Source organism: Glycomyces harbinensis (assembly GCF_900101745.1).
Lineage (GTDB): Bacteria > Actinomycetota > Actinomycetes > Mycobacteriales > Micromonosporaceae > Glycomyces > Glycomyces harbinensis.
Genome location: NZ_FNAD01000013.1, coordinates 1 through 56235 on the forward strand (window position 1 = coordinate 1; position 56235 = coordinate 56235).

The window sequence follows — 56235 nt, forward strand, 5'->3', positions numbered from 1 at the left end:
TGCTCAAGGTCAACGGCCGACGCATTCTCTTTCGCGGGGTCAACCGTCACGAGTGGGACCCTGACACCGGCCGCACCCTGTCGGTCGAGACGATGCGCCGCGACCTCGAACTCATGAAGCGGCACAACGTCAATGCCGTGCGTACCAGCCACTATCCGCCGGATCGGCGCTTCCTGGACCTGTGCGACGAGCTCGGCGTCTGGGTCATCGACGAATGCGACCTCGAAACACACGGCTTCGATTTCCTCAGTCTCCGGGAGAATCCGGCGAAGGACCCCGCCTGGCGTGAGGCGTGCCTCGACCGCATGGCGCGCATGGTCGAACGCGACAAGAACCATCCGAGCGTCATCATGTGGTCCCTCGGCAACGAATGCCGCGAAGGCGAGAACCTCGAAGCGATGGCCGCCTGGGCCAAGGAACGCGATGCGGGGCGCCCGATCCACTACGAATGCGACCTCGACGCGAAATACGTGGACGTCGTCAGCCGGATGTACGTCGAACCGGCCGAACTCGAACGCATCGGCCGCCGCGAGGAGGACCCGTGCGAGGACCCGGCGCTCGACGAGCACCGCCGCAGCCTCCCGTTCATCCTCTGCGAATACGCCCACGCCATGGGCAACGGCCCCGGCGGCCTGAGCGAGTACCAGCGACTGTTCGAGCAGTATCCGCGCCTCCAAGGCGGATTCGTATGGGAGTGGATCGACCACGGCGTGCGCCGCCGCGCCGAGGATGGGCGCGAGTGGTTCGCCTACGGCGGCGACTTCGGCGAGCCGATCCACGACGGCAACTTCGTCGCCGACGGCCTGGTCTTCCCCGACCGCACCCCTTCTCCGGGTCTGATCGAGTACAAGAAGGTCGTCGAACCGGTCCAAATTCGCATCGACCCGCAGGCCGCGACCGTCACGGTCGCGAACGGGTACGACTTCGCCGACACCGCGCACCTGCGATTCACCTGGCGCATCGAGGACGACGGCGAGCCGGTCGCAAACGGCGCGCTCGACATGCCGACCACCGCGGCCGGAGCCTCGGCGTCCGTGCCCTGGCCCGACGAACTGCGCAAGGCGGCCGTGTCGGACGCCGAGGGCGAGCGATGGCTGACCGTGAGCGCTCATCTCGCCGCCGACACCGACTGGGCCGCAGCCGGACTCGAGATCTCTTGGGGCCAGGCCCCGATCTCGGTGCCGGTGGCGCCGCTCCCGACCGGACCGGGCGCCGCTCCCGAGACCACTGCCGACGGCCGCGCCCTCGGTCCGGCCGTGTTCGACGCCTTCGGGCGCCTGACCGCCTTGGGCGGCATCGAACTGGCGGGCCCCCGCCTGGACCTGTGGCGGGCACCGGCCGACAACGACCGGGTCGCCTGGGGCCACACCGACCTGGCCACCAAGTGGCGCGGCCGCGGCCTGGCGCTGGACCGGCTGGAGCACAAGACCCTCGCCGTCGAAGCGGCCTCGGGCGAGCTCGTGGTCGCCACCCGGGTCGGCGCCGCCGGCGCCGACAAGTCGATCGACGCCGTCTACCGCTGGTGCACCGACGCGACGGCACCCGGGCGCCTCTGGCTCACCGTCGAGGTGACACCGCACGGCGAGTGGGACGTGCCGATCCCGCGGCTCGGCCTGCGCCTGGCGGTGCCCACCCTCCTCGACCAGGTCGAATGGTTCGGCGGCGGCCCCGGCGAGGCCTACGCGGACTCCCGTGCCGCCGCGCGCATCGGCCGGTTCCGGTCCACCGTCGCCGGCCTCCAAACGCCCTACGTGTTCCCGCAGGAGAACGGCTCCCGCATCGACGTTCGCCGGGCGACCCTCTCCGGCGGAGGCCGCTCGCTCGGCTTCCTCGGCGCTCCGAGCTTCGCGCTCACGGTGCGGCCGTGGACGAGTGAGGACCTCGACGCGGCGAAGCACCCGACCGACCTCGTCGAACGCGACCGGCTCTACGTCAATCTCGACGCCGCCCTGCACGGGCTGGGCTCGGCCTCCTGCGGCCCGGGCGTCCTCCCGCAATACCGGCTGGAGGCGCAGCCGACCGCGTTCACGATCGGGTTCGAAGCGATCCATCCAGAGTGGAGCGGACAGTGACATCGACAGCCCGACCCGACGAGGACCCGGCGTTCGAGTGGACCCGCCCCGGTCTCCACCTGAGATTCGACCACGGCCACGACCGCCCCGTGCGGCTCGTGCGCCTGGCCACCGGGCCCGACGCGACCTCAGTAGCCGCGCCCTGGGCGATCGTCGACGTGTACACCCCCGGCGAGCACCGCGCCCGCAACAACCAGAGCCTCCTGCATTCGGGTGCCGGACAACGGCTCCGCTACACCGGGCACGAATCGCTCGGCGACGAGCTGCGCGTGCGCCAACACGATCCGCAGACCGGACTCGAGGTGACGAGCGCGTTCCGGGCCGCGGGGCCGGGTCTCCAGATCAGGCACACCGTGCGCAACACGTCCGAGCGCGAGGTCGTGCTGCTCTCGGTGAGCTCGGCGCTCGTGGCCGTCCCCGACGACGGCGGGCACGAGCTGCTCTGGGGCGAAAGCGAATGGCTGGCCGAGGGGCGCTGGCATCAGCGTCCGCTGGCCGAGCTGCTGCCCGACATCCACCCGGAGCTGCACGGGGGCCAGTACTCGCGCGGTCTGTTCTCGTTGACCAGCCACGGGAGCTGGTCGAGCGGTTCGTTCCTGCCGACCGGCGTCCTCGCGAGCGCCGACGGCCCCTCACTGGCCTGGCAGGTCGAGACCAGCGCCGGCTGGCACTGGGAGGCGGCGCTGACCGGCGGGACGGTCACCGTCGGCGTGCACGGCGCGACCGACATGCACCACCAGTTCGCCGCGCGCCTGGCCCCGGGCGAGGAGTTCACGAGCGTGCCGGCCGGGCTGTGCGTGGCCGACGGGGGCCGGGACGCGGCGTTCGCGGCCCTCACCGGCTACCGGCGCGCGATCCGCGGCCTGCGGGCGGTCGACGCGCGGCTTCCGGTGGTCTACAACGACTTCATGAACACCCTCATGGGGTGGCCGACGACGGAGCGGCTGCTGCCGCTCATCGAATCGGCGGCCGAGGCGGGCGCGGAGTACTTCTGCATCGACGCCGGTTGGTTCGCCGCCTTGAAAGGCAGCTGGTGGACGAACGCGGGCGACTGGTTCGAGGCGCCCGAGCGGTTCACCGGCGGTCTGGTCTCGGTCATCGACGCCATCCGCGCCAACGGGATGCGCCCGGGCCTGTGGCTGGAACCCGAGGCCGTGGGGGTCGAGTCGCCCGCGGCGCGGCGGCTTCCCGACGAGGCGTTCTTCCAGCGCTTCGGCGAGCGCGTCAGCGAGGCCGGGCACTTCCAGCTCGACCTGCGGCACCCGGCGGCGCGGGCGCACCTGGACGAGACCGTCGACCGGCTCGTGAACGAGTTCGGCATCGGGTTCTTCAAGCTCGACTACAACACGAACACGGGTCTGGGGACCGATGTGGACGCCGCCGGGCCGGGGGCCGGACTCCTGGGGCACACCCGGGCCCTGCGCGACTGGCTGCGCGACGCGCAGGCGCGGCACCCGGAGCTGCTGTTCGAGAACTGCGGCTCCGGCGGCATGCGCATGGACTACAACATCCTGTCCGTGGCGCACCTGCAGTCGACCTCAGACCAGCAGGACTTCCGGGCGTACGCGCCGATCGCCGCCGCCGCGCCCGCGAGCGTCCTCCCGGAGCAGGCCGGCAACTGGGCCTACCCGGCCGCCTCGATGAGCTTGGAGGAGACGGCGTTCGCGATGACGGCGGGCGTCATGGGGCGGATCTACCTCTCCGGGTTCCTCGGCGAGCTCGGCGCCGAGCAGTCCGCGCTGGTGCGCGAGGCCGTCGCGCTCCACAAGGACCGGCGCCATCGCATCGCCGAATCGCACCCGGCCTGGCCTCTCGGCCTCCCCGGCTGGGACGACGACGTGATCGCGCTGCAACTGGACGCCGGGTCCGAGTCGCTGCTGGCGTTGTGGTCGCGCGGCGGGGCCGCGGCGATCGCGCTGCCGGGCCTGCGCGGGCGGACGCTGGAACAGGTCTACCCGGCCGCTCTGCCGCCGTGGGCGATCCGCACCGACGGCGACGCGCCGGTCGTCGAGGTGCCGGCCGGCCCCGCCGCCCGGATCTTCGCCGTGCTGTAGCCGAGCCCGGGCCGCGGCATCGGAGCCGCGGCCCGGGCGCGGGTCACCAGGTCAATTCGGGACAGTCCCCGCCTCTGGAGCCGTTGCCCGCGCTGATCCAGTCGCTGCCCATGCTCTGGTGGATGATCTCGTCCTGCTCGGTCGCGGTGGCGACGTAGCAGATGAGCGTGCTGTCGGACAGGGTCAGGTCCCTGTCCAGTCGGGAACCCGCGCTGCCGTTGTTCTCGGCGCGGAACCAGCCCTGGCCGAAGGTGCAGAACCCCGTCGCGGCCATCCCGTCGGCGGCGGTGTCGTAGACGTACAGGTGATCGCCGTTCGGGTCGAAGCAGACCTTCGCTCCGGACGTCTGGACGCAGTTGCCGATCGCGGCCTGCGCCGGCGCGGCGAACGCGCCCGAGAGTCCCGCCATGGCGACGAGCGCCGTCAGGACGGCCAGGAGCCGTCTCCGGTTGCCGCGCAGTTCGAGTGATCGCATGGAACCTCCTCATTGATGATGTCCGACGAGGATGGGGCACCGCGGCACGATTCCTGCACGGAAACCGCACGAGCGGCTCGTCCGGCGTCTAGGCGTTCGGAAGGCCGTCGATCATCTTCCGGATGTTGGCCGCCCCGAACGGTTCGCTCGCCTCCAGGATCTCGCTCGCCCACACCCAGGAGGCCCGTGCCTCCGCGGTCCGCCCGAGGTCGGCGTACACCCGTCCCAGGCTCACGAAGACCTCGGCCTCGTTCGTGACGGCGTTCAGGGAGCGCGCGATCGCGATGGCGCGTTCGAAGACCGCGAACGCCTCGGCGGTGCGCCCGGACCGGTGGTGGATGTACGCGATGCTGTCCCAGACCTGGATCTGGGCCTCCTGGTTGCCCAGCCCTTCGAGCAGCGCGATCGCCTCCTCGCAGCTGGCGAGGGCTTCGTCGAGCCGTTCGGGCAGGTCGAGGTGGGCCAGGAGCCGACCGATCCCGTTGCGCGCGTCGGCCTGCCCGAGTTCACTGCCCGCCGCCTTGAACGCCTCGAGCGCGACGCGTTCGTGTTCCAGGGCCTTCGCGTAGTCCGCCTTGACGTTGAGGACGAACAGTGCGAAGTGGTGGTTCACGTTCCCCCGGTCGAGGTCGTCGGCCGCTTCGCAGAGCGCCAGGGCCCGCCCCAGGTGCTCCTCGGACGCGTCGGTGTCCCCGGTGTAGATCGACTGGTTCGCGATCATCCGGTGCGAGTACAGCTGCTTCGAGACGTCGCGCAGCCGTTCGGCGGCCGAGAGCGCTCGTCGCTGGGTGCGAATGATCTCCAGGCGCCGGGCCCGATTGTTGAGGTACGTGACGGTCGTCCACGCCAGGTTCCAGGCGGCGTCGTCGGCGCTCTGCTCGATGAGGTTGAGCACGACCGGGTACTCGGCGGCGAGCCATGCGAGCGCCGCGGGGCGATCGGGGAACGGGACGACGAGGACGCCGGGCGGGACGCGGCCGAGGTCGGGCACGCGGCCCCGCGGTGTGACCAGTTCCGCTGCGACGCAGCCTGAGCGGAGGTAGTGGTCGAGCATCCGCCCGGTCGCCTCCGCCGCCTCCTCGGGGTTTTCGGCGGCGAGCTCTCCGGCGTAGACGCGCAGGAGGTCGTGCACGGTGTAGCGGTCGGGAAGCGGCTCGCCGATCAGGCTCGCCGCGAGGAGTCGGGAGAGCAGCGGTCGCACCGCGGCGATCGGCCGTCCCGCCAGGCTGGCCGCCGCCGCGAGCGTGCAGTGCGGGCCGGGGTGCAGTCCGAGGAGCCGGAACAGTCTCGCGGCCTCGTCGCCGAGCGAGGCGATCGACCAGGAGAAGACCGCTCTGACGTCGGTGAGCGGGTCGTCCTCCGCGAACGCTCCGAGGCCGTCCTCGACGCCGTCGAGTTGGTCGGCGAAGTGCCCGAGCGGGAACCGCGGCTGCGTCGCCGCGCGCGTGGCGAGGATCGCCAGCGCCAGAGGGAGCCCGCCGCACACCGCGATGATCCGTTGCACCGCATCGGGTTCGGCGGCGACCCGCGCGGCGCCGACGCGCTGTTCCAGCATCAGTGTCGCCTGTTCCCGGTCGAGCACGTCGAGTTTGACGAGATCGGCGCCCTCGGTGACGGCCAGGCCCGTCAAGAGGTTGCGACTGGTCGCGAGCGTGAAGTTCCCCGGGCCGCCGGGCAGGAGCGGACGGACCTGCGCGGCGTCTTCGGCGTTGTCGAGGACGACCAGCACGCGCCGGTCCGCGAGCATGTTCCGGTAGAGGTCGAGTTGGGCCGCAACGGAGTCGGGGAGGCGCTCGGCGGGGATGCCGAACGCCTCGAGGAAGCGGCGGACCACGCTTTCGGGTCGGACGGCGGCGCCGTGCGGGTCGAAGCCCTGAAGGTCGGCGTACAGCTGCCCGTCGGGGAACCGGTCGGCGGCCTTGCGGGCCCAGTGGACCGCCAGGGTGGTCTTGCCGATGCCCCCGGTCCCCGCGACGACCACCAGGTTCGCGTCGCCCTCGGCGAGCGCACGGAGGCGGTCGAGTTCCACTTCGCGGCCGGTGAAGCCCGGGAGGGCGGCGGGCAGGAGCGCCGGGGAGATTCGCGAATCGCTCTGCGTCGCAGGAGGAACGGGGGCCGAGTGGAGGTCGAGGCCCGGGTCTTCGCGGAGGATCGCGGTGTGCGTCTCGCGCAGGGTGCGGTCGGGGTCGATGCCGAGTTCGTCCGCGAGCCGGGCGCGCAGGTCCTCATAGGCCCGCAGCGCCGTCGCCGCGTCGCCGCAGCGGTAGAGCGCGAGCATGAGCCGGCCGGTGAACTGCTGGCGGTGCGGGTGCGCGGCCGCGGCGGCGCGGAGTTCGTCGACGGTCTCGCGGTGGCGCCCGAGCGCCAGCAGCGCGTCGAAGCGGGCTTCGGCGGCGTCGAGCCGCGACTCCTCCAGGCCGACGCCGATGGAGGCGATCAGGTCGCCGCCGTGTCCTGCGAGGACCGGCCCGCGCCAGCGCTCCAGGGCCGTGGTCAGGAGCTGCGCGGCGGACTCGGCATCCGAGGCGCTTTTAGCCTGGGCCACTTCGGCTTTGAACAGGGACAGGTCGGACCGGGCGTGCAGCAGCCGGTAGCCGTCGCCGGCTTGTTCGATCGGGTCCGCCGCCGCCAGGGCCCTGCGCAGTGCGGCGACGGTGTTCTGGACCTGGCGGCGGGCGGTCGCCGGCGGCTCGCCGTCCCACATGGCCGCGATGAACCGATGCATCGGCACGGTCAGGCCGGCGTCGAGGATCAGGACCGCCAACGCCCGCCGCTGCAACGGGCCCCGCAGGGGCACCTCGACGCCGTCGTGCAGCACCTCGAGGGGGCCGAGGACGCGGAATTCCACGGATACTCCTCCAGAAGCTCTGTCGCTCAACGGAATGTCGACTCTCAGGCTATCGGGATCCGCGCTCGTGCACAGGTCGTGTCGGCCTCATGCGGCGCCGTCTCGGCTCCCAGAGCGCTGGGACGCCGGGACCCGCGACACCGCTTCCGACGATCCCGTACAGTGCCAAGTCGTTCATGGATTCGGAGGCTGACGTGCGCGCAGTGCTGCTGGGTGGGACCGGCGCCATCGGCGGGGCGACGGCGATGCTGTTGTCCGAAGCCGGATGGCGGGTGGAGGTGACCGGCCGCGACCGGTCCCGAATGCCGAAGGCGATGTCCGAGGCGGGTGTGCGTTTCCACCGGCTCGAGCGAAGCGACGCCCGGGGTGTGGAACGCCTCGTCGGCGACGGCGCCGACCTGCTGGTCGATCTCGTGGCCTACACCGCCGAGGACGTGCGGGCCCTGCTGCCGGCCATGTCCTCCGTGCAGTGCCCGGTCCTGATATCGGGCCGGGCCGTCTACGTCGACGACGCCGGGCGCCACCTCAACGGCGACGAGCCGCCGCAGTTCGATCGGCCCGTCGGTGAAGCGGCGCCGACGCTGGCGCCCGCACCGGACGGCACGGACCCGTTCACCCGCGAAGGCTACGGTCCCTGCAAGGCCGCCGCCGAGCTGACCGCCCTGGAATCAGGACTCCCGGTCACCGTCGTCAGGCCCTCGAAGGTGCACGGGCGATGGGCCCGCAACGCCCGGACCAGGACGATCATCGACCGGATGCGCAGCGGCGAACGGAGCATCGCGCTCGCACAGGCGGACACGATCGATCACCTCACTGCGGCGCGGAATGCCGCGGCCCTGATCAACACGGTCGCGGACCGTCCCGGTAGCCGGATTCTGAACGCCGCGGACCCCGACACCCCGACCGCCGAGGAGATCGTGCGCGCCATCGCCGCCGAACTCTCCTGGGACGGGCGGATCGAACGCGTCCCAGACGGTTCCGAGCAGGGCCGCCACCCGTGGCAGACCCCGATGGTCCTGGATACGACCGCCGCGCTCGAACTCGGCTACGAGCCGGTCGGCAAGGGCGTCGAACTCCTCGCCGAGGAGATCCGATGGCTGGTGGGCGACTCCGACCGGTAGGAATTCCGGACAGTGCGGCAGATTCGCCTGAGGCTCCGTGAGCGCGGTGCCGCCGGTCCCCGCCGGCGGCCGCGGCGGGGACCTCTCGCCTCTCAGAGCTTGTAGCCTCCGGAGACCTCGATGCTCTGGGCGGTGATCCACCGGGACTCGTCCGAGCACAGCGCCGCGATCGCGGCGCCGACGTCGTCCGGTTCGCCGATGCGCCCGAGCGCGGTGTCGTCCGCGAGCGGCGCGGCGAGTTCGGGGAACCGCTCGAACGCGTTGTCGCCCAACCTCGTCCGCGTCGGACCGGGCGCGATCGCGTTCACCCGGATGCCGCGGTCGCTGAACTCCTTGGCCATGAAGCGGGTCAGGACGATCAGGCCGCCCTTGAGCGAGGCGTACACCGAGTACCCGGGCGCCGCTTCGGAACTCGTCGCGCTGCTGCTCGTGGTGTTGACGATCGCGCCGCCGTCCTCGATGAGCGGCAGGAACGCCTGCGTGAGGAAGTACGGGCCTTTGAGCAGGACCCGCGTCAAGTCGTCGAACAGCTCCTCGGTGGTGTCCGCGAACGGCGCCATGCGCGCCCGGCCGCCGTTGTTCACCAGCGCGGCGACGCCCGTGGCGCCCCACGTGTCCGCGAGCGCGGCGACCACCTGCCGCTTGAACTCCGGGAACTCCTCGGTGCGGCCGAGATCGAGCGGCAGTGCGACCGCCTGCGTGCCCGCCTTCTCGACCGCGGCAACGGTTTCGAGGCCGCGTTCGCGGCTGCCGGTGTAGGTGACGATGACGCCCCAGCCGCGTTCGGCGAGCTGGACGGCGGCGCTGCGCCCGATGCCGGAGCTGCCGCCGGTGACGATGGCGATGGGCATGATGTTCCTCCGATATGGATCGATCACTGTGCTGCCGCCAGGGGATCTGTCGGCAATCCGTGCAGATCAAGCAAAGCGCCGCGGGCGCCGATCCCGTAGGCCGATCGTGTCGAGGTCTTGCACGATCCTGCTTCGATCGGCAGGATCGATCGGCGGCTCCCGCAGCTGGTGCTTGAATCGACCCATGTCCCTGGAAGAGCTGCGCGGCCTCATCATCCGCCACGCGCGCGACGACGACACCACCTTGATCGACGGCGTGCTCCTGTCCGTGGCGCCCGTCGCGGCCCCGCCGAGCGCCCATCCCTCCGGCACCTGCCTGGCGCTCATCGCGCAGGGCGCGAAGCGCATCGTGCTGGGCGACCGCGCCTTCGACTACCGCGAGGGCCAGTACCTGGTGGCGTCGGTCGACCTGCCGGTCACGGGCCAGTTCGTCGAGGCGAGCCGCGACCGGCCCGCCGTCGGGTTCGGGCTGACGCTGCGACCCGCCGTCATCGCCGAACTGCTCCTGGACCACGCCGACGCGCTCGCGCCCCGGGACGACCGCGGCGCTCCGCTCGGTTTGACCGTCAGCGACGCCTCGGACGAACTCATCGACGCCGCGATCCGCATGGTGCGGCTGCTGGAGCGCCCGCGCGACCGCCCGGTCCTGGCGCCGATGATCGAACGCGAGATCCTCTGGCTGCTGATCAACAGCGACCAGGGCGCCGCCGTCCGGCAGCTCGGCCTCGCCGACAGCAGCCTCTCCCACGTCAGCCGGGTCGCCCGGTGGATTCGCGACCACTACGCCGAACGGCTCCGGGTCGAGGATCTCGCCCGCATGTCGCGGCTCAGCACCTCGGCGTTCCACCGCAGCTTCCGGGCGGTCACCACGATGACCCCGATCCAGTTCCAGAAGCAGATCCGCCTGCACCAGGCCCGCCTGCTGCTGGCGACGCGCAGCGACGACGTCACCCGCATCGGCCTCGCCGTGGGCTACGACAGCGTCTCGCAGTTCAGCCGCGAGTACCGGCGCCTCTTCGGCGTCCCTCCCAGCGAGGACGCCGCCCGGATGCGCGGCGCGGAGTAACGGGCATGGAAATCCAGCGACAGAACTCGGTTCAGTGCGCCATGCTATGTGTAGTGTAAAGTGACACTATCTATTTCTCACCCTTCAAGGAGGCTCCGTGAGCCCTCGCTCAATCGAACTCGCCACTCGCATCGCCCTGGTCGCCATGGGCCTGTTCACCGCCGTGCCGGTGCTGTCCCTGATCCAACCCGGGCAGCTCGAATCCGGTTACGGCATCGTCGACCCCGACCCGATGCTCCTGACACTGCTCCAGCACCGCGGCGTGTTCCAGGCGCTCGCCGGGGCCGCCCTCGTCTGGGCCGCGGCGCGCCCCGACGTCCGCATCCCCGTCGCCGCCGGCGTGATCGTCGCGAAGACCACCGCCCTGGTGCTCACCGTGTCCCGCCCGCAGGCCCAAGCTCAGGCCGACCCCTTCATCCAAGGCTTCGACGTCTTCTGCGTCCTCGCACTGGCCCTGATCATCGCGGGCACGGCGCGGGGCACGTGGGCCCTCGGCCTGAGGCGGCACCGCGGCGGCGGGCGCGCGGTGGAGCGGCGCCGCCGCTTCGTATAGTCGGGACTCGCCGATCCGGGCGGGAGAAAGGAACCTGCGCATGCGAATGACGGAGCTCAGCGAGCGCTCCGGGGTGCCCATCCCCACCATCCGCTACTACATCCGCGAGGGCATCCTCCCGGCCGGCCGCCTCACCAGCCCGAATCAGGCGACGTACGACGAAACGCACGTCCACCGCCTCACGCTCATCCGCGCCATGGTCGAGGTCGGGGAGATGCCGATCGCGGCCGTCGCCAAGCTCTTCGACCACCTCCAGAGCAAGAGCGCCGACGAGTACGTGACGCTCGGCCTCGTGCAGTACGCGCTGGCGGACACGTCCGCCGCGGAGGCTGCCGCTCCCGATGACGAAGCGCTTGTCGAGGTCGGCGACCTGCTGGACCGGCTCGATTGGCAGGTCCGCGAGCAGCACCCGTCCCGCGCGGCCCTCGCCGCCGCCGTGCGCAGCCTCCGGCGGCTCGGCCACGGCGACGTCGTCGACCTGCTGGAGCGCTATGCGGCCGCCGCACACGAACTCGCCGAAGCGGAAGTCGGCCTCGTGATGCGGCGAGACGACCTCGACGGCCGCGCCGAAGCCGTCGTCACGATCGGCGTGCTCGGCGACGCCATGCTCGCCGCGGTCCGGAGACTGGCCCAAGAGGACGTCGCCACCCGAATCCTCAAGGAACCCAAGGAATTAAGGCCGTCGACCCCGGTGAAGCCTGGTCTGAGGGGAGCGCGTCGGTGATCGCCGCTTCGAGCCGGCGTGCGACCCGGTCGAGGGGCGTGATGCTGCGTTTGGCGCGGCACATGGCAACGGCGCCTTCGACGGCGGCCACGATGAGGGCCGCGAGCTCCACCGCCTCGTCGGGTTCGGCCCCGTGCCCGCGAAGGGACTCGGCGAGCAGCCGCTCCCAGTCCTCGAAGACCGTCGCGGCCGCGAGGAGTTCGGGCGGGGCCGCTTCGTCGGCGGGCTCCTCGACCGCGACCGCGAGCACGGGGCACCCGGCCCGGTAGCCGGTCTTGACGACGACGCCGCGCCACAGGCCCAGGAAGGCCCGGAGCCCGGCGACCGGACCGGCCGCGAGTTCTCGTTGCAGGAGTCGGGCCACGGCCTCGCCGGCGTACTGGACGGCCTCGGTGGCGACCTGCCGCTTCCCTTGGGGGAAATAGTGATAGGTCGAGCCCAGGGGCGCGTCCGCGTGCTTGGCGAGTTCGCGGATGCTCGCGGCGTTCAAGCCGCGCCTGCTGATCAGGTCGGCCGCACCGGCCACGATCCGCTCGCGCGAGGGCGCCTTCGACGCTGCCACATCGATCCCCTTCCATGGTTATGACACTCGTGATAGCCTACCGCCACCACGTTCTATTACAGTCGTTATAACCCATGGAAGGGGCCATCAATGCCGATGATCCGACTCACCGCCCCGGCGGGATCGCTCAGCGACGGCGGCCGCGCCACGGTCCAGAAGGACCTGGCCGCCGCACTGCTGCGATGGGAGCGGGCGCCCGAGAACGCGTTCTTCCGCTCCCAGGCCTGGAGCTACCTCATCGAACTGCCCGGAGGTGCGCAGACCACCGCCGAGGACGACGCCCCGCGCTACCTGGTGGAGGTCACGGTTCCCCAAGGGTCCCTGTCCGAACGGCGCAAGGCCGGTCTGGTCGAGGAGACCACCCGGATCGTCCTCGAAGCCGCCGGACTCGACGCCGCCGACGCGATGCGCGTCTGGGTCCAGATCCGCGAGCAGCCCGACGGCACCTGGGGCGTGGGCGGCGACATCTACCGATTCGCCGACATCGTGGCCCTGGCGAAGGAGCAGGCCGGCGGCTGAATCCATCGGTCGCGGCACACCAGAAAGATAGGACCAATGTCTAGGCAGGTGCGACAACTGGGAGGAAAAATAGGAATAAGTACGGATGTGGCAACAGAACGTAGGCGGTTCTGATGTAAAGATCTGATCTTTTCTCGCTCTGAGCATTGACTGCGCTGGATCCTGGATTTACCGTGAACATTCACGAAGTTGGATCGCGAAGGAGCGAGCGTGAATGTCTTGAACGGGGAGTGCCGCCTTCTGGCACACAAGACGACGGGACCGGAACGGTGACCGCGGCGGTGGAATCACGGGCCGCGACCACCGTCCGCGAACGCAGGAGAAGGACGCGCCGACGGAACCTCCGCCGGCACTGGCAGCTCTACGTGCTGCTCATCCTCCCCGTCGCCTACTTCGTCGTCTTCCAGTACATCCCGATGGCGAACAACGTGATCGCGTTCAAGGACTACAACGTGGTCGCCGGGATCTGGGGCAGCCCCTGGGCCGGGTTCGATCACTTCGAGCGGTTCTTCGCCAACCCCGTCGCCTGGGACCTCATCCGCAACACCCTGATGCTGAGCCTCTACGGCTTCCTGGCCGGGTTCCCCATCCCGATCATCCTCGCCCTGGCCCTCAACGAGGTCCGCGCGCGCTTCTTCAAGCGCACCGTCCAGATGGTCACGTACGCGCCGTACTTCCTCTCCACGGTCATCGTCGTCTCGATGCTCATCCTGATCTTCTCGCCCCGGATCGGCTTCATGTCCGACGCACTCGGCTTCTTCGGGATGAACTCGAACCTCCTCGCCGACCCCGACGCCTTCAGGAGCGTCTACGTCTGGAGCGACGTCTGGCAGACCGCCGGGTACTCGGCGATCATCTACATGGCCGCGCTCGCCGGCGTCGACCCGAGCCTGTACGAGGCCGCCCGGCTCGACGGGGCCAGCCGCCTCCAGAAGATCTGGCACGTCGACCTGCCCGGCATCGCCCCCACGGTCGTGGTGGTGATGGTCCTCAGCGTCGGCAGCGTCATGGCGATCGGCTTCGAGAAGGCGTTCCTGCTCCAGAACCCCCTCAACCTCTCCACCTCGGAGATCATCGCGACCTACACGTACAAGATCGGTCTGCTCAGCGCCGACTTCAGCCTCGCGACCGCGGTCGGGCTGTTCAACTCCGTCATCAATCTCATCCTGCTCCTGGCCGTCAACACCGTCTCCAAGCGCGTGACCGGCAACGGACTGTGGTGAAGGGAGCGCATGCAATGACACTCACGACCGCGACCCCCTCGGCGACCGAGCCGAAGGCCAAGCGCCGCAAGCCGAAGCGCCGCCGCGCCGCCCATGTGCAGGACACCCGCGTGGACCGGATCTTCATGATCGGCGTCTACGCCCTCCTGACAACGTTCCTGCTCATCATCCTCATCCCGCTGGCCAACATCGTGGCCAGCTCGTTCTCCAGCCCCGCGGCCGTGTCGGGCGGGCGGGTGTTCCTGTGGCCGGTGGACTTCACGCTCATCGGGTACGAAGCGGTGCTCGCCAATGAGGCCGTCCTCACGGGATTCGCCAACTCGGTGTTCTACGCCGTCGTCGGCACGCTCGTCAGCGTCACCCTCACGGTGATGATCGCCTACCCGCTCTCGCGCACCGAACTCGTGGGCCGCCGCGTGCTCATCGGCGGCGTCCTGTTCACGATGCTGTTCTCGGGCGGCCTGATCCCGACCTACATGGTCGTGCGGGCGCTCGGCCTCCTCGACACCCGCTGGGCGATCATCCTCCCCGCCGCGATCGCCGCCTGGCAGGTGCTCATCGCCATGACCTTCTTCCGCTCCTCCATCCCGGGGGAGCTGTACGAGGCGGCCCAGCTCGACGGCGCCTCCGACCTCCGCTTCCTGTGGTCGATCGTGCTGCCGCTGTCGAAGCCGCTCCTGGCGGTCATCGCGCTCATGTACGGCATCGGGCAGTGGAACTCGTACTTCAGCGCCCTGATCTACCTGCGCAGCGAGGATCTCTATCCCCTGCAACTGGTGCTGCGCGACATCCTGATCGTCAACAACAGCGGGGGGACGAACATCGCCGACCAGCTGGCGGCCCAGCAGATGGCAGACCTCATGAAGTTCTCGCTCATCGTGGTCTCCACCGTGCCGGTCCTGCTCGTCTACCCGTTCGTGGCCCGGCACTTCACCAAGGGCGTGATGCTCGGCTCCGTGAAGGGCTAGCGGCATGCGCGCTTCGATCTCATCCCTCGACACCCGTCAACTCCTCATCGAAAGGCAGTCAACGATGACCAGCAGATTCACCCGAGCGGCAGCGGCCGGAGCGGCACTCGCCGTGTCCGCCGGCGCGTTCGCCGCGTGCTCTTCGGAACCGGAGACCACTCCGGACGACGTGATCACCATCTTCGCCCCCCAGGACACCGGACAGGGACAGGACCTGGAGGACAACGCCTTCACGAAGGTGATCGAAGAGAAGTTCGACGTCGACCTCCAGTTCGAGACGACCACCTGGGACGGGACCGCGGCCGCGGAGAAGCGGCAGATCTCCCTCGCCAGCGGCGACTACCCGGACGCGTACATGCTCATCCCGTGGGTCGACCAGTTCAGCGGCGACGAGCTGGTGAAGCTCGGCGGCCAGGGCGTGATCCTGCCGCTCGACGACCTCATCGGCGAGGACACCCCGAACCTCACCGCCGCCTTCGAGAAGGAGCCCGGCTTCAAGGAGCTGGCGACCTCCGCTGACGGGAAGATCTGGGGGATTCCCGCCTGGAACGACTGCTACCACTGCTCGTACCCTTCGAAACTGTGGATGAACTCCGCCTGGCTGGACACGCTGGGCCTGGAGCAGCCCACCACGCCCGAAGAGCTGCGGACGGTGCTGGAGGCGTTCAAGACCCAGGACCCCAACGGGAACGGCGAAGCCGACGAGATCCCCCTGTCCGGGGCGGGCGGCGTCTCGCTCCTGACGTACCTGCTGAACCCGTTCGTCTACACCGCGGAGATGTACTCGAACGCGGAGGGCGTGACCCCGGCCTCGCTCGGTGCCGTGGACGGGAAGGTGACCCTCCAGCCGACCCGCGACGAATGGCGCGACGGGATCGCCTACGCAACCTCCCTGTACGAGGACGGGCTGATCGACGAGGGCACCTTCACGCAGAACGGTGAGGCGCTCATCGCCAAGGGCGGCAGCGCGGAGGGCGTGATCCTCGGAGCGGTCGGCATCATGCACCCGTGGTTCGTCCCCCTCGCCCAGGAGGATCGCTACACGCAGTATGAGGCGGTCCCGCCGCTGACCGGGCCGGCCGGCAGCAACGCGTTCTGGAGCGGCGGCGGCGCGGGCGCCGCACCCGGCGCGACCTTCGTCATCACGAACCGCTCCAGTGAGGCCAAGCAGCAGAAGCTCATGCAGATCCTGGACTTCATGGTCTCCTACGAGGGCCACCTCCAAGGCGAGTTCGGCGTCGAGGGCGTCAACTGGGTCAGGCCCGAAGAGGGCGACGTGGCCCTCGACGAGACCCTTGAGCCGAACTTCGAGGTCGTCAGGGTTCCCACCGAGGAGACCTTGACGAACTCCTGGGGTCCGATCGCGCAGTTCTTCAGCGACGCGGAGTTCCGCAACAGCCAGGTCACCGCGACCGACGTCGACACGCCCGAAGGCTACGAGCGCCGCTTCTTCGAAGCCACCGAGCTCTACGAGGGCCACGAGTCCGACGAGCTGTTCCCGTACTGGGAGGTCGACGTCACCGGCGAGACCGCGACGGAGCTCGCCACGATCCAGACCAACGTGGAGAACTTCGTCGTCCAGGCGAGCGCGGAGTTCGTCACCGGTGTCCGCGACATCGAGAGCGACGAGGACTGGGCCGAGTTCCAGCAGAACCTCACCGAACTCGGCGCCGACCGCTACGTCGAGATCTACCAAGAGGCCTGGGACGCCTCGAAGTAGTCCCCTTCACGAACGGGCGGGCCGCCTCCGGGTCAGGACGAGGAGGCGGCCCGCCACCACCACGCCAATCGAGGAGATCCGTGTCCGAACCCGAGTACGCCGGCTACCTCTACGCGCATTTCAAGCGCGAAGGGTTCGACGGCGAGCAGATCCACTTCGCCCTCAGCGACGGCGACGACCCCCTGCGCTTCCACGACCTCAACGGCGGCGAGCCGGTCCTGCGCTCCACCATGGGCGAGTGCGGCGTCCGCGACCCGCACCTCGTCCGCTCCCCGGACGGCGACCGGTTCTACATGGTCGCCACCGACCTGTGCCTTCACAAGAGCCTCGACTGGGACCGGCACCAGCGCCGCGGCAGCCGGTCGATCATGGTGTGGGAGTCGAGCGACCTGGTGGACTGGAGCGAGGGCCGGCTCGTGGAGGTCGCACCGCCCGAAGCCGGCGACGCGTGGGCCCCCGAGTCGATCTGGGATCCCGAAAGGGAGGCCTACGTCGTCCACTGGTCCTCGACGCTCTACACCGATCCCGGACACGAGGGCGAGAGCCACCACCGGATCATGTACGCGACCACCCGCGACTTCCGCGAGTTCTCCGAACCCCACGTGTGGATCGATCGGGGGTGGCACACGATCGACGCCACCGTCATCGAACACGAGGGCGTCTACTACCGCTTCCTCAAAGACGAGCGCAGCCGCGACCGTGAAGCGCCGCTGGGCAAGACGGTCTACTCCGAGACCGCCGCCTCCCTGAGCGCCGCCGACTGGGCACCGCTGGCCGAGGGCATCGGCCTGGGCCCGATCGCCCAGGGCGAGGGACCGCTGGTGTACAAGTCGAACACCGAGGACAGGTGGTTCCTGTGGATCGACGAGTTCACCCCCGACCGCCGCTACGTGCCGTTCGAGACGACCGACCTCGCCGGCGGCGAATGGACCCCCGCGAGCGGGTACCGGCTTCCCGAGGACCCCTGCCACGGCGTGGTCCTGGCGGTCACCGCCGAGGAATGCGAACGGCTCGAAACGGCCTGGCCGTGAAGGCCGGGGGAGTCGAAGTCATGAGCGGATACGAGTCAGGAGCGGCCGAGTGGGCAAACGTGTGACCATCCTCGACGTCGCGGCCGAGGCCGGCGTGTCACGCCAGACCGTGACGCGTGCGATGAACGGCATGGACGACATCAAGGATTCGACCCGCCGCCGGGTCCTGGACGCCGCCGAACGCCTGGGCTACCGCCCGAGCCGCTTCGCCCGCAACCTGGTCACCAGGCAGAAGCAGCACGCGCTCGGGCTGGTGGTGGCGTCCTTCGACAATCCGTACTACACCGACATCGCGGCCAGCGTGCTCGCGGTCGCCGGCGAGCGCGGCTGGCAGGTGATGATGGCGGCCGCGCAGGACGACATGGACCCGGTGCTGGTCATGCTGTCCTCACACGTCGACGTCGTGGTCATGCACGTCGGCGATGCCGGCGCCGAACCGCGCGGGGCCGCCGGCGGCCTGCCGATCGTGTACCTCGAGGCCGAGAGCCCCCTGCCCGGCGCCCACTCGGTCGAGCTGGACATCGAGTCGGGCATCGTGGAGATGGTCGCCGCGCTCCGCGAGCGCGGCGCCCGGCGGTTCGGCATGGTCGACTCCGGATATCTGCGCCGCACCCGCGGCTCCTACGTGCCGACGCCGAAGCGGCGGTGGTTCGAGCGGGAGGCCGGCGAGCAGTTCGTCGGCGCCGCCGTGGGCGAGGAGAGCATCGCCGGGGGAGGACGGGCGTTCGGCGAGCTGCTGGAGGCGCACCCGGACGTCGACGCCGTCCTGGTGTTCAACGACCTCATGGCGCTGGGCGCGGTGCAGCACGCCCGCGCCCGCGGCATCGACGTCCCCGGGGCGGTCCGCATCGTCGGCATCGACGGCCTGGCCCTGGGGGAGGCCGTCAACCCGCCGCTGACGTCGATCGCCCTCGACAGCCGCGGCCTGGCCGCGAACACGCTGGACATCGCGGAGATCCTCGCGAGGGCCGAGTTCGCCGGGCTCGACCCGATCCACCGCAAGGTCCGCTCCAAGATCCTGTGGAGGGCGTCCGCCTGAGATCCCGAGCGAGCGGCCCCGGCGACGTGCCGGGGCCGCTCGTCGTCAGTCTTCGGCGTCGGACCGCGTCCGGCTCGACCAGTAGCCCCCGTCGGGGAACGAGTACCGGTCGATCGACGTCTGGTGCATCTCGGCCGAGTAGCCGGGCTTCGCCGGCAGGACATAGTTGCCGTCCCTCACGTCGCACGGGTCGGTGAAGTGCTCGTGGAGGTGGTCCACGTACTCGGTGACGCGGTCGTCCAGACTGGCCGAGACCGCGACGAAGTCGAAGACCGACAGGTGCTGCACGAGTTCGCACAGGCCCACGCCGCCGGCGTGCGGGCAGACCGGGACGCCGAACTTCGCCGCGAGCAGGTAGACGGCGATGATCTCGTTGACGCTCGCCAGACGCGCCGAGTCCAATTGCAGGTAGTCGATCGCCTCGGCCTGCAGGAGCTGCTTGAACAGGACGCGGTTCATGCCGTGCTCGCCGGTGGCGACGCCGATCGGCGCGACCGCGCGGCGGATCGCGGCGTGGCCGAGGATGTCGTCGGGGCTCGTGGGCTCCTCGATCCAGTGCGGTTTGAACTCGGCGAGCGCGCCGACCCACTCGATGGCCTCGGGCACGTCCCAGACCTGGTTGGCGTCGATCATGAGCTTCGCGTCCCAGCCGATGACCTCACGGGCGATCGCCAGGCGCCGCCGGTCCTCGGGCAGATCCGCACCGACCTTGAGCTTGACGTGCCGGTATCCGGAGTCCACGGCCTCCTGGAGGAGGCGGCGCAGCTTGTCGTCGCTGTAGCCGAGCCACCCGGCGCTGGTGGTGTAGCAGGGGTAGCCGCCGCGCGCCTCGAGCTCCGCGACGCGACCGGCGCGGCCGGGCTCCTGGGCCCGCAGGATCGCCAGCGCCTCCTCGCGTGTGAGGGCGTCGGAGAGGTAGCGCAGGTCGGCGGCGTCCACGAGCTGCTCGGGGGTCATGTCGCACAGCAGCCGCCACAGGGGTTTGCGCGCGGCGCGGGCGGCGAGGTCCCAGACGGCGTTCATGACCGCGGCGAGGGCGATGTGGACGACGCCCTTCTCCGGGCCGAGCCAGCGCATCTGCGAGTCGGACTGGAGCTCGCGGTAGAGCGCGCCGGGGTCGTTCACGACCGTGTCGACGTCGCGGCCGATGAGCTGGACGGCGCGCTGGAGCGCGGTGGCGGTGACGATGTCGTTGCCGCGGCCGATGGTGAAGGTGAAGCCGAACCCGCTCAGTTCGGGGTCCTCGGTGCGCAGGACGATATAGGCGGCGGAGTAGTCGCCGTCCTTGTTCATCGCGTCCGATCCGTCCATGCTCAGGGAGGTGGGGAAGCGGATGTCGTGCGCCTCGACGGCGTCGATGAAGGGCATGGGGACTCCTTGGCTCAGGCGGTGGGGTCGGTGGCGCCCGCCGCGGCGTCCCGGAGCGGGACGGGGCGCCCTTGCGCCGAGGGCCGGCGGATTCGTCGTCGGGAGTTCACGGAGGCCTCCGGTTGCGCAAACGATTGATCATAGACGACGATAGCGTTCCTACCCGGCCGCCGCAAGTCCCGCCCGGGCCGCCGCGGACCGGTCAGCGCCGCGGAGGCGCCGTTGAGGACCGTTCGATGAGGGTCGGCGCCGGCGAGTCGACCGAGCGGTGCTCGACCGGTCCGCCGAGGACCGCGTTCGCCAGCGCGTCGACCGCGGTCCGCCCGAGTTCGTAGAGCGGCATGCGCACGCAGGTGAGCGGCGGCCAGGTGTGCTCGGCGGTCCACGCGTCGTGGATCGCGACCACCGACAGAAGAGCGGGTACGTCCAGGCCCTGGGCCCTGGCCTGGGCGAGCACGCCGACCGCCGCGTTGACGTTCGCGACGACGACCGCCGACGGCGCTTCGCGCCGGGCGAGCAGTTCGGCCGCGGCGGCGCGCCCGTCGGACTCCTGGTAGCCGCGCCAGGCCATCAGCCCCGGGTCCTCCCGCAGGCCCGCCGCGCGCAGCGCCTCGCGGTAGCCGTCGGCGCGCCGCCGCGCGGTGGGGGAGGAGGCGAGGCCTCCCGCGAACCCGATCCGCTCGTGCCCCAAGGCGATCAGATGCTCGGTGGCCTGCCGGGCGGCGAGCGCGTCCGGCACGACGACCGAGCTGGCGCCGGGGAGGATCTGGTGGATCGTGACCACCGGCGACCGTTCGCCGAGGGCGTCGGCGAGCGCCGCCGGGTCGGCGCCGTCCCTGGGCTGGAGCACGATCCCGTCGACCCGGCCCTCGCCGAGGAGGCGGTCGAACATCGTCCCGCCCGGCTGCATGTCCTCGCTGCGGGCGAGGAGCATGACGCAGCCGCGGGCGACGGCCTCGTCCTCCACGCCGCGGGTGAGCTCGGTGAACAGCGCATTGGTCACGTCGGGCACGACGAGCGCGATGACGTCGGTGCGCGCGAGTTTGAGGGCGCGCCCGGCGAAGTTCGGCTGGTAGCCGACCTCCAAGGCCGCCTTGCGGACCCGCTTGCGCGTCGCTTCGCTCAGGCGTGCGGCCGGGTCGCCCGAGAGGACCCTGGAGACCGCCGACACCGACACCCCGGCCCGAGCGGCCACGTCACTGAGTTTCGCCATTCGACAAGTATCGCCCATGCCGACAGGATGCGAGCAATCGATTGCGCATTCGCAGTGTTGCGCGTCGCGCTCGCAGCGCGGGCCCGCGAATCCCCGCAGCGCCTCCGGCGGTCAGTCCGACTCCGGCGGCGGGTCGAGCGAGAGCGCGTCGTCGTCGGGCGTGTCGGGCAGCGACTCCTCCACGCCCAGAAGGTGGTTGGCCATGCGGATCCGGGCCGACTCGGGGTGGTGCGCCCGCAGTGCCCGCAGGATGGCCATGTGCTCCTCGTGGGTGCGGCGGTCCGCGCTCTCCTGGCGCAGGCTCCGCCAGAGGCGTTCGCGCACGGTGCGGCTGGCCAGCGCCTCGATCATGCCCGCCAGCACCGGGTTGCCCGAGTGCTCGGCGATGATGCGGTGGAAGGCGATGTCGATCTCGATGATCCGCTCGTGCTCGTCGGGGCTCGAATCGAGGATCGCCCTGGCCTCGTCGAGCAGCTTCGCGGCCTCCGCCAAGGCGTCCTCGCTGATGAGGGGGGCGGCGAGCCGGGCCGCCTCGCATTCGAGCAGCCGCCGGATCGCGTGGACGTCCCGCGCCTGCCCCTCGCCCTGGAGGTCGACCACGAAGCCCATCGGCGCCAGGAGCCGGGAGAGGTCAAGGGCGGTGACATAGGTTCCGTCGCCCTGCCGGGTGTTGAGGACGCCCAGGATCGAGAGCGCCCGGACGCCTTCGCGCAGGGAGCCCCGCGAGACGCCGAGGGTCTCGGCGAGCTCCCTCTCGACCGGCAGCCGCTGGCCGGGGTGCAGCTCGCCGCTGAGGATCATGCGCTTGATGCCGTTCACGACATCGTCGGTGCGGGTCATGCCAGCAAGTATGTCCGAAGCGATCCCCGCCCCGCGAGCACCGGCGCGACTCTTCCGGCACGAGTACGCCGGGCGTCGCTCCGGCCCGGGCCGTGCCGAAGCGCGGGGCCCGGATTGCAACGCCTCACTCGCTCGCGCGAGTGAACGTCAAATGCGTGACATTGCCGGGCGACGAGGTCGCCTCGATCTTGAACCGCCCTTCGAGACCTTCGAGCCCGTCCCAGAGGCGCACGCCCCGGCCGAGCAGGATCGGGACCACGGCCACGTGCATGAAGTCGATGAGCCCGGCGGCGAGGAAGTCGCGGACCACGGTGGCACCGCCGCCGATGCGGACGTCCTTCCCGCCGGCCGCCTCGCGGGCGGCCTCCAGCGCCTCGGCGGGAGTCGCGTCGAGGAAGTGGAAGGTCGTGCCGCCCTCCATCTCGATCGGCGGGCGCACGTGATGGGTCAGGACGAAGACCGGCGAATGGAACGGCGGGTTGGAACCCCACGCGCCCTGCCATTCCGGGTCCTCGTGCCAACCGGGGAAGCCGAACTTCCCGGCCCCCATGATCTCGGCGCCGATGCCCGGGTCGTGCTGGCGGACGAAGGCGTCGTCGACCCCGCCGGTGCCGCCGGCCTCCCACCACCGGGTCGCGAACATCCATTCGTGCAGCCGCTCCCCGGCATGTCCGAAGTACGCTTCGCGGCTCGTGCCCTCACCGGTGCCGAAGCCGTCCAGTGAGATCGAGAAGTTGTGAACACGTGCGAGTGACATGGCCGATGCTCCCTCTTCCGGTTCCGTCCAGTATCCGACCCGCGAGACCCACCGCGCGGACCGGCCCGCAGCGAGGGCGCCTCGCCGGGTCCGGCCCGTACCCCGGGTGGGGCCGTCCCATGCCGGTCGCACCGCCGCGACCGGTGCGAGGCGCTGCCGATCGCTAGTCGGGGGTGCCGCCGCGCCGGTGTCGTTCGGCGAGGCGCCGGACCTGTTCGACGGAGATGTCGCCGACCCACTCCCAGCCGGGCTTGGCCGTCGGGCCCACTCGCGGGTCGGCGGGAACGCGGCCCTCCCGCAGGGCCAGTACGTACGCCCGATCCAGCTCGATCCGTGCGCGCAGCTCATCGGCCCCGCCGACCGACCCGTGGCCGGGCACGACGACCTCGACGCCGCCCGCCGCCTCCTCGAGCAGCCGCAGCCCGACGAGGTACTCCTCGATCGGATCATTGGAGTCGTTCAACTGGTCGAGGTTGGGCACCAGGACGTCAGAGAGCATGTCGCCGGCCACGAGCACCCCGCGTTCCCCGATGAGCAGCGCCGCATGGCCCGGCGCATGCGCCGGATGCTCGATGACCTGCACTTGCGGCCCCTCCCATGGGATCTGCCTCGTTCCTGCGGGCAGGCCGGTGATGAGGCCGAACAGGTCCAGCGGCGTCTCATCGGCGATCTCCGGCGGCAGTCCCTCGGCGACACGGGCCCTCCAGTCCGCGTCCGACCGCACCTCCCGCATGAAAGCCGCGCAGCGTGCGGTGCCGTACCGGGGCGCCTCGCCGAACTCGGGGTGCCAGAGCACGTGATCCCAATCGGGATGCGTCGCGAAGCCCGCCGCGACGCTGCGGCCCGACTCGCGGAGGTCGCCCGCGAGGCAGGCCATCTCGGACTCCGTCAGCCCGGGATCGACCAACAGCACCCCGCTGCGGCCCTGCACCACAACGGCATTGTTCTCGAGCAGCCCGCTCTGATGGACCAGTACACCTTCCGCCACCTGAGTCAGCATCGGACACCTCCCCGGTACCAATTCCGTTCGCCTGGATTCATGCGCTACGCCGCTGCGACGGGACGGTAGCGGACGTCCACTTCGGCGACGGGCGCCGGACCTTGCGCGTGCCGGAGCCGGATCGGCCGCCCTCCGGGATTGTCGAACACCCGGATGCCGTCGCCGAGCAGCACCGGTGCGATGTGCAGGTCGATCTCGTCGATCAGACCCAGTTCGAGCAGTTGACGCCCGATGGTCGGCGAGAGGATCTCGAGGTTCTTGCCGGCGGCCGCCTCCAATCCGATGCGCACCACCTCGGCCACGTCGCAGTCGAGGAACGTGGCGCCGTCGGCGGGCGCGGCGTCTTCGGGGTGGTGGGTGAGGACGAAGATCGGGCCGTCCCATGCCGCGCTGTAGGGCCTGGCGGTCGGGTCGAGGTCCCAGCCGTCCCGGCCGCCCAGGACCGCGCCGGTGGTCGCGATGTACTCCTCTTCCACACCGTCGCGACCGGTGAACCCGGTCATCCAGTCCATGGCGTGGTCCGGCCCCGCCACGAAGCCGTCCAGGGACATGGTGAAGTGGAACAAGACCTTGCCTTCGGCCTTCTGCGGTTCGACGTCGATCATCAGGGGCTCCTTCGCTTCTCGCGCCGGCGCGAAAGCACCCGCTACGAGTGGGGACGAGACGGCATCCCGAAACTCATCGCCGAATCCCGCCGGTGTCCCGCCGGTAGGCCGCCTTGTGAGCAGCGCTGCCCACCGCCATAATGAGGTCGGCGAAGGCCCGAGACGAGCAAGTCCGCGGCCTTCGGGACCGAACCGCCGCAAACCTGAGGGACTCGACCCGATGTCAATGATCGCGAAGCGAAGGCACAAGGCCGGCAAGGGACTGGAACAGTGGTTCCGGCCGACCGCTCCGGCCGTGCGGGACCGCATCGAGACGGCGGACCGGTGAGCGGCGGGCAGGGACCGTCGAACGGCGATCGATTCGCCGTGGTCAGCCGGCGCGTCGTCTTCGTCGCGGGCAGCGCCCTGATGATCGGCGGCATCCTCGCGATCCTCAGCGGACGAGTGGCGCTCGGCATCACCCTCCTCGTCGTCACCCTCATCGCGGCGATGCTGCGCGGCCTCTACACCGTCCAGCGCGGACGGCGCGCCCTCGCCGAACACGAACGCGCCCAGGCCCCCGCCGGCTCGGCCCGCGGCCCCGGCGCCCCGGCACCGGTGGACCAGGTGGTCGCCGCCCTGACCGGAATGAACGGCGACGGGCTGCCCTACCGGATCGACGCCGCGCGCACCCCCGACGGCGTGCGCGTCGACGTGCAGTGGAAGCAGCAGGAACTGCGCTGGCAGACCCTCTTCGTGCGCGGGTCGCGGGCCTACGCGTGGCGCATGGAGGTCGACCTCGACCCCTCCGCGGGGACGTACAAGTTCATCGAGCACTCGGGTCAGGCGTCCGTGAAGGCGGCGGCCGGGCCCACGGGCGCGACGGCGTACGGCAACTGGACCTGGCAGAAGGGCAAGACCTCCCACGGCACGTCGGCGAGCTTCGTCGAGGGCGCCGACGGCCAGGTCACCGTCACCGGTCCGGCCGGACCCCGCACCTCCTGGGAGGGCGCGGTCATGATCAAGCCGGGCGACGCCAAGGTCCCGGTGTTCACCGTCCTGCGCGACCACGGCTGGCGACCGCGCCTGGACTGGTTCGGCGCGAGGATGTTCGAGAAGTAGCGCGGCGCCCGCGTCAGCAGATGAGGCGTGAGCGGAGGGCTTCGGCGACCGCGTGGGCGCGGTCGTGGACGCCGAGCTTGCGGAACAGGCGCTTGGCATGGCACTTGACGGTGTCGATCGACAGGAACAGCTCCGTGGCGATCTGCGAATTCGACTTCCCCTCGCTCATGGCCCGCAGCACCTGGACCTCCCTGGCGGAGAGCCGGTCACCGCGCGCCCGACTCGCCTGCAGCGGGATCGCCGCGGCGGCGCGGACCGCACCGGGAAACGTGAGGATGATCGAGCGCGCGACCGACGCGGTGAGCTGATCGGGCTCCGAGCCGGGACCGCAGATCAGCGCCCCGATCCCGGACGCGATCGCCCGGGAGGCCGTGAACGGCGAGATCGGGCCGGTGAGCACCACCTCGGTGTACTCGCAATGGGCGTGCACGGCGTCGGTGAACACGACCGGATCGGTGCCGATGAACGCGAGGTCGGCCACGACGAGGTCGGCGGGGGACCGCCGGTGGGCCTCCAGCAGCTGCGGCAGGTCGGCGACCGTCGCGACCGATCGCGACACGCCCATGAACTCGGCGCAGGCGCCGATCCGGTCCCGCGCCGCCTCGGTGGACAGTCCGACGATCATCGTCCTCACCGCGACCAGTCCTTCCTCGTACGAGTGCATTCGGTGTGCGGAGGTGCTGGAGGCAAGGCGGATCCTGTCGTCTGATGACGCGCGGAACGCGTCGGTGATGTTGCGGTGCCACGGATGCGGTGCGACGTCTCGCGCAGGCCGCCGAGTGCACCCGAACGCGAACTGCGACCGCTCCACAGCGTCCAGCGCCAATGCGTCACGCCATATAGATTTACGCGTGAGCGGGCATTTGGTCGTTGGCGCCGAGGACAGCGTTTCGACCGGCCGGTTGTTCCCGGGCACAGGTCGCGCGACAGGCGTTTCCCCCGGACGTTGAAGGCGGCGATAGCGACAATGGAAACCATCGAGTCGACCAGCAGCACGGCGGAAGAGGTCATCCGCCGCATCGGCGACGGCGTCCTCGCGATATCCGAGCGGATCACCGCCCGCATTTTCGCGGAGATCCCGTTCTACGTCAGCGGTGCGGTGGCGACTCGGGAGCAGGTGCTGGAATCGGTCAAGGCCAATGTCGAGGACGCGTTCGACCGCTTGGCGGGACGCAAGTTCGACCTGGCGTCGGCGGTCAAGACCGGTCGCGTGCGCGCGCAGCAGGGACTCCCGCTGGCGGACCTGCTCTCCTCGTTCCGGATGGGATACGACGAGACGTGGACGGCGATCATCCGGGCGGCACGCCTGCCGCCGGCCATGCCCGCCGACGAGGTGGTCGACCTGTCCCGCAACTGGTTCCACCTGCACAACCTCGTCGGCGACACCTTGATCCACGCCTACCGCGAGGAAGCCCAGCACCTGCTGCTCACCAGGGAGCGCGAACGCGCCGCGCTGGTGCACGTCCTGCTGTCGAACGACGTCGGTCTGGCCACCGTGGTCGAGGTCGCCGACAAGCTGCGGCTGCCGGTCGAGGGGGCGTTCGTCGTCGTCGCGGCGGCGACCGGCCTCGGCGAGGACCCCATTCCCCGGATCGACTCGAGCCTGTCGGCCATCGACGTGAACTCGGTCTGGCACCTGACCCAGGACGCCCTCGTCGGGGTGGTGTCGCTGGAGAAGGCCTCCCGGGCGCAGCCGGCGCTGGAGGTGCTGAGCCGCCACGCCTCGGGGCCGGTCGGGGTCAGCCCGGTCTTCGGTCCGCTCCGACGCGCGGCCTGGGCGCTGGGGCTGGCGCAGCTGGTGCTGCGGCGCCATCCGGGCGGCGACTCCGTCGAGCAGTTCCAGGACAACCCGATGAACGTGCTGGTCGCGTCGGCACCCGATGCGGCCCAAGAGACCTCGCGGACGATCCTCGGCGGTCTGCTGCACCTGCCTTCCGACCGCAGGGACATGCTGCTGGAGACCTTCAACGCCTGGATCGAGTCGGGCGGCTCGGCGCAGGCCACCGCCGAGGTCTTGACGTGCCACCCCAACACGATCCGGCACCGGTTGCGCCGCATCGAACTCGCGACCGGCAAGAGCCTGGCCCACCCGGGGGACATCGCCGAACTCGTGACCGCCTGCCACGCCTGGACCCAGCTCCCGCCCCAATCCTGGAACTAGAGCGCCTTCACGAACCCCTGACGGTCGGTCCGGCCCCGCCGGGACGTCAGCCCAGGATCGCCTCGATGACCGCGGTGTCCCCGTTCAGCTCCAGCAGGTGCACCACATACCCTCCGGCCTCGGGTCCGGGCGGCTCCTCCCCGGCTTCGGCGCACGAGAGGCTCCCGCCGCCGTCGGCGTGGATCGCCAGGGTGCAACCGGGCTCGTACAGCAGACCGCCGCCGCCTCCCATGCCGTCCGGGTCGGTCAGGCTCACCTGGACGCCGTCGTCCTCGACGGCGGCCTCCACCGTCCACTCGCCGTCAGACCCTTCGAGAGGGAATGCGACCGAGTCGGTGAAGGACACCTCGCATTCGCCGTCGCCACAGGACTCGTAGTCGGCCTCGTCCGCCTCCGGTTCCTCCGACGCCGCCGTGTTGGGGGACGGAAGCGCGGGGGAGGAGGCGTCGGGAGTCGGGGAAGCCGCCGTGGCAGGGTCCGAGCTCGAGTCGGAGGCGTCGTCCGGCTCCGCTTCGGCGCCGCAGCCGGACGCGGCCAGGATCGCGAGTAGTCCACCGATCACCATGTGCCGTTTGAGAAAAGCTCGCGAATTCGTCATGCGCCGATTCTAGGCAGCCTCCCGGGAACCGTCCCCAATGGCAGGCGAATCCGCGAACGCGACACCCCCTCCGCCGAGCGGCGGGTCGCCACCGGCTCTTAGCATTCGGTCATGACTCTCCTCGTCCTGGGCGCCAACCCCTGCATCACCCTCTACGACGGCGACCGAACCACCGCCTTCGCCTCCGTCTGGCGCGTGGACTGGTCGACCCACGGCAGCGGACACGCGCTCGTTCTCGGCACGCGCGAACGCATCCGGATCATCGGCCCCGACCTCGAACTGGCGGCCTGGCTCGGCACCGAGTTCAACCGGCACCTCACCGCCGTCCGATCGGGCATCGAGTGGCGGGAGCCCGAACTGACCGCCGCCCCGGTCGAGTTCCGACTCGACCTCGAGCGCGGCCTCGACGTGGTCGGCGACGACGTGTCCGTGACGATCGCCGGACCGATCGACCGGTTCCTGACCCGCAACGACGAGTACGACCTCGGCGGCACCCCGATGATCCTCTCCACCGTGTGGATCCCCTGCGCCGAAGGCTCGATCGCCGTCGGCGGCGGCCGACTGCCGGGCGCGCCGCGAGTGGACCCGGACGGTCCGTCCTCGACCGCGTTCATCGCGGAAGCCGAAGTCTGGTGCACCGCCGACCACCCGCGCCACTGACACGACCGACGGCTCGGCGACGTCCCGAGCGTCAGGAGTCCGCGTACGGCACGACGAACGCGGCCGCGATGTCGTCGAGGAGCGACGCGTCGCCCTCGAGTCCGACGATCCCTTCGGCCACCGCCTCCTGCGGGGAGACCGCGCCCGCCAGGAAGTCGCGGAACCGCGGGCCGGCGGTGATGCGCAGGTCGGGGCTCCCATGGTCGCCGGGGACCACCGTGACCTCGCCGTCCCGGACGAGGACGTGAGCGGTGGCGTCGCCGACGTGGACGACGAACACCGCGTCCCGGCCGGGCCGGGACCCCGCGCCCGCCGCCACGCGCAGCCCGCTCACCAGCGACGCCTCGGTGACGATCTCGCCCTCGCGAGGCTCCCGCAGTTCCCCTGCCCCCCAGAGCGACAGCGCGTCGAGCGCGGGCATGAGCGCCAGGCCGCGGGCGGTGAGGCCGTAGACGACCGACCGGTCCGCGCCGCGCCGGACCTCGCGCACGACCAGCCCGTCGCCTTCGAGCTCCTTCAACCGGGTCGACAGCAGGTTCGTGGGGATGCCGGGCAGACCCGCGACCAGGTCCGAGTACCGCCGCGGTCCGACCGTGAGGTCGCGCAGGATCAGCAGCATCCAGCGCTGGCCCACGACCTCGGCGGCACGCGAGAGGCCGCAGTACTGGTGGTACTCCCGATTCGCCATGTCGCCGATACTATCACTTGACTTCATATTTTAAAGTATGGTGCAATAAATGAAGAAGCAGAAACCGATCAGTCCGCGAACCCTGGAGGGCCGCATCATGGCAACCACGACCACACTGACCGTCGACCTGTTCGTCTCCGTCGACGGCTGGGCCGGCAGCGACGGGCTACCCGGCTACTTCGGCTATTTCGGCCCCGACCTCGGCGCCTGGGACCAGGCCGAAGGCGCGCTGCCCCAGCGAGTGATCATGGGTCGGCGCACCTACGAGGCGTTCGCCGAGCTCCCGGACGAGGCCTGGGGCGACACGTACGAGATGACCATGGGCCTGGACAAGACGATCTTCTCCACCACGCTCACCGAGGTGCCGTGGCCGAACGCCAGGATCGCCACCGACCTCATCGCCGAAATCGCGGCGATGAAGGCCGACGGCGGCGCTCCGATCCGCACCTGGGGCAGCCTCGCGCTCGTCCGCCAGCTGTTGAACGCGGGCCTGGTCGACCGGCTCCGCATCCTCACCTTCCCGCTCTTCGCGGGCGACGCCGGGCGCAACGCGGCCTTCACCGAGGTCGCGTCCGCCGACCTCGAACTGGTCGACCACCGCGTCCTCGACAACCGGATCGTCCTCACCGAATACCGTCCGACCGGCAAGGACATCCCCCGGGCCTAAGCGGAGGCGAAGTAGGTGTAGACCTCCGCCTCCCAGGAGTTCAGCAGCGCCATCTCGATGATCGCGCCCTCGACCTTGTCGGATTCGATCGTGACGCACTTGTTGGCGGTGAAGGACTCGCCGGGGGCGATCTCCGCGACGTCGAGGAGGTCATTCGGAACGATGCCGCAGGGGCTCTGGAAGGTGAAGGCCTCGTTGCGGGCGCCGACCAGGAGGTCCGTGGGAGCGGCGGCGGCGTCGCCCTTGTTGGTGCCGGTCAGCGTGATCATGAAGTACTGGGACCCCGCGGCGGGGGCCGCATTGGAGGCGTCGGCGCCCAGGATCGTCTCGGTCGCGTCGGCTTCCACGGCGGTGACGGCGACGTCCCAGGTGTCGACCATGCCCGGCGTGCACATCTCGAGCGGGGCGTCGATGTTCAGGCCGGCCTCGGGGGCGGCGTCAACGGGCGTGTAGTCGCACTCGACGACCACGGGAGCGGCCTCGGCCGTCTCCTCGGCCTCGGCCTCGGTTTCCGTGCCGGTCTCGGCGTCTTCACCGGAACCGCCGGTGCACGCGGTGAGTCCGGTGAGTCCCACGAGGCCGATTCCGGCGACGGCGAGGAACTTCTTGACGGACAGTTTGACGATGAATGGGTCCACGATCGGTCCTTCGAGCGGTGGCGTGTGTGACGCCAGTGAAGCTACTGCACCGGCGCCACGTCGACTGCGGGCGGCGCCTTCGAACTCGGGCGTGTCGTCCCGTCGCGTCAGGCGCCGTCTTCCGGCGGTCAGCCGCTCGTGTGCAGGCCGAAACCGATGCGGCCCGCGGGCTCCAGTCCCTCCCTCAGATGCAGCGAGGGGATCTCGTAGTCGCCGAAGTTCTGCGGCCGGAACGGGATCGGCTCGGTCGACTCCAAGGTGAGCAGGCGCTCCTCCCAGGCCTTGGCGACGTCGGGGTACTCCTCGTCGGTCATCCGGTCGGTGCCGTACAGCACGAACGGCGGCAGCACCTCGATGCCCGGGTAGTAGAGGATGCCGTGGTGGATCGGGAACAGCAGATCGTCGATGGGGCCGTTGATCCCGCGCGGGGCGTAGTGCGACTGCGGGCCGCCGGCGGTCACCGACAGCAGCGCCCTCCTGCCCGCGAGGGTGCCCTCGCCGAAGCGCTCGCCGTACTTGGTGTCGCTGTGCTCGCCGACGCCGTACGCGAAGTGGTAGGTGAACACCCGGTCCACCCAGCCCTTGAGGATCGCGGGCATCGCGTACCACCACAGCGGGAACTGGAAGACGATCGTGTCGGCCCACAGCAGCTTCTCCTGCTCGGCGACGACGTCCGGGCTCAGCGTCCCGGCGTCGAAGGCCCGGCCCGAGTCCAGGGCCACCCGCAGCGGCGTCGACGCGGCGGGTCCGTAGTCCGCGGCGTCCACGGCCGCCTTCCAGTTCATCGCGTACAGGTCGCTCACCCGCACCTCGTGCCCGGCGCCCTCCAATGTGGATACGGCGAGGTCCTTCAGTGAGCTGTTGAGCGACTTCGGCTCCGGGTGCGCGTAGACGATCAGCGTCTTCATGGGAACTCCTTCGGTTCTGCTTCGTCTGGAAGCGGTGCCTCCGATTCTGGGCGCCCCGGCGCCCCGCGTTCAGGGGCGCCGCTTCCATCGGACAGGCCTACCTAGGAACGGCAGGACCACCTTCGCGGGCGCGGCCGCGGCCATACTTGGCCCATGGACGATCTCGCGGGCTTCCTGCGGACCCGGCGCTCCCGGGTCGACCCGGCGTCCGTCGGGATGCCCACCGGCAGGCGACGCCGGGTCGAAGGACTGCGCCGCGAAGAGGTCGCGCAACTGTCGAAAGTCAGCGTCGACTACTACGTGCGCCTGGAACAGGGCCGCGCGACGCAGCCCTCCGGGCAGGTCCTCGACGCGCTCGCCCGCGTCCTCGGCCTCGACGAGACCGAACGCGGCCACCTCCACCGGCTCGCCCGGCAGCGCCGCCGCGGCGAGGCGCCGGCCGGCCGCGTCCGGCCGGAGGTGCTGAGGGTCCTCGACCTGGTCGACGGCGCGCCCGCGCTCATCATGGACCACCGCCTGGACGTGCTCGCCGGGAACCGCCTCGCCGGCCTCCTCTTCGGCCGGCCGATGCCGGGCCTCAACACCGCCCGGCACCTGTTCCTCGACGAGGCCGAGCGCGGCCTCTACGCGGACTGGGAGCAGTGCACGCGCGACGTCGTCGGGCATCTGCGCCTGGCCGCCGGCAGGTACCCCGAGGACCCGCGCCTGGCCTCGCTCATCGGCGAACTGGCGATGGGCAGCGAGCGCTTCCGCCGCCTCTGGGCCCGCGCGGACGTGCGCGCCCGCACCCACGGGCGCAAGGCGTACCGGCACCCGCTCGTCGGACTGCTCGAACTGCACCAGGAGAACTTCGGGCTGCCCGGCGAATCGGGCATGGAACTGGTGGTGCTGTCCGCGGCCCCCGGCAGCCCCGCCGACGACGGGCTGCGCCTGCTCGCGGGCCCGGACCCCCGCACCGCACCGAGCCCGTAACCGCCGGGCCCGCAACGAAAGCGGGCGACCGCGGCTCCGGACGAGCGTCGCTTCGGCGCGGTCGTAGGATGCGGGGAACCCTGCCCCGCCAATGCGAAGGGATCCCCCCGATGGGTCGTCGCACCACTCCCGTCCTCACCCTCACCAACGCCGTCCTCCGCCCGGCGGCCCGATCGCGCCGCGACCCCGACCGAGCCTGGGCCCGGGCGGTGAACGCCGCCCAGCGCGAAGCCGGCGTCGAGGCGGACAAGAGCGACCAGGACTGGATCGAGGAGTTCCGGTTCCTGCTCAACTGCGTCGCCGAGGTTCCGAGCCTGACGCCGATCGGGTGGATCAGCAGCCTCAACGACGCCCAGCAGCGCCTCGTCACCCGCCTGCGCGTCCGCCGACTGCACCACACCCACCCCGAGATCGGCGCCGAGCCGATCGAGCGGCCGATCTTCGTCGTCGGCCTGCCCCGCACCGCCACCACCCTGGCCCACCGCATCCTCGCCATGGCACCGGGCCACCGCGGCCCGCTGCGCTGGGAGATGGCCTGCCCGGACCTGCCGGTCGACCCCGACACCGAGCGCCAGCGGGTCAAGCTCGCCGAGAAGGCGAACGTCGTCACCAAGTGGGCCCCGGACTTCGACATCGTCCACCCCGTCGAGGCCACCAAGGCCGAGGAGAGCATTCTCCTGCTCCCGCAGGGCATGTACCACGTCCTGTACCACTCGCCGATGCCCCGCTACCAGCGCTGGCTCGCCGAACGCGACGCCGCACCGGACTACCAGTACCTCAAAGAGGTCCTCCAGGTGCTCCAGCACGGGCGCGACCGGCGCCGCTGGGTCCTCAAGAACCCCTTGGACCTCGCCCAGATGGCGACCATCAAGCGTGTCTTCCCCGACGCGACGTTCGTGTGGACCCACCGCGACCCGATCACCGTCATGGGCTCGCTGTGCTCCCTGATCGACCTGTCCTACTCGCTGTTCCTCAAGCACATCGACCGCGCCGCGATCGGGCGCCTCGCGCTGGAGGTCATGACCGAGACCGTCGAGTCCGGCCGCTCCTGGCGCCAGAACCACCGCGAGAGCATCATCGACGTCCCGTACCACCGGCTCAACGCCGACCCGGACCGCTATGTGCCCGAGCTGTACCAGAAGCTGGGCGCGACCTGGAGCGCGGCCGACGCGGCCCACCTCGCCGACGCCCTCGCGCGCCCGGTCACCGATCGCCGGCACGAGTACACCATTCGGCAGTTCGACCTGACCGAGGACCAGATCGAGGCCGCGTTCGGCGACTACCTCAAATGGGTCGTGACCCTCAACAGCTAGGCGAGGAAGAGCCCCGGCCGGACGCGTTCCTGCGGCGGGTCCGGTTGGGGCTCTTCGCGACGAGGCGGCCACGGTGATCGCGACGGCGATGGCCGCGAGGGAGCACTCCGCGCCGTCGGACACGCGCCTCCGGCACCACACCGCCCGGCCCCGGCGAGGATCGAGGGGGCCGGGCGGCGGCCGTCAGCGGTGGTGGCTGTAGAAGTTCTGGGCGCTCACCATGCGCTCGTAGTCGGAGAACGTCCGGTGCACCATGTCGTCGTCGAGTCCGTAGGCGCCCAAGGTGTACTCGTGCTTGCGGTCGCGGATCGGGCGTTCGAGCGCCTGGGAGAGGTGGCCCTCGTCCTTGACCGACCACTCGAGGCCGAGCTGCTGGTACAGGCGCGGAACGTACGCGTACGGATCGTCGGCGAGCAGGTGGTAGGGCGCGTCCACCACGGCCGACAGGTGCCGCTGCCGGAACGACCGGCCCGACTCGACGATCTCGGCCATCAGCTCCATTGCGTACGCGCCCAGCGCTTCGCGGTCCACTCGGGTCACGAACAGGCTCTGGGCGAGGTCGGCCAGACTGCACAGGGAGCCCATCACGGTGACGGGGCTGCGGTGGGTCCACACGAACGTCGCGTCCGGGAACACCTGCTGGATGGACGACATCTCACCGAGGTCCAAGGGGTACTTCAACACCCACCGGTGCGGCGAGCCGTCCGTCATCCGTGGCCGGCCGTACTGGAGGACCTGGAGCGCCGACTTCAGGTACTGGTAGTCCACAGTGTTGTCGCGGGCGGCGAACCACTTCCGGTACTCGGGCATCGGCGCGTGGAACAGCAGGTGGTACATCCCTTGGGGGAGCACGAACATGCTCTCCTCGGGCTTGGTCGCATCCACGGGGTGGATGTGGTCGAAGTCCGGGGCGAAGCGGGTGGCCGAGAACTGCTTGGCGACCTTCTTGACCAGCTGCGCCTCCTCGGCGGCGCTGCGCTGCAGATCGGTGCGGACCATCTCCCACAGGCGGGGGCCGCGGCACTGCTTGGAGCGCGCGAGCACCTGGTGGGCGAGCGTGGTGGCGGTGCGCGGCAGGCCGACCACGAAGATGGGCCGAACGATCGGCTCCGCGCCGATCTCGGGGTGCTCGCGGTGCAGCGTGCGGATGCGCAGCCGGTTCCGCAGCCGGGCCTGGGCGTCCATCATCGTGGTGACCCAGCCGATGGCCGACAGGTCGCGAACGTCGGCGACGCAGTTGATGAGGAACCGGAAGTCCTCGATCCACTCGCGGTCGCCCTCGTCGACGGCGCTGCCGGTGTCCTTCTCGACGCGCTGGACGGCCTTGGCCCAGGCCTTGTCGGGGTCCTTGCGCGAGCGCAGCATCGGCGCCATGGCCGCGTTGGCGACCTTGAATACGGAGGTGGTTCGGTTGTTGCCCATGGGGGTGGGGTCCTCTCGGAGAGGCGAATGGTCGCGGACGGAGCCGGCGTGTGCGGTCTGGAGGCGTTGTGAAGAGCCCGAGGCGATCTTAAGGGTTGCGGCGGCCGCCGCGGCGCCCGGAAGCACTACGCTCGCTGCGATGACCGACCTCCTCGGCGCACTCGCTCCTCATCAGAGCCGACTGATCGAAGCCTGGCTGCCCGGCCTCGTGGTCGAGGCCGACATGAGCTGGAACCTGGTCGAGACCACGGTGCTGCGCGCGAGGATCGGCGAGCGGACCGTCGTCGTCAAGGCGGGCGGCGCCGCGGACCGCCACATCGAGCGCGAGATCCGCGCGCACCGCGAGTGGACCGGGCCGTGGGTCCGACGAGGCAGGGCCGCCCGGATGCTCCACGCCGACGTCGAAGCGAAAATCCTGGTGACGGAATTCCTCTCCGGCACCCTGGTCCAGGGAACGCCGGCCGCCGCCGAGAGGGACACCTATGTGCAGGCCGGCGAGCTGCTACGGGAGTGGCACGCGCAGACGGCGATCGAGGATCCCGACTACGAGCCGCGGATGAACGCCAGGGCGCTGGCCTGGCTGGACGGACCACACCGGATCGAGTCCGCGCCCGCCGAGGAGCTGCGGGACATGGTCGGGTCCTGGCCGTCGGTCGCCGCCGTTTGCGTTCCGACCCATGGCGACTGGCAGTGCCGCAACTGGCTCCTCGACGACGGGGTGCTGCGCGCGATCGACTTCGGGCGCGCGGGGCTGCGACCGGCGGCCGAAGACTTCGAGCGCCTGGCCGTCCAGGAGTTCGCGCGGCATCCCGGCGCGGAGGAGGCGTTCCTGTCCGGCTACGGCACGGACCCGCGCGAGCCCGACGTCTGGTTCCGCCAGCGCGCCCGCGCCGCGATCGGCACTGCCTGCTGGGCCCACCGGATCGGCGACAAAGCCTTTGAAGCGCAAGGCCACCGGATGATCGCCGAAGTCCTCGCGGAGTGGCCTTACGCGTGGAGTGCGGGCCCGTAGGTCAGTTCCCGGGTGCGGCCGTCGAGGGCGCGGCATCCATCGCCGCAGCGTCCGCGGATCCGGCGAAACCGTGATCTTCCGGTGCGCCGGTGCGCGCGCCGGGGACAATCGAGTTCGAGCAGAGGAGGACGAACGATGATCATCAACGTGGACCGCTCGAGCGTCGCGATGGGGGACGACCTCGACTCGCACGCCGAGACGGTCGACCTGCCGGAGTCCAGCACGATCGCCGAGGCCGTCAGCTACCTGCGGCAGCGCGGATACCTGGCGCAGATCTCGGGCGGGCGGGCCACGTGGGTCCTCGAGGTGAACCGCAAGCCCGCGGCCGTGATCGCCCAGCAGTGGGCGGAGCCGAAGTTCGTGGTCGACCCGTCCGACCCGCTCGGATCCTTCGGGAGCGAGGTCTCGCTCATGTTCAGGTACCGGGCGCAGATCGACCCCGACGACCTCTTCGACACGCTCGCCGCCGACTAGTCGCGCCGGAGCCGCGTCGCGGAGGCGAAACCCGGGGGCCGATGCAACCCCCGGGTGGGTCCGATCCGTAGAAACGGCGACGGAGAAGCGACGAAAGGCAATCCATGACCCCCGAATCCGAGAGCGAGTTCCGCGCGTACGTGGAGGCCAGACGCGGTGCCCTGCTCCGCACGGCGTTCCTCACCTGCGGCGACTGGCACCGCGCCGAGGATGCCGTCCAGACCTCGCTGATCAAGCTGTACGGAGCCTGGAGCCGGACCCGTCGCGAGACCACCGACGCCTACACGCGGCGGATCCTCGCCAACGTCCTCATCGACCAGACCCGCCGCGGCTGGTTCCGCCGCGAAAGCTCCTACGCCGACCCGCCCGAGCAACCCGACGCGAGCCGGCCTGACGACCAGGCCGAGGCCGCGTCGATCCTCGCCAAGCTGCCGCTGAAGCAGCGGGCCACCCTCGTCCTCCGGTTCTGGGAGGACCAGTCGGTCGAGCAGACCGCCAAGATCCTGCGCTGCACCACCGGCACCGTCAAGAGCAACACCGCGCGCGGCCTGAAGACCCTGCGCCAGCACTACGCGACGTCGAACCTCGCAAGCCAAGGGAGCAAGTGATGAACGAAGACGAAGTGCGCGACCTCCTCGGCAAAGCCGCCTCCGGGCCGGTGGACGTCGGCCAGGTGGACCCGGAGGCGATCGTCCGGGCGGGCAAGCGCGGCGCGATCCGCGCGCGGGTCGGGATCGCCGTCGCCGGGGGCGCGGCCGCGGTGCTGGCACTCGGTGCGGCCGTAGGCATCCCGATGGCGTTCGGCGACGACGACATGGCCGCGTCGGGCGGCGCGGCCCCCGAGGACCTGCCGACGGACGACGTCGCGGACGACTTCCTCGACCAGTGGACCCGCGCCGACCACGGCAACTGCCCGCTTCCCGATCAGGCGGAAGAGAAGGAGCGCACCGCCGCGGCCTACACCGCCACCCTGTTCGAGGGCCTGGCGGACCTCGGCGGCGAACCGCTGGGGAACTGCCTCACGACCCGCCCGGACTACGACGGGTTCTACGACTACGGCGAGGGCACGTACTTCCTCCAAGAGGCGGTGGCGTTCCCCGGGGCCGACGGCACCGCTCCTGACTGGGCCTGGTTGACGGGGAGCGTCTGGGAGACCGGGGGCGTCGACTACGAGTCGCAGATGGAAGAGGAGGAGTGCACTTACAGCCCGGGACTGACCTGCTCATGGATCGACAGCGAGGAGGGGCGGGTCCTGTTGATGGAGGGCACCCGCACCGACTTCTTGAACCCCGACACCGAGGAGGGCGGCTCGGCGGACTTCCCGATGGTGGGGGCGTTCCTCTTCCGCGAGGACGTCGTGTTGAGTCTGGGCTTCTCGCTCCGCTTCGAATCCGATCAGCCCGGACCGACTCTCGAAGAGGTCACCGAGATCCTCAAGTCGATCCCGGTCGGCCAGGAGGCGCCCGAGGTCGAGCCGCCCGCCGAGCGGGACCTCGCCGACGAGCTCGCGGCCGCGGTGGCGAACGCGGTCCCTGGGGCCGTGGTCGACACGCCCTCGTTCGACCTCGTCCGCCTGCACGCGGACGTCGCCGAGTACGGCGGACCGGTCTACGGCTCGGAGGCGACCCACATGGTGTTCGTCCTGGCCGAACTCGAGTCGGGCGAGACCGTCCGGTTCTACCTGCAGGCCGAGCAGGTCACCGGCGCGGGGGACGAGCCGGCGGAGGAGATCGCCGCGGCCTACGCGCAATGCCGGGACGCCGAATGCGAGACCGCGACGGACGATCCGCGGGACGTGTCGGTGCACCGGACCATCGAGGCCGAGCGCCCGGGCCTGACCGCCCTGGAGTACCGCACGGGCGACGGCTGGATGATCGGCGTCGGCGTCGAGGCCGTGGACGGCACCGAGGCCCCGCCGGTCGACTTCGCGACGCTCGACGCGATCGTCGGCGCCATCCGCTGACGATCACCGCATAGGACGAAAACCGGCCGGGCGCGGAAGCGCCCGGCCTTTCGAGCGCGACCCGCGGCACCTGAAGCGCCTGCGTCGCCTGACCCACAAGCGGTCGGAGGCGCTGCGCGAGCGCGCGCTCGGCGTCGAAGCACGCGACCTGGTCGCCAAGGGAGCCCCGCCGTGGCAGGTGCACCAGTACGCGTTCGCGATCCTCGCCCTCGAATCCGAACCGGTCGACCCGCGCCTGTGAACGCCTGCATGCGGGTCTGCGCCCGCACTCCGGCGGTCACGCCACGGTGACGGTGACCGCCTCGATCGCCTTCCGGGCCCGCTCGCGCGCTTCGCGGGCCGTGTCCGCCACGGTGAGCACGTAGCCGAGCCGGCCGTTCCCACCGTTCAGCGCCGTGACCCGGTCGCCGACGCCCACCGTGAACTCGGCGCGGACCACCCCGTCCATGCCCGCCGCCGCGTCGAGTCCGCTCACGCCGGTGACGGTCCCCTCCGGCGCGGTCAGGAACTCCACCGCTGCGGCCGCGGCCACCGGGTCCCACACCGGCTCCGGCACGCCGGCGAGCGCGGCGACCGCCGCCGGCTGGGCGAACCGCCCGGTGATCAGGCCCGCCATCTCCCAGAGCCAGTCGCCCCCGCACCTGGTGTGCGTCTCGATCAGCCACAGCCGACCGCGATCGATCTTGAACTCGGTGTGCGACGCCCCGGAGCGGTACCCGATGGCGTCCAGGAGCTCCCCGATGGCCGCGTGGACCTCCAGGACGGTCTCCTCCGGCAGGTCGGCGGGCATGTCGTGGGCGAGCTCCACGCAGTCGCGCGTGGTTCTGGCCGCGATGGGGAGCACGTCGTGGACGCCGTCCCGCGACAGCGCGTCGACGCAGAACTCCGTCCCGCCGACGTACTCCTCCAGCAGCACCGGGACGTCGCGGTCGGCGGGCGCGTGGAGGATGCGGACGTCTTCGCTCCCGGCCTTGTCGAGCGGCTTCGCGACGCAGGGGAATCCGACGTGCTCGTACCCGCTCGCGAGGTCCTCGGCGCTGCGGACGACCCGGTACCGGGGGTTCGCGAGGCCGGTGCCCTCGGCCAGCCTGCGGGAGGCCGACTTGTCCATCGCGTTGCGGACCACCTCACGGGAGGTGCCGGCGATGCAGAGGTCGTCGGCGATCAGCCCGGCGTCGAGGAGGAAGTGCTCGTTCATCGCGAGCACCCCGTCGAACGGCCGCTCGGCGTGGAGCCTGCGGGCCTCGGCGAGGAAGTCGTCGGTGACGACCACCCTCGCGAGCGCGCGCTGGTGGTCGGTGACGCGTTCCGCGGTCTGCAGCACGGTCAGGTCGACCGGGATCCGGCCGACGCCGAGGAGGCCCGAATCGAGCGGTGCGACCAGGAGCAGGCGCTTCATGCGGGCCTCCGAAACAGGTTGCGGCCCAATCGGGTCGAGCCGTCGCGTCCATCCTTTTCCCTCCCGCGGGCCGGTGGCAAGGCGGAACACCGGCGGGAGACCGGCACCGCCGCCGCATGACGGATCCGTTCGCGAGCCACCACCGCAACGCGATCTCGAATCGGGTCGAAGGCGTCGGACCGCGCCGACGCCGCCGAAGACGACGTCTGAAAGGGACGGACGATGATCCCGGCAGGGTGCCGACACGCCCCGGGAGCCCGCTCCTCATGGTCATGTCGGTGCCTGCTGGCACCATTGGCGTCATGACGACGATCCCCACTCCAGCGACCGCCGCGGTGCTCGCCGACGAAGCGGCCTATCTGCAAGCGGTCGCCCAGGCGCGCGAGTCCGCCGAGGCGTACTACGGCTCGGGGGAGTCCGGCATGGACGACGAGACCTACGACCGGCTGCTGCGCGGGATCACGGCCTGGGAGGTCGAGCACCCCGACCTGGTCGCGGCGGACTCCCCGACCCGCGAGGTCGCCGCGGGCGTCACCACCGGGGACGTCGCGCACGCGGTGCGGATGCTGAGCCTGGGCAACGTGTTCTCCGCCGAGGACCTCACCGACTGGGCCGCTTCGCTGGAGCGGCGCCTGGGCGGCCGGGCCGTCAACGGCTGGGTCGTGGAGCCGAAGCTCGACGGCGTCGCGCTCTCGGCCCGGTACCGCGACGGCCGCCTGGCGCAGCTGGTGACCCGCGGCGACGGCTCGACCGGCGAGGACGTGTCGCACGTGATCGGCGACCTCATCGGCCTCCCGTCCCGGCTCACCGAACCGGTCACGGTCGAAGTCCGCGGTGAGGTCCTCATGACCGAGGCCCAGTTCGCCGAGGCGAACGCCATGCGCGCCGCCGCGGGAGGCGCGGTGTTCGCCAACCGCCGCAACACCTCCTCGGGGTCGCTGCGGGCCAAGGACCGCCCCTACCGCGTGTCGCAGACCTTCTTCGCCTACGACGCGCTCACCGACCCCGCCCACACCAGTGACCCGGCCCTGGCGGGCCTGACCCACACGGAACTCATCGCGCGCCTGGAGCACCTCGGCCTGGGCACGACGCTCGGCACGCCGGTCGCGACCCTCGCCTGCGCCACGCTCGAAGACGTCCTCGCCCGGATCGAGACCATCGGCGCGGCGCGAGCCGACCTCGAGTACGAGCTCGACGGGGCCGTGATCAAGGCCGACGACCCCGCCGACCGCGCCGAGGCCGGCACCGGCTCGCGGACCCCGCACTGGGCCACCGCCTACAAGTTCCCCGCCGCGCAGAAGATCACCCGGCTGCTCGAGGTGACCTGGAGCGTGGGGCGCACGGGCGTCATCGCCCCGCGCGCGGTCCTGGAGCCGGTCGAGGTAGGCGGCACGACCATCACGTACGCCACCCTCCACAATCCCGCCGACATCACCCGCCGCGGCCTCATGCTCGGCGACTCCGTGATCGTCTACCGCGCAGGGGAGGTCATCCCCCGCGTCGAAGGCGCCGTCACCACGCTGCGCACCGGCGCCGAGCGGCCCATCGCCTTCCCCGAGGCCTGCCCGCGCTGCGGCGCCGACATCGACAGGACCCAGGAGCGGTGGCGGTGCGCCCGGGGGCGGGTGTGCGGGCAGGTCGAGGCGATCCGGTACGCCGTCGCCCGCGACGCCCTCGACGTCGACGGGCTCGGGGAGAAGATCGTCGTGCAACTGGTCGAGCGGAAGACGATCGCCGACGTCGCCGACCTCTTCACCCTCACCAGGGAACAGCTTCTGGACCTGGACCGCATGGGCGACAAGAGCGCCGACAACCTCATCGCCGCCATCGCACGGGCCAGGGCGCAGCCGCTGAACCGGGTGTTCTGCGCGCTGGGCGTCCTCGGCACGGGACGCTCGATGTCGCTGCGGATCGCCACCCACTTCGGGTCCATGGCCGCGATCCAGGCCGCCGACGCCCTTGCGCTGGAACGGGTCGACGGGATCGGCGGCGAGAAGGCCCCCGTGATCGTCGCCGAGCTCGCCGAACTCGCGCCGGTGATCGCGAAGCTCCACGCCGCGGGAGTGAACATGGACCAGCCCGGATGGGTCCCGCCCCGGGACGGCGAGGACGAGGCCTCCGACGAGGCGTCGGCGGCGCTGCCCCTGGCCGGGATGGCGGTCGTCGTGACCGGCGGGATGACCGGCCTCCTGGCCGACTACTCGCGGACGCAGATGAACGAGCTGATCGCCCGCGCCGGCGGCAAGGCCTCGTCGAGCGTGTCCGCGCGCACGAGCCTCGTCGTCGCGGGCGAGAAGGCGGGAAGCAAGCTCGCCAAGGCCCAGGACCTCGGCGTCGAGACCGTCACCCCCGAGGCCTTCGCCGAACGCCTCGCCGACTTCCTCGACCGGTCCTCGGACGCGGAGGAGGCGGAAGCGGCCGGGTAGTCGAACGGGACCGGACCTCGTCGGGCCCGGTCCCGGTACCGCTATTCGCCGGTGACGCCGTCCGCCAGTTCGCGGATGACGTCGAGGTGCCCGTTGTGGCGGGCGGTCTCCTCGATCATGTGCAGCAGGATCCACCGCAGCGAGCACGGTTCACTGCCGGGCGGCGGCTCCTTCTCGAGCGCGCCGAGCGGCAGCGAGTCGGCGATCTCGACCGAGCGGGCGCACTGCTCGTCGTACTCCTCGAGGAGCCGAGCGAGCGGCACGCCGTCGACCCGCATCTCGGCGTCGGGGTCGTCGTCGGTCCACGGTCCGCGGTCGGGCAGGCCGAGAAGGTTGGTCTCGAACCAGCTGTGCTCGACCCAGCGCAGGTGCGAGACGAGTCCCGCAGCGGTCATGAGCGGGGAGGGCAGATACACCCGGTGGGCGAGGTCCTCGGCGAGTCCCTCGGTCTTCTTGCGGACGGTCTGGCGTTGCCAGCGCAGGCGCTCGTTGAGCGCGGTGCGCTCGTCCGGCGGTTGCGGCAGGGCTTTGTCGCGTTTCATCGATGTACTCCAGGTTCGCGGGTGTCATCCCGCCCGTGGAGGCAACGCTTCAGCGCACTCGACGGGAGGGGGACACCGGATCGTTCGGTTTCGACACCGCGTCTCACCTCCTTCCTCTCGAATGCGGTCGGGAGCAGTGTATCGCCGAGAACCAACCACGCACCATCCCGGTCTCGGAGCCGGTGCGTCAATCGGCGGTCTCGCCGCGCACCGCCAAGGGGCGCTTGCCGGCACCGGCGATGATGCGGTCGATCAACCGCATCGGCAGCAGCCGCGCGAGTGCCACGATGACCTGGTTCTGCCACCCGGGCACGCTGACGGCCCTGCGCCTGCGCCAGTCCCGCAACGCCGTCGCGACGACGGCGTCGGCCTCCAGCCACAGGAAGCGCGGGATCTTGGACATGTCCATGCCGGCGCTGTCGTGGAACTCGGTGCGGGTGAAGCCGGGGCACAGGACCGTGACGGCGACCCCGTCGGCGCGCACCTTGACGGCCGCCGACCGGCTGAAGTTGATGACCCACGCCTTCGTGGCCGAATACGTCGAACTCGGGAAGAACCCGAGGGCGGAGGCGGTGTTGATGACGCCGCCGCGGCGCCGCTCGATCATGGAGGGCAGCGCCGCGAGCGTGAGCCTCAGGACGGCTTCGACGTGCACCCGCGACATCGCGATCTCGGCCGCGACGGGCGTGGTGATGAATCCCGTGGGGTGCCCGAAGCCGGCGTTGTTCACCAGCAGGTGAACGCCTTCCCGGCACCGTTCTTCGACGCGGGCGAGGTCCGCTTCCGCGGTGAGGTCGGCGGTCACGGTCTCGCAGTCGGCGGGGAGCGTGTCGGCGGTGACCCGCAGGCGTTCGCCGTCGCGATCGACGAGGATGAGCCGATACCCTTCTCGCGCAAGCGCTCTCGCGAAGGCCGCGCCCATGCCCGCCGCGGCGCCGGTGACGAGGGCGGTCGGGGGGTACGGCGATCGTTCGTCACTCATCGGCGCTCCGGAATCCTCTGGCTCCACACTGGTCACATTTCCGTGTCGGCCTACTGACACAACGTAGTGAACGTATTGTGCCGCGGACCGTTCGGACCTTACGCTGCGATGACCAGCGAGAAGCCACCCCCGCGTTCTCGCCGACGTCTGGAGCCGCCGTGATCGCGTCCGAGACCGCCTCCTCCGAAGACCTGCCCCACGGCATGCCGTACCACCGGGACACCCGCCACGATCCGCCCGCCGCGCTCATGGCGCTGCAGGACCAGCCGCTGCGGCGGATGCGGTACTACCCCGACGACGTCGAAGGCTGGCTGGTCACCGGGCACGCCCTGGCCCGGCAGGTCCTCGCCGACCCCCGGTTCCTCACCGGCGAGCGGTTCGTGCGGTCGCCGACCGATCTGCCCCACTTCTTCGTCTCCTCCTCCGAGCACGTCCCGCCCGGGTTCTTCTTCTTCAAGGACCCGCCCGAGCACACCCGCCTGCGGCGCAAGGTGACCGGCGTCTTCACCCTCAAGCGGATGCGGGATCTGGAGCCGCGCATCGCCGACATCGTCGACGACCGCATCGCGGCCATGAAGGACGCCGGGAGCGGAGCGGACCTGTTCCAGGAGTTCGCCCTTCCCGTTCCGTCCCTGGTCATCTGCGAGATGCTCGGGGTCCCCTACGCCGACCGCGACCACTTCCAGCGCACCTCCTCGGCCATCTTCGACCAGGCGATGCCGATCGAGCAGCGCAACGAGGCGACGGGGGAGCTGTTCGGCTACGTCCACGGGCTCGTCCCCGCCAAGCGGGCCCGCCCGGGCGACGACCTCCTCAGCACCCTGGCCGCCGATGACGACCTCACCGACGACGAGGTCGCCGGCATCGGCATGATCCTGCTGCTGGGCGGGCACGAGACCACCGCGCACATGTTCGGGCTGGGCACGCTCGCCCTGCTCGAGCACCCCGACCAGCTGGCCCGGCTCCGCTCCGAACCCGAGCTCATGACCGGGGCCGTCGAGGAGCTGCTGCGGTTCCTGACCGTCGCCCACGCCGGCATGATGCGGATCGTGAAGGAGGACGCCGAGATCGACGGGCGGATCCTGCGCGCCGGCGAGTACGTCACCGTCGCCCCGCACGCGGTCAACCGCGACCCGGCCTACTTCGACCGGCCCGACGAACTCGATCTCGGCCGTAACTCCCAGGGGCACATGGCCTTCGGGCACGGCATCCACCAGTGCATCGGCCAGCAGCTCGCCCGCGTCGAGATGCGCATCGGCTTCGCCCGGCTCCTGGAGGCGTTCCCCGGCCTGCGTTTGGCCGTACCCGCCGACCAGGTCCCGCTGCGCACCGACATGTTCATCTACGGCGTCGGCGCACTCCCGGTGGCCTGGTGAGGGGAACGATGAGGATCGCCGCCGACCGCGAACGGTGCACCAGCTCGGGCATGTGCGCGCTGACGGCCCCGGAGCTGTTCGACCAGGACGACGAGGACGGCCGCGTGGTCGTGCTCGACGACGCGCCGCTCGGCGCGGACACGGGCGACGCGGCCGCCGCGATCGAACTCTGCCCCTCCGGCGCGCTGACCGCGGTTGACGAACACCAGGATTGACAAACTGACGAACCAGGCTCAGAATGTCAGTATGACGAATCGAGCCGAGGTCACCCGCGAGGCGATCGTCGCCGCGGCGGTGCCGGTGTTCGGCCGCTACGGCTACCGCAAGACCACGATGGACCTCCTCGCGAACGCGGCCGGCGTCTCGCGACCCGCCGTGTACCAGTACTTCCCGGGCAAGGACGCGGTCTTCCGTGCGGTCGCCGCGTCCGTGAGCGCCGACCTGCACGCCGGTGCCGCCGCGGCGGGCGCGACCGGCGCGACCACCGCCGACCGCCTGTACCGCCTCCTCGCCGTCAAGCTCGACTTCGCCGCCGGCACGGTCGCGGCCGACTTCCGGCACGAACTCGTCCAGGAGGCGGGCACGATCGCGCCCGACCTGATCGCCGCCTCCGAGTCCGCCTACGCCGCCCTGGTCGCCGCGCTCCTGAACGACGCCCCCGAACTCGACCTCCTCGGCGACGCCATGACCGCCGAGGAGGCGGCCGTGCTGCTCACCGACGCCATGGTCGGCATCGCCCGGTCGACCGCCACCGCCGACCAGATGCGCGAGCGACTGCGCCGACTCGTGGACCTCGCCGTCCGCGGACTCACCTCACGCCCTGACCTCCAGAACGGAGCACCTCGATGATCCAAGCCATCGCCCTCGGCCTGCTCGCGGGCGTCCTCATCGGCAACGGCCTGCCGCACTTCGTCAAAGGCATCACCAAGGAGCGGTACCCGACCGTGTTCGGTTCGGGCCCGGTCGCCAACCTCCTCGCCGGGTGGAGCGGCATCTGCCTGGGCGCCCTGGCACTCGCGGCCGCCGACCTCCCCGCGGCGCCCCTGCCCGGCGCGGCCGCGCTCGCCGTCGGCGTGCTCCTGCTCGGCCTCTTCCACGCCAAAGGCCTCGCCTTCGGCCGAAACTGAGACCGGCCCGGCGCAACGGGCGGTTTCCGCCGGATCGACGGTTCGCGCCCCCCGACCGACGTGGTCGTGGCACGATCCCGGAGGGAAACGAGAAGGGTGGACCACATGAGGGCATCAACGAAGGCACTGGCGGTCGGAGCCGCCGCCACCGCGGTCGCCGCGGGCGCGGCGGTCGTCATCGGCAGCAGGATCAGGCAGAACGCAGGCCTCGACAAGGTCCGGCGCAGGAAGTTCGACCGCTGGTTCGACACGCTCGACGTCGACGGCAACCAGTTCATCACCACGCAGGACCTCCGCCAGGCGGCCGACCGCGTGCTCACCGCGCGCGGCATCCCGGTCGACAGCCCGATGGGGCTCGAACTGCGGGAGGTCACGGCGCGGCTGTGGACCGACTTCATCGCCTCGGCCGACACCGACAACGACAACCGGGTCAGCCGCGAGGAACTGCGCGCCGCCCTCGGCGAGAACATGCTCGGCGACCGGATCGCCGCGGGCGCCAAGCTCGCCTCGGTCGCCGACGTCTACTTCATGGTCACCGACGAGGACGGCGACGGCTACATCAGCTCGGAGGAGTTCACCGAGCTGATGCGCCACTGGAACGGGGTCGAGCAGGCCGAGAGCGCCCGGCTGTTCGAATACCTCGACGACGACCGCGACGACCGGATCTCGCCCGACGAGTGGAAGCACGCGATCTACGGCTTCTTCCTCAGCCCGGCCTCCGACTGCCCGGCCAACAACCTCATGGGGCGCACCGGCGCACCGGTACTGGCGCCGACCGGCTCGTGACGCCGCGGCGGAGACGGCGCCCTCGCCGCCGCCGACCCGAACGGCGGGCGGCGACCTGCCGGGGAAGTCGTCTCCGCCGCGACCGCGCTCGAGCGCATCGATCGGACGGCGCGCGATCCGCCGCCGACCGCATTCGGCCCCGACCCCACCGGGCCGGTGAATATGGTGTGCTTCCAGGAGAACCCTGGAGGTCGCCATGTCGCCATCGGCGTACGAACCGGCGCGAGTGCTGGCCCGGCGGATCCGCGACCGCGAGTCGACCGCCGTCGGCATCCTCGACGCGCACCTCGAGCGGATCAAGACCCATGCCGCGCTGAACGCGGTCGTGTCACTCGACGTCGACCTGGCGTACGAGGCGGCCCTGTCCGCCGACCGGGCACTGTCCCGAGGCGAGACCCCGGGCCCGCTACACGGCGTGCCGCTGACGCTCAAGGACTGCCACGACGCGGCGGGCCTGCGCACCACCGTCGGCACGCCGGTACTCGACCGCATTCCCGAAGCCGACGGCACCGTGGCCGCGCGGCTGCGGGCCGCCGGCGCCGTCATCATCGGACACACCAACGTCCCGCCCTTCCTGGGCGCCTACCGCAGCGAGAACGCGATCTTCGGCCGCACCGCCAATCCCTGGGACACCGCCCGCACGCCCGGCGGCTCCAGCGGCGGCGCGGCGGCGGCGCTGGCCGCCGGGCTGACGCCGGTCGAGGTCGGCTCCGACCTCGCCGGCTCGATACGGCTGCCGTCCCACTGCTGCGGCGTGTACGGGCTGAAGACCACCGAGCACCGGGTGGCCTCGACCGGGTACTTCAACGCGGCGCACGAGGTCAACCCCGTGCGCGTCCTGTCCGCGCTCGGCCCGATGGCCCGCGATCTCGACGACCTGGAACTGGTGCTGCGCCTGATATCCGGGCCCGACGGCGCCGACTTCGACGTGCCTCCCGTGCCGCTGCCCGAGCGCCGCCCGTTCAGGCTCCAGGACCTGCGGCTGGCGACGGCGCTGGAACTTCCCTGGGCGAGCGTCGATGAGAGTCTGCGCGAGCAGGTCTCGCGCGTCGCCGCGGCCTGCGCCGACGCCGGCGCGGCGGTCGAGCCGCGGCTGCCCGACCTCGACTGGGTCGAACAGGGCGTGTTCCTGGAACTGATGCAGGCCGTGACCTCGGCCCTCACCCCGGGATCGCAGCGGCGGACGCTCGACTGGTACCTCGAGACGCTGCATCGCAGAGACGCCTTCGCCGGCGCGTGGGAGCAGTTCTTCACCCGGCACGACGCGCTGCTGCTCCCGCCCTCGTCGACCGCGGCGACCGCCCACGACGCCGAGGACGTGTCGAGCCCGGGCGCCATGTTGGTCTTCGCGAACCTGGCCGGGCTGCCGGCGCTGACGGTCCCGGCCGGGTTCGATCCCGACGGCCTGCCGGTCGGGGTCCAACTGGTCGGCCCGCGCTGGTCGGAGATCCGCCTCATCGAGATCGCCGCGGCCCTCGAGGAAGCCGGCGTCCTCCCCGGCTTCACCCGTCCCCCGGGCTACTGAACGCGGCGCTTCCAGCGGCGAGCCGATCCCGTTGCCCCCCAGGTACGGAACGCCGACAGTGCACCCGGCCGCGGCCCGCCTGAGTGCGCAGGCGGGCCGCGGCCGGGAGCGTTCGGCGCCGCTAGCAGCGGCAGATGACGATGCCGGGTTCGAAGGCCGCGTTGCGGTCCCGCGGCTCCTCGCCGTGGCCCCAGCCGTCGGTGTGCGCCTTCTCGTGCGCGCCGACCCGGTCCCAGTCGGACTGGCCGGCGCCGTAACGCTCCATCTCGCACTTGTCGTAGGTGATGTACCAGTCGCCCACCGACCACCAGGTCGCGTAGGCCAGGACGTTGTCGTAGCAGTCGCCGCCGTAGAAGGTCGGGACGACGCCGTCGATGTCGGGCGGGTAGGTGTGCCCCTTGTCGCCGTGGTCGAGGACGGTGAAGTCCCCTTCCGCCGCGGCCTCCACCTGCTCGGGCGTCGGATCGGTGATGACGCTCAGCGTGAGGATGTTGTCGGTGTGCTCGTGACCGTGGCCTTCGGCCACATCGGATGCGGGGGTGTCCATGGCCGGGCCCAGCAGCATGACCAGGACGCCGGCGCCGGCGAGCAGGGTTTTCAGGAGCATATGCAATCCTTTGGGGGAGTGGGAATGAAATATGCGGACATCGCCCGATATTTCTTTAAGGTTTGCATACAGATAAAGGCATGTCAATGCATCGCCCGGCATTGACCGCCGTCCCCGAAGGCTCCCGTCAGGACCGCACGGCCGCACACGCTCTGCGGCGGAAGCTGTCGAACACCGCGGCGGCGTCGTCGTTGTAGTCCTCCCACGGCCTGCCGGAGGCGTCGACGCCCAGGTGGGCGAACAGCGGCACGGCCTCGGCGCCCCTGCCGGCGCTCACGAGCGCGTACGCCGCCCAGCGCCGGTCGCTGTCCGCGAAGACGCCCCCGCCGCCGGCCGGCGTGGACAGCCATCGGAGCACGAGGTCGAGCGCTCGCTGCACCATGGCGTCCCGCCAGATGTTCTCGTCGCGGGCCTCGTAGTCGAAGGCCGCCTGGAGGACGAGGAACGCGAGCGACGGTGACGCGGCGGCGGCCCGGTCGGCGAAGGCGAACAGCGAGTCGTACGAACCGGGACCGTCCTCGGGGGACCAGTACATCAGCGCGAACTCGTGCCCGGTGCGGTGCAGCGGATCGCGGGCCTGGAGCTCGCGCCAGTGCGCGGCGAACTGGTCGGGATCGTACGAGAGGCCGCGCGCGAGCGTGATGAGCGTGGACCAGGGGGTCGGGTCGTCCGGCGCCAGCTCGATCGCCCGGTGCGACGCCGCCTCCGACCGGCGCAGGGTCTGGAAGAACGCGTCGTGCTGCATGGGGGAGGTCTCCTCGCCCGGCCTGCTCCCGCGCAGCTTCCAGCCCAGCCACAGCAGCCCGTGCGCCTCCACGGCCGCGAAGTGCCGGTTCTCGCCCGCGGTGGCGCGCCAGGCCCGCATCCACGCGCCGTCGTCCGCTGCGGCCTCGCCGAGGGCGTGCACCGCGACCGAGCGCATCGCCCAGTCGCCGTAGGAGCGCTCGAGCAGGTCGGCGGCCGGCCTCCAGTCCCCGGCGCGTGCCGCGGCGACCGCCGCGCCGACCACCGGGACGGGCCGGCTCAGGTCGGTGCTGAGCGCCGCTTCGGGCGGCATGCCCCACCTGGTGACGTCGACGGGCGGGATGTCGGGCAGGCCCGGCACGATCTCGGCCGGGTTGACCGTGGGGTCCACCTGCCGGATCAGCGCGATGAGCTCCTGGTGGGACGCGGTCCCCATGTACTTCTGGACCGACAGGCCCCGGGCCTTGGCCTCCTTGCGCATCGCCATCAGCACGCGGGTCTTCGCCCCTATCTGTAGTGCCATCGTCCCCTGGGCCTTTCTCGTGGTTGGTCTGCCGAGTCGAGCAGTGCGCGCAGGCGCGTCGTGTCAGGTCGGTCGGACACCGCCGCATCGAGCAGGTCCGGCAGTGAATCGTCGTAGCGCTCGTCCAACCGCACGGCGCCCCGCGACGGCCACGATTCGCTCCAGTGCAGGGCGCCTGCGTCGGTGAGCGCGGCGAGCACGGCACCGGTCAGTCCGGCGTGGACGAGGATCCTGGCCCGCTCGCGCCGCACCCGCGGGCCGTCGGTCGGACGCTGCGGACCCGCGGGATCCGTGCCGACCTCGACGAGCATGTCCGCGTCCAGCGCGTCGAGCAGCGTTCGCAGTGCGACCGGCCGTCCCGTGGCGCGCGCCGCGTTCGCGAGCACCAGTCCAGTGTGCTCGGTCGCCGAGGCGAGGGCGCCGATCCGGACCAGCGCCGGCCAGTCGGCGCGGCGCTTGGCGAGCGCCTCGGGTCCCAGCCCGTCCAGGAGCGCGGCGTCGAGCAGCGGGCGCGGATCGCGCAGCAGGCCGAGCGCCGCTCCGGCCGGGACGCGCACCGTACCCGGGGCGTCCAGGGCGCGGACGCTCGCGATCCGCTCGCCCATCGGCGGGTGCGTGTCGTACGGGTCGGGTTCGTCCGCCTCGACCGGTTCGCCCTCAAGCGAATCCCGCAGCCTGCGGAATCCCGCGAACGCGTCGGCCGGCAGGTAGCCCGCCTGCCAGCCCGTGACCAGGTGCCTGCGCCGGAAGAGCTCCCATGACGCGGCGATCGACGTCAGGTCGCCGAACGCGGCCACCGTGGGCGCCGACCCGACCGTCCGCGCCGCCGCCTCGTCCGCCGCCCGCTCCTGGCGCCGGCTCAGGTTCGCGGACGCGTGGAGCACGAGCCTCCCGTAGTGCCGCAGCAGGAAATGCAGTCCGCGCTGCAGGTAGTCGTCCCTGTTCATCGCGGTCAGCGTGTGCGCGAACGCGGACCGGCTGCGGTAGGCGGTGCCGGCGAAGCGCGTGTCCCGGTTGCCGTAGTGCGCCAGCTCGTGTGCGATCACCGCGGCCAGGTGCGGCGCCGCCATCTCGGCGACCAGCGGCGCGCCGACGAACATGTGCCGCCGCAGGGCGATCAGCCCGAGCAGGCGCGTGTCCTCCACGACGGCGGCGTTGGCGTCCGCGGTCAGCCGGATGTCATCGGGGGGCGCGGTGCCCGCGGCCTCGGCGAGCCTGCGGACCAGCGCCCACAGCTCCGGCTGCTCCTCCTCGCGGACCGGCACGCCGTGCAGGGGACTGTCGCCCTTGAACACCAGGACCCACAGCCCGCTGCCGAGCACCACCGCGCTCGGCACGACGCCGATCGCGATCTTCAAGGCGGAGAGGGGCGAAACGGTGAACGCGTAGACGTTGAACCAGATCAGCGCGCTCATGACGACGAACATCGCCGTCGGCACGGCGCCGATCAGCAGCATCCACCACACGTTGCGCCGCAATCTTCAGATCACGCCTTCGCGATTGAGGCCGGCGAGCTTCGACTCAACGAGCCAGCGGACTGCCGCCATGATCAACTCCTCCTCGACTGCCACCATCCTGCACCTGGCGCCCGTCGCCCCCCAGGAGACGGGCCCCGCCGCACCCGAGCCGGCCACGTGCGCGGCCCCGCGGTGCGCCCCGGTCGACCCGACCGATGGTCCCGCTGCTAGGGCGGCCGCCGGACGCCCCGCATCCGGCTCCGCGCAGGCCCGGACGGCCCCGCCGACGGGCACCGCGCGGCGGCCCGGCCCCGAACTCCTGCCGATTTCCCGCCGGTGTTCCGCCTTGCCGACCGCACTGCCAAATGGGAAGAATGTGAGCATCGTGTCGGAGCCAATAGAGGCGCGCGGTGGATCCCCGCCCGCAAGCGCCGAGCAACCCGAATCCCAGTTCGGCCCACTCTTGCGGTCGCATCGCGAACATCGCGGCCTGACCCAGCGGGAACTCGCCGAGCGCTCCCGCCTCAGCGTGGCCGCGATCCGCGACCTGGAGCAGGGGCGCACCCGCCAGCCCCGGCGCGACTCCCTGCACAGCCTCGCACTCGCCCTCGGACTGTCCAGTCAGGACGAATCGCGGCTCCTCGCGGTCGCCCTCGGCGCCGACGCCCACGCCCCGCCCACCCCGGCCTTCCGCGCCGAAGCCGAACGGCCCGCAGGCGAACCCGTCACCATGCTCGCCGTCCTCGGACCCGTCACCCTGTGGCACGGCGGCATCCCCATCCCGCTCACCTCGACCAACCAGAAGGCCATCCTGCTGCGCCTCGCACTGAGCGCGGGCCACGTCATCGGACGAGAAGAACTCATGGACCTCGTCTGGGGCGAGCGGCGACCGGCCTCGGCATCGAGCCTCCTGCACACCTACATCGGCAGACTGCGCCGATGGCTGCAGCCCGAATCCGGACTCACCATCCAGACCACGGCGGGCGGATACCGCCTCAACGCGGACCCCGACCGGCTCGACCTGGCCCGGTTCAGGGAACTGGCCTCCCGCGGCACCGACGAGAACGACCCCGAACTGGCACTGCGCCACTACGCCCAGGCCGCCCGGCTGTGGCGCGGCGACACCGACGTGGACGCCCTCCGCAACGGCCCGCTCATCGCGGCCGTGACCGAGGAGTACGTGGCCATGCTGTGCGCCTACGCCAGGGCCGCAAGGGACCTCGACAGCGGCGAAGAAGTGCTGCCGCGCCTGCGCGACCTGGCCGCCCGACTCGAACTGCACGAACCCCTCCACGCGGAACTCATCACGAGCCTGTCCGCGAGCGGCCGGCAGGCCGAAGCCCTCGGCGCCTTCGAGCGCGTGCGCACCGCACTCGCCGACCAGCTCGGCATCCAGCCCGGCGAACGGCTCCACGAAGTCCACCAGGACGCGCTCCGCCAGCACCGCCGCGCCGAACCCAAGCCGGCGCCGCGCCGACCCGTGATCCAGCAGGCCCCCGCACCCCCGCCCGACTTCGTAGGGCGCGCTCAAGAACTGGACCGGATCGTCTCGGCGCTCGAACCCGACCCCTCCGAGACCGATCCCACCGCGCCCATCGTCGCCGTCAACGGCGCCGCCGGAGTCGGCAAGACCGCGCTGGCACTGGAGGCCGCGCGCCGCCTGCGCGCCGCATTCCCCGACGGGCAGCTGTACGCCGACCTCCGCGGCGCCACCAGCGCCCCGGTCACACCCCTGGAAGTCCTCGGGCGCTTCCTGCGCGCCCTGGGCGTCCCCGGCCAGCGCATCGGCACCGACGAAGCCGAGGCCGCCGCACTGCTGCGCAGCGAACTCGCCGGGCGCCGAATGCTGATGGTCCTCGACAACGCCGCGGGCAGGCGCCAGGTCTCACCCCTGCTGCCCGGCACCGGACCCTGCGCGGTACTGGTGACCAGTCGCCGACGACTCACGGACCTGGTCGGCGCCACCGTCATCGACCTCCCCACACTCCCGGTCGCCGACGCCCTCGACCTGCTCGCCGCCGCCGCGGGCGCGCACCGGATCGCCGCCGAACCGCACTCCGCGCGGCAGCTCACCGCCGCCTGCGGACAACTGCCGCTCGCCCTGCGCATCGCCGGAGCGCGCCTGGCCGGCCGGCCCGCGTGGTCCGCCGCCGACCTCGCCAAGCGGCTGCGCGACGAAAGCCGGCGGCTGTCCGAACTCGCCACCGGCGAACTCAGCGTGCTCGCCAGCTTCCAACTCAGCTACCAGGACCTCAGCGAGGCCGCCCGCCGCACGTTCCGCCTCAGCTCCCTGCACCCCGGCGACGACTTCGCCCTGGACGCCTCCGCGGTGCTGCTCGACGCCGACGCGGCCGAATCGGACCGCGTACTCGGCGAACTGCTCGACGCCAACATGCTCCTGCAGCACTCACCCGACCGCTTCCGCTTCCACGACCTCCTCGGCCTGTACGCGACCCGGCTGCTCGCCGATGACGACCCCGAGGCGTACGCGGCCGACCGCGACCGCTACTACGCCTGGTACCTGCGGGTCACGACCGCGGCCATGGAATGGGTCTACCCCCAGCTCGTCAGATGGACCACCAGCGACGACCGCAGCGCCGTGTTCGACACCCACGAGGCCGCACTCGAATGGCTCGACACTGAAGCGCCCGCACTGGTCGCGCTCATCGCGCGCCTCGCCGACTCCGACCACCGCCACCTCTCCTGGCAGATCGCCGACCAGCTGCGCGGCTACTTCCTCGTCCACCGCCAGGCCGACCGGTGGCTGCGCTCGGCCGACGCGGGCCTGCGCGCCGCCGACGACGACCCTTCCGCCAGAGCCGCCATGCACATGAGCCGCGGCCAGGCGATGTGGGGACTGGGCCGCCACGACGAGGCGCTGGCCGACTACACCGAGGGCGTCCGGCTGGCGGACACCGGCGGATGGCGCCAGGCCGCCGCCTACCTGCGGCACAACATCGGACTCATCCTGGCCGAACAGGGCCGCCTCGAAGAGGCGGAGCGGTCCTTCCAGCTCGCGCTCGACCTCAGCGATGACGAACTGGGCCACGTGCGGGCGGTGACGCTCAACGGCCTGGGCTTCATGTGCGCCGACAACGGCCGGCTCGTGGAGGCCGTGGAGTACTTCGAGGCCGCCCTCCAGATCAACCAGAAGACCGGACGCGAGAAGTCCGTCCACGCGAACCGCTCGAACCTCGGGATGGTGCTGCGCCAACTCGGGAGTGAAACCGCCGCCGAAGAGCACCTGAACGCCGCGCTGGAGGGATACCGGCGCACCTCGGACCTGCACGGCGAGATGTCCACACTGGACGAGCTGAGCCTGCTCCACACCCAGCGCGGCCACGCCGGCGCCGCCGTGGACGCCGCCCGGCAGGGATACGACCTCTCGGTGATCGTCCAGAACCGGCGGGCGCAGGCGGCGCTCCTGTGCACGCTGGGCGAGGCGCACCTGGGAGCCGGGGACGCCGCCGCGGCGGAGGACGCGTTCCGTCGTGCGCTCGAACTCGCGGCCGAATTCCCGTTCTTCGACGCGCGCGCGACCATCGGACTGGCCGG

The 56235-nt window shown here is 71.1% G+C and carries 52 protein-coding genes and 1 pseudogene (1 of these 53 only partly in view); 31 read left to right on the forward strand and 22 right to left on the reverse strand.

Going from position 1 to position 56235, the window contains the following annotated elements; all coding sequences use genetic code 11:
• Both BLQ63_RS19155 and BLQ63_RS19160 read left to right on the forward strand, forming a co-directional pair.
• A partial coding sequence (locus BLQ63_RS19155; RefSeq protein ID WP_091038871.1) for a glycoside hydrolase family 2 TIM barrel-domain containing protein occupies positions 1-2072 on the forward strand: 2072 nt, incomplete at its 5' end.
• The gene (locus tag BLQ63_RS19160) at positions 2069-4126 is read left to right on the forward strand and encodes a glycoside hydrolase family 36 protein (RefSeq protein ID WP_218125361.1); all 2058 of its coding nucleotides are present in this window, start codon (positions 2069-2071) and stop codon (positions 4124-4126) included. The genes BLQ63_RS19155 and BLQ63_RS19160, both read left to right, overlap by 4 nt.
• A 43-nt stretch (positions 4127-4169) precedes the next feature.
• On the opposite strand, the gene BLQ63_RS19165 is transcribed toward BLQ63_RS19160, so the two are convergent.
• Together BLQ63_RS19165 and BLQ63_RS29670 are read right to left on the reverse strand one after the other, a co-directional pair.
• On the reverse strand, positions 4170-4601 hold the full coding sequence (locus BLQ63_RS19165) for a hypothetical protein (protein ID WP_091038873.1): 432 nt from the start codon (positions 4599-4601) through the stop codon (positions 4170-4172).
• Positions 4602-4689: 88 nt separating this feature from the next.
• Entirely contained in the window at positions 4690-7449 is a 2760-nt protein-coding gene (locus BLQ63_RS29670) for an AfsR/SARP family transcriptional regulator (protein ID WP_091038876.1), read from the reverse strand.
• Between the two features lie 176 nt (positions 7450-7625).
• On the opposite strand from BLQ63_RS29670, the gene BLQ63_RS19175 reads away from it, so the two are divergent.
• The gene (locus BLQ63_RS19175) at positions 7626-8570 is read left to right on the forward strand and encodes an NAD-dependent epimerase/dehydratase family protein (RefSeq protein WP_091038878.1); all 945 of its coding nucleotides are present in this window, start codon (positions 7626-7628) and stop codon (positions 8568-8570) included.
• A gap of 92 nt (positions 8571-8662) precedes the next feature.
• Here the strand turns inward: BLQ63_RS19175 and BLQ63_RS19180 are convergent, their stop codons facing one another.
• On the reverse strand, positions 8663-9421 hold the full coding sequence (locus tag BLQ63_RS19180) for an SDR family NAD(P)-dependent oxidoreductase (RefSeq protein ID WP_091038880.1): 759 nt from the start codon (positions 9419-9421) through the stop codon (positions 8663-8665).
• Between the two features lie 184 nt (positions 9422-9605).
• Between BLQ63_RS19180 and BLQ63_RS19185 the strand changes: the two genes are divergently transcribed.
• The 3 genes from BLQ63_RS19185 to BLQ63_RS19195 all read left to right on the forward strand — a co-directional run bounded on the left by BLQ63_RS19185 (position 9606) and on the right by BLQ63_RS19195 (position 11764).
• Positions 9606-10487, forward strand: a complete 882-nt coding sequence (locus tag BLQ63_RS19185; protein WP_091038883.1) for an AraC family transcriptional regulator — start codon at positions 9606-9608, stop codon at positions 10485-10487.
• Between the two features lie 97 nt (positions 10488-10584).
• A complete protein-coding gene (locus BLQ63_RS19190) occupies positions 10585-11040 on the forward strand; it encodes a hypothetical protein (protein ID WP_143014996.1) in 456 nt (151 codons plus the stop codon).
• A 40-nt stretch (positions 11041-11080) separates the two neighbouring features.
• Positions 11081-11764 (forward strand): MerR family transcriptional regulator, encoded by a 684-nt coding sequence (locus BLQ63_RS19195; RefSeq protein ID WP_091038888.1) that lies wholly within the window; start codon positions 11081-11083, stop codon positions 11762-11764.
• On the opposite strand, the gene BLQ63_RS19200 is transcribed toward BLQ63_RS19195, so the two are convergent.
• A complete protein-coding gene (locus BLQ63_RS19200; RefSeq protein WP_091038890.1) occupies positions 11697-12326 on the reverse strand; it encodes a TetR/AcrR family transcriptional regulator in 630 nt (209 codons plus the stop codon). The genes BLQ63_RS19195 and BLQ63_RS19200 overlap by 68 nt on opposite strands.
• A gap of 90 nt (positions 12327-12416) precedes the next feature.
• On the opposite strand from BLQ63_RS19200, the gene BLQ63_RS19205 reads away from it, so the two are divergent.
• The 6 genes from BLQ63_RS19205 to BLQ63_RS19230 all read left to right on the forward strand — a co-directional run bounded on the left by BLQ63_RS19205 (position 12417) and on the right by BLQ63_RS19230 (position 18826).
• Entirely contained in the window at positions 12417-12845 is a 429-nt protein-coding gene (locus BLQ63_RS19205; protein WP_091038892.1) for a tautomerase family protein, read from the forward strand.
• Positions 12846-13126: 281 nt separating this feature from the next.
• A complete protein-coding gene (locus BLQ63_RS19210) occupies positions 13127-14068 on the forward strand; it encodes an ABC transporter permease (RefSeq protein WP_218125362.1) in 942 nt (313 codons plus the stop codon).
• 14 nt (positions 14069-14082) lie between these two features.
• A complete protein-coding gene (locus BLQ63_RS19215; RefSeq protein WP_143014997.1) occupies positions 14083-15036 on the forward strand; it encodes a carbohydrate ABC transporter permease in 954 nt (317 codons plus the stop codon).
• A 64-nt stretch (positions 15037-15100) separates the two neighbouring features.
• Positions 15101-16756 carry an extracellular solute-binding protein gene (locus tag BLQ63_RS19220; RefSeq protein WP_177155015.1) on the forward strand — a complete coding sequence of 552 codons (1656 nt, stop codon included), beginning with the start codon at positions 15101-15103 and terminating at the stop codon, positions 16754-16756.
• Positions 16757-16836: 80 nt separating this feature from the next.
• A complete protein-coding gene (locus BLQ63_RS19225) occupies positions 16837-17787 on the forward strand; it encodes a glycoside hydrolase family 43 protein (protein WP_091038897.1) in 951 nt (316 codons plus the stop codon).
• A 49-nt stretch (positions 17788-17836) separates the two neighbouring features.
• A complete protein-coding gene (locus BLQ63_RS19230) occupies positions 17837-18826 on the forward strand; it encodes a LacI family DNA-binding transcriptional regulator (protein ID WP_091038900.1) in 990 nt (329 codons plus the stop codon).
• 45 nt (positions 18827-18871) lie between these two features.
• On the opposite strand, the gene BLQ63_RS19235 is transcribed toward BLQ63_RS19230, so the two are convergent.
• The 6 genes from BLQ63_RS19235 to BLQ63_RS19260 all read right to left on the reverse strand — a co-directional run bounded on the left by BLQ63_RS19235 (position 18872) and on the right by BLQ63_RS19260 (position 24609).
• Positions 18872-20194 (reverse strand): L-fuconate dehydratase, encoded by a 1323-nt coding sequence (locus BLQ63_RS19235; RefSeq protein WP_091038902.1) that lies wholly within the window; start codon positions 20192-20194, stop codon positions 18872-18874.
• Between the two features lie 202 nt (positions 20195-20396).
• Positions 20397-21407, reverse strand: a complete 1011-nt coding sequence (locus tag BLQ63_RS19240; protein WP_091038904.1) for a LacI family DNA-binding transcriptional regulator — start codon at positions 21405-21407, stop codon at positions 20397-20399.
• 111 nt (positions 21408-21518) lie between these two features.
• Complete coding sequence (locus BLQ63_RS19245; protein ID WP_091038907.1) at positions 21519-22247, reverse strand: FadR/GntR family transcriptional regulator; 729 nt, start codon at positions 22245-22247, stop codon at positions 21519-21521.
• 124 nt (positions 22248-22371) lie between these two features.
• On the reverse strand, positions 22372-23004 hold the full coding sequence (locus tag BLQ63_RS19250; RefSeq protein WP_091038909.1) for a dihydrofolate reductase family protein: 633 nt from the start codon (positions 23002-23004) through the stop codon (positions 22372-22374).
• A gap of 163 nt (positions 23005-23167) precedes the next feature.
• Positions 23168-24004, reverse strand: coding sequence for an MBL fold metallo-hydrolase (locus tag BLQ63_RS19255; RefSeq protein WP_091038911.1), 837 nt, complete (start codon positions 24002-24004; stop codon positions 23168-23170).
• Between the two features lie 44 nt (positions 24005-24048).
• Entirely contained in the window at positions 24049-24609 is a 561-nt protein-coding gene (locus tag BLQ63_RS19260) for a dihydrofolate reductase family protein (protein ID WP_091038914.1), read from the reverse strand.
• A gap of 324 nt (positions 24610-24933) precedes the next feature.
• Here BLQ63_RS19260 and BLQ63_RS19265 point away from each other — a divergent pair, with 324 nt between their 5' ends.
• Complete coding sequence (locus BLQ63_RS19265; protein WP_091038916.1) at positions 24934-25710, forward strand: hypothetical protein; 777 nt, start codon at positions 24934-24936, stop codon at positions 25708-25710.
• 13 nt (positions 25711-25723) lie between these two features.
• On the opposite strand, the gene BLQ63_RS19270 is transcribed toward BLQ63_RS19265, so the two are convergent.
• Positions 25724-26374 (reverse strand): helix-turn-helix transcriptional regulator, encoded by a 651-nt coding sequence (locus BLQ63_RS19270; RefSeq protein WP_245681021.1) that lies wholly within the window; start codon positions 26372-26374, stop codon positions 25724-25726.
• Between the two features lie 303 nt (positions 26375-26677).
• Between BLQ63_RS19270 and BLQ63_RS19275 the strand changes: the two genes are divergently transcribed.
• The gene (locus tag BLQ63_RS19275) at positions 26678-27871 is read left to right on the forward strand and encodes a PucR family transcriptional regulator (RefSeq protein ID WP_091038919.1); all 1194 of its coding nucleotides are present in this window, start codon (positions 26678-26680) and stop codon (positions 27869-27871) included.
• A gap of 46 nt (positions 27872-27917) precedes the next feature.
• Here BLQ63_RS19275 and BLQ63_RS19280 read toward each other — a convergent pair whose 3' ends face one another.
• Positions 27918-28469 (reverse strand): hypothetical protein, encoded by a 552-nt coding sequence (locus BLQ63_RS19280; RefSeq protein WP_143014998.1) that lies wholly within the window; start codon positions 28467-28469, stop codon positions 27918-27920.
• 111 nt (positions 28470-28580) lie between these two features.
• On the opposite strand from BLQ63_RS19280, the gene BLQ63_RS19285 reads away from it, so the two are divergent.
• Positions 28581-29129 (forward strand): hypothetical protein, encoded by a 549-nt coding sequence (locus BLQ63_RS19285; protein WP_091038924.1) that lies wholly within the window; start codon positions 28581-28583, stop codon positions 29127-29129.
• A gap of 31 nt (positions 29130-29160) precedes the next feature.
• Here BLQ63_RS19285 and BLQ63_RS19290 read toward each other — a convergent pair whose 3' ends face one another.
• Positions 29161-29817 (reverse strand): winged helix-turn-helix transcriptional regulator, encoded by a 657-nt coding sequence (locus BLQ63_RS19290; protein ID WP_091038927.1) that lies wholly within the window; start codon positions 29815-29817, stop codon positions 29161-29163.
• Positions 29818-29866: 49 nt separating this feature from the next.
• On the opposite strand from BLQ63_RS19290, the gene BLQ63_RS19295 reads away from it, so the two are divergent.
• On the forward strand, positions 29867-30484 hold the full coding sequence (locus BLQ63_RS19295) for a dihydrofolate reductase family protein (protein ID WP_091038929.1): 618 nt from the start codon (positions 29867-29869) through the stop codon (positions 30482-30484).
• Here BLQ63_RS19295 and BLQ63_RS19300 read toward each other — a convergent pair.
• Both BLQ63_RS19300 and BLQ63_RS19305 read right to left on the reverse strand, forming a co-directional pair.
• Entirely contained in the window at positions 30481-31122 is a 642-nt protein-coding gene (locus BLQ63_RS19300) for a hypothetical protein (protein ID WP_091038931.1), read from the reverse strand. The two genes, BLQ63_RS19295 and BLQ63_RS19300, sit on opposite strands and share 4 nt — an antisense overlap.
• Positions 31123-31250: 128 nt before the next feature.
• On the reverse strand, positions 31251-32030 hold the full coding sequence (locus tag BLQ63_RS19305; protein ID WP_091038934.1) for an NAD(P)H-dependent oxidoreductase: 780 nt from the start codon (positions 32028-32030) through the stop codon (positions 31251-31253).
• 153 nt (positions 32031-32183) lie between these two features.
• Between BLQ63_RS19305 and BLQ63_RS29675 the strand changes: the two genes are divergently transcribed.
• Both BLQ63_RS29675 and BLQ63_RS19315 read left to right on the forward strand, forming a co-directional pair.
• Positions 32184-33002, forward strand: coding sequence for a helix-turn-helix transcriptional regulator (locus BLQ63_RS29675; RefSeq protein WP_091038936.1), 819 nt, complete (start codon positions 32184-32186; stop codon positions 33000-33002).
• A gap of 110 nt (positions 33003-33112) precedes the next feature.
• A complete protein-coding gene (locus BLQ63_RS19315) occupies positions 33113-34315 on the forward strand; it encodes a sulfotransferase family protein (protein WP_177155016.1) in 1203 nt (400 codons plus the stop codon).
• 183 nt (positions 34316-34498) lie between these two features.
• Here BLQ63_RS19315 and BLQ63_RS19320 read toward each other — a convergent pair whose 3' ends face one another.
• Positions 34499-35737, reverse strand: coding sequence for a sulfotransferase family protein (locus BLQ63_RS19320; protein WP_091038940.1), 1239 nt, complete (start codon positions 35735-35737; stop codon positions 34499-34501).
• 139 nt (positions 35738-35876) lie between these two features.
• On the opposite strand from BLQ63_RS19320, the gene BLQ63_RS19325 reads away from it, so the two are divergent.
• From BLQ63_RS19325 to BLQ63_RS29355, 5 genes and pseudogenes are all read left to right on the forward strand, one after another.
• Positions 35877-36749 (forward strand): phosphotransferase, encoded by an 873-nt coding sequence (locus BLQ63_RS19325; RefSeq protein WP_091038944.1) that lies wholly within the window; start codon positions 35877-35879, stop codon positions 36747-36749.
• A 135-nt stretch (positions 36750-36884) separates the two neighbouring features.
• Positions 36885-37223, forward strand: a complete 339-nt coding sequence (locus BLQ63_RS19330; RefSeq protein ID WP_091038946.1) for a hypothetical protein — start codon at positions 36885-36887, stop codon at positions 37221-37223.
• A 104-nt stretch (positions 37224-37327) separates the two neighbouring features.
• Positions 37328-37831, forward strand: coding sequence for a SigE family RNA polymerase sigma factor (locus tag BLQ63_RS19335; protein ID WP_091038949.1), 504 nt, complete (start codon positions 37328-37330; stop codon positions 37829-37831).
• A complete protein-coding gene (locus tag BLQ63_RS19340) occupies positions 37831-39186 on the forward strand; it encodes a hypothetical protein (protein WP_091038952.1) in 1356 nt (451 codons plus the stop codon). The genes BLQ63_RS19335 and BLQ63_RS19340 overlap by 1 nt, the downstream gene beginning before the upstream one ends.
• A 61-nt stretch (positions 39187-39247) precedes the next feature.
• Positions 39248-39427 (forward strand): annotated as a pseudogene (locus tag BLQ63_RS29355) (hypothetical protein); the annotation flags it as partial.
• 36 nt (positions 39428-39463) lie between these two features.
• On the opposite strand, the gene BLQ63_RS19350 reads toward BLQ63_RS29355, so the two are convergent.
• Positions 39464-40585, reverse strand: coding sequence for an ATP-grasp domain-containing protein (locus BLQ63_RS19350; protein WP_091038955.1), 1122 nt, complete (start codon positions 40583-40585; stop codon positions 39464-39466).
• Between the two features lie 302 nt (positions 40586-40887).
• Between BLQ63_RS19350 and ligA the strand changes: the two genes are divergently transcribed.
• Positions 40888-43011, forward strand: a complete 2124-nt coding sequence (gene ligA / locus BLQ63_RS19355; RefSeq protein WP_218125363.1) for an NAD-dependent DNA ligase LigA — start codon at positions 40888-40890, stop codon at positions 43009-43011.
• A 41-nt stretch (positions 43012-43052) separates the two neighbouring features.
• On the opposite strand, the gene BLQ63_RS19360 is transcribed toward ligA, so the two are convergent.
• Both BLQ63_RS19360 and BLQ63_RS19365 read right to left on the reverse strand, forming a co-directional pair.
• A complete protein-coding gene (locus BLQ63_RS19360) occupies positions 43053-43553 on the reverse strand; it encodes a DinB family protein (protein WP_091038957.1) in 501 nt (166 codons plus the stop codon).
• A 187-nt stretch (positions 43554-43740) separates the two neighbouring features.
• Positions 43741-44535 (reverse strand): SDR family NAD(P)-dependent oxidoreductase, encoded by a 795-nt coding sequence (locus BLQ63_RS19365; protein WP_091038960.1) that lies wholly within the window; start codon positions 44533-44535, stop codon positions 43741-43743.
• A 158-nt stretch (positions 44536-44693) separates the two neighbouring features.
• Between BLQ63_RS19365 and BLQ63_RS19370 the strand changes: the two genes are divergently transcribed.
• From BLQ63_RS19370 to BLQ63_RS19395, 6 genes are all read left to right on the forward strand, one after another.
• Positions 44694-45911 (forward strand): cytochrome P450, encoded by a 1218-nt coding sequence (locus BLQ63_RS19370; RefSeq protein WP_245681022.1) that lies wholly within the window; start codon positions 44694-44696, stop codon positions 45909-45911.
• Positions 45912-45919: 8 nt separating this feature from the next.
• Positions 45920-46126 (forward strand): ferredoxin, encoded by a 207-nt coding sequence (locus BLQ63_RS19375; protein WP_091038962.1) that lies wholly within the window; start codon positions 45920-45922, stop codon positions 46124-46126.
• A 31-nt stretch (positions 46127-46157) separates the two neighbouring features.
• Complete coding sequence (locus tag BLQ63_RS19380) at positions 46158-46760, forward strand: TetR/AcrR family transcriptional regulator (RefSeq protein ID WP_091038964.1); 603 nt, start codon at positions 46158-46160, stop codon at positions 46758-46760.
• Positions 46757-47038 carry a hypothetical protein gene (locus BLQ63_RS19385; RefSeq protein WP_091038967.1) on the forward strand — a complete coding sequence of 94 codons (282 nt, stop codon included), beginning with the start codon at positions 46757-46759 and terminating at the stop codon, positions 47036-47038. The genes BLQ63_RS19380 and BLQ63_RS19385 overlap by 4 nt, the downstream gene beginning before the upstream one ends.
• A 105-nt stretch (positions 47039-47143) precedes the next feature.
• Entirely contained in the window at positions 47144-47824 is a 681-nt protein-coding gene (locus tag BLQ63_RS19390; RefSeq protein ID WP_091038973.1) for an EF-hand domain-containing protein, read from the forward strand.
• Positions 47825-48020: 196 nt separating this feature from the next.
• Entirely contained in the window at positions 48021-49349 is a 1329-nt protein-coding gene (locus BLQ63_RS19395) for an amidase (RefSeq protein WP_091038976.1), read from the forward strand.
• A gap of 121 nt (positions 49350-49470) precedes the next feature.
• Here BLQ63_RS19395 and BLQ63_RS19400 read toward each other — a convergent pair whose 3' ends face one another.
• The 3 genes from BLQ63_RS19400 to BLQ63_RS19410 form a co-directional block, all read right to left on the reverse strand.
• The gene (locus tag BLQ63_RS19400; protein WP_091038978.1) at positions 49471-49956 is read right to left on the reverse strand and encodes a hypothetical protein; all 486 of its coding nucleotides are present in this window, start codon (positions 49954-49956) and stop codon (positions 49471-49473) included.
• 127 nt (positions 49957-50083) lie between these two features.
• A complete protein-coding gene (locus BLQ63_RS19405) occupies positions 50084-51223 on the reverse strand; it encodes a DUF4034 domain-containing protein (RefSeq protein ID WP_143014999.1) in 1140 nt (379 codons plus the stop codon).
• Entirely contained in the window at positions 51208-52701 is a 1494-nt protein-coding gene (locus BLQ63_RS19410; protein WP_177155017.1) for a M48 family metallopeptidase, read from the reverse strand. Before BLQ63_RS19410 ends, BLQ63_RS19405 begins: the two co-directional genes overlap by 16 nt.
• A gap of 67 nt (positions 52702-52768) precedes the next feature.
• On the opposite strand from BLQ63_RS19410, the gene BLQ63_RS19415 reads away from it, so the two are divergent.
• Positions 52769-56235 carry the 5' portion of a tetratricopeptide repeat protein gene (locus tag BLQ63_RS19415; RefSeq protein ID WP_281188016.1) on the forward strand. Its footprint extends 235 nt past the window's final position, so the window shows 3467 of its 3702 coding nt (coding positions 1-3467); its start codon is at positions 52769-52771; its stop codon lies beyond the right edge, outside the window.

Excerpts from the sequence above, each read along its gene's own strand:
- BLQ63_RS19335 (WP_091038949.1), top strand. The coding sequence starts at position 37,328 with ATGACCCCCGAATCCGAGAGCGAGTTCCGCGCGTACGTGGAGGCCAGA.
- BLQ63_RS19165 (WP_091038873.1), bottom strand. The coding sequence starts at position 4,601 with ATGCGATCACTCGAACTGCGCGGCAACCGGAGACGGCTCCTGGCCGTC.
- BLQ63_RS19235 (WP_091038902.1), bottom strand. The coding sequence starts at position 20,194 with ATGCCCTTCATCGACGCCGTCGAGGCGCACGACATCCGCTTCCCCACC.
- BLQ63_RS19390 (WP_091038973.1), top strand. The coding sequence starts at position 47,144 with ATGAGGGCATCAACGAAGGCACTGGCGGTCGGAGCCGCCGCCACCGCG.
- BLQ63_RS19250 (WP_091038909.1), bottom strand. The coding sequence starts at position 23,004 with ATGTCACTCGCACGTGTTCACAACTTCTCGATCTCACTGGACGGCTTC.
- BLQ63_RS19340 (WP_091038952.1), top strand. The coding sequence starts at position 37,831 with ATGAACGAAGACGAAGTGCGCGACCTCCTCGGCAAAGCCGCCTCCGGG.
- BLQ63_RS19255 (WP_091038911.1), bottom strand. The coding sequence starts at position 24,004 with ATGCTGACTCAGGTGGCGGAAGGTGTACTGGTCCATCAGAGCGGGCTG.
- BLQ63_RS19295 (WP_091038929.1), top strand. The coding sequence starts at position 29,867 with ATGAAGAAGCAGAAACCGATCAGTCCGCGAACCCTGGAGGGCCGCATC.
- BLQ63_RS19315 (WP_177155016.1), top strand. The coding sequence starts at position 33,113 with ATGGGTCGTCGCACCACTCCCGTCCTCACCCTCACCAACGCCGTCCTC.
- BLQ63_RS19360 (WP_091038957.1), bottom strand. The coding sequence starts at position 43,553 with ATGAAACGCGACAAAGCCCTGCCGCAACCGCCGGACGAGCGCACCGCG.
- BLQ63_RS19245 (WP_091038907.1), bottom strand. The coding sequence starts at position 22,247 with ATGACCCGCACCGACGATGTCGTGAACGGCATCAAGCGCATGATCCTC.
- BLQ63_RS19365 (WP_091038960.1), bottom strand. The coding sequence starts at position 44,535 with ATGAGTGACGAACGATCGCCGTACCCCCCGACCGCCCTCGTCACCGGC.
- BLQ63_RS19185 (WP_091038883.1), top strand. The coding sequence starts at position 9,606 with ATGTCCCTGGAAGAGCTGCGCGGCCTCATCATCCGCCACGCGCGCGAC.
- BLQ63_RS19325 (WP_091038944.1), top strand. The coding sequence starts at position 35,877 with ATGACCGACCTCCTCGGCGCACTCGCTCCTCATCAGAGCCGACTGATC.
- BLQ63_RS19330 (WP_091038946.1), top strand. The coding sequence starts at position 36,885 with ATGATCATCAACGTGGACCGCTCGAGCGTCGCGATGGGGGACGACCTC.
- BLQ63_RS19275 (WP_091038919.1), top strand. The coding sequence starts at position 26,678 with ATGGAAACCATCGAGTCGACCAGCAGCACGGCGGAAGAGGTCATCCGC.
- BLQ63_RS19280 (WP_143014998.1), bottom strand. The coding sequence starts at position 28,469 with ATGACGAATTCGCGAGCTTTTCTCAAACGGCACATGGTGATCGGTGGA.
- BLQ63_RS19375 (WP_091038962.1), top strand. The coding sequence starts at position 45,920 with ATGAGGATCGCCGCCGACCGCGAACGGTGCACCAGCTCGGGCATGTGC.
- BLQ63_RS29675 (WP_091038936.1), top strand. The coding sequence starts at position 32,184 with ATGGACGATCTCGCGGGCTTCCTGCGGACCCGGCGCTCCCGGGTCGAC.
- BLQ63_RS19220 (WP_177155015.1), top strand. The coding sequence starts at position 15,101 with ATGACCAGCAGATTCACCCGAGCGGCAGCGGCCGGAGCGGCACTCGCC.
- BLQ63_RS19180 (WP_091038880.1), bottom strand. The coding sequence starts at position 9,421 with ATGCCCATCGCCATCGTCACCGGCGGCAGCTCCGGCATCGGGCGCAGC.
- BLQ63_RS19405 (WP_143014999.1), bottom strand. The coding sequence starts at position 51,223 with ATGGCACTACAGATAGGGGCGAAGACCCGCGTGCTGATGGCGATGCGC.
- BLQ63_RS19215 (WP_143014997.1), top strand. The coding sequence starts at position 14,083 with ATGACACTCACGACCGCGACCCCCTCGGCGACCGAGCCGAAGGCCAAG.
- BLQ63_RS19290 (WP_091038927.1), bottom strand. The coding sequence starts at position 29,817 with ATGGCGAATCGGGAGTACCACCAGTACTGCGGCCTCTCGCGTGCCGCC.
- BLQ63_RS19350 (WP_091038955.1), bottom strand. The coding sequence starts at position 40,585 with ATGAAGCGCCTGCTCCTGGTCGCACCGCTCGATTCGGGCCTCCTCGGC.
- BLQ63_RS19285 (WP_091038924.1), top strand. The coding sequence starts at position 28,581 with ATGACTCTCCTCGTCCTGGGCGCCAACCCCTGCATCACCCTCTACGAC.
- BLQ63_RS19260 (WP_091038914.1), bottom strand. The coding sequence starts at position 24,609 with ATGATCGACGTCGAACCGCAGAAGGCCGAAGGCAAGGTCTTGTTCCAC.
- BLQ63_RS19270 (WP_245681021.1), bottom strand. The coding sequence starts at position 26,374 with ATGCACTCGTACGAGGAAGGACTGGTCGCGGTGAGGACGATGATCGTC.
- BLQ63_RS19175 (WP_091038878.1), top strand. The coding sequence starts at position 7,626 with ATGGATTCGGAGGCTGACGTGCGCGCAGTGCTGCTGGGTGGGACCGGC.
- BLQ63_RS19385 (WP_091038967.1), top strand. The coding sequence starts at position 46,757 with ATGATCCAAGCCATCGCCCTCGGCCTGCTCGCGGGCGTCCTCATCGGC.
- BLQ63_RS19380 (WP_091038964.1), top strand. The coding sequence starts at position 46,158 with ATGACGAATCGAGCCGAGGTCACCCGCGAGGCGATCGTCGCCGCGGCG.
- BLQ63_RS19320 (WP_091038940.1), bottom strand. The coding sequence starts at position 35,737 with ATGGGCAACAACCGAACCACCTCCGTATTCAAGGTCGCCAACGCGGCC.
- BLQ63_RS19395 (WP_091038976.1), top strand. The coding sequence starts at position 48,021 with ATGTCGCCATCGGCGTACGAACCGGCGCGAGTGCTGGCCCGGCGGATC.
- BLQ63_RS19195 (WP_091038888.1), top strand. The coding sequence starts at position 11,081 with ATGCGAATGACGGAGCTCAGCGAGCGCTCCGGGGTGCCCATCCCCACC.
- BLQ63_RS19240 (WP_091038904.1), bottom strand. The coding sequence starts at position 21,407 with ATGGCGAAACTCAGTGACGTGGCCGCTCGGGCCGGGGTGTCGGTGTCG.
- BLQ63_RS19205 (WP_091038892.1), top strand. The coding sequence starts at position 12,417 with ATGCCGATGATCCGACTCACCGCCCCGGCGGGATCGCTCAGCGACGGC.
- BLQ63_RS19400 (WP_091038978.1), bottom strand. The coding sequence starts at position 49,956 with ATGCTCCTGAAAACCCTGCTCGCCGGCGCCGGCGTCCTGGTCATGCTG.
- BLQ63_RS19305 (WP_091038934.1), bottom strand. The coding sequence starts at position 32,030 with ATGAAGACGCTGATCGTCTACGCGCACCCGGAGCCGAAGTCGCTCAAC.
- ligA (WP_218125363.1), top strand. The coding sequence starts at position 40,888 with ATGACGACGATCCCCACTCCAGCGACCGCCGCGGTGCTCGCCGACGAA.